Consider the following 56177-nt stretch of genomic DNA (forward strand, 5'->3'; position numbering starts at 1 on the left):
AGACCTCGGGCGTTCGCTTCGCTCAGCCGGCGCTATCGGCACCGACCTGGACACAGCCTGACCCTCAGCCTCACGGTATTACGGGACAACTCTTAGACACGGGGAACTCCTTCATTAGACTGGGTGGGCCGCGATCGACCGCGGTCTGTCCCGGTGTGCCGTGGTGCATCCGGGTATGTATCGCAGTGCACCCCCGTTTCCCCTGATTCAAGGACCGTGATCGACGATGAAGGTCGGCATCCCCCGCGAGGTCAAGAACAACGAGTTCCGCGTGGCCATCACCCCCGCCGGTGTCCACGAGCTCGTCCGTAACGGCCACCAGGTCTTCGTCGAGCAGAACGCCGGTGTGGGCTCCTCGATCACGGACGAGGAGTACGTCTCCGCCGGCGCGCAGATCCTGCCCACCGCGGACGAGGTCTGGGCCACGGCCGACCTGCTGCTGAAGGTCAAGGAGCCCATCGCGGAGGAGTACCACCGCCTCCGCAAGGACCAGACCCTCTTCACGTACCTGCACCTCGCCGCCTCCCGCGAGTGCACGGACGCGCTGCTGGAGTCCGGCACCACCGCCATCGCCTACGAGACCGTCGAGACCGCGAACCGCGCCCTGCCGCTGCTCGCCCCGATGTCCGAGGTCGCGGGCCGCCTGGCCCCGCAGGTCGGCGCCTACCACCTGATGCGCTCGGTCGGCGGCCGTGGCGTGCTCCCCGGCGGCGTCCCCGGCACCCACGCCGGCGAGTGCGTCGTCATCGGCGGCGGCGTCTCCGGCTGGAACGCCACCCAGATCGCCGTCGGCATGGGCTTCCACGTGACCCTGCTCGACCGTGACATCAACAAGCTCCGCGAGGCCGACAAGATCTTCGGCACCAAGGTGAAGACGATCGTCTCCAACGCCTTCGAGCTGGAGAAGGCCGTCGTCGAGGCCGACCTCGTCATCGGCGCCGTCCTCATCCCGGGCGCCAAGGCCCCGAAGCTGGTCACCAACGAGCTCGTCGCCAAGATGAAGCCCGGAAGTGTCCTTGTCGACATTGCGATCGACCAGGGCGGCTGCTTCGAGGACTCGCACCCGACCACCCACGCCGAGCCGACCTTCCAGGTCCACAACTCGGTCTTCTACTGCGTCGCCAACATGCCGGGCGCGGTCCCGAACACCTCCACCTACGCCCTGACCAACGCCACGCTGCCGTACATCGTGTCGCTGGCGAACAACGGCTGGGTCGAGGCGCTGCGCCGCGACGCCGCGCTCGGTCTGGGCCTCAACACCCATGACGGCAAGGTGGTTTACAAGGAGGTCGCCGAGGCGCACGGCCTCGAGCACGTCGAGCTGGCGAGCCTCCTGGGCTGACCTTCTTGGACGTCGCGTCAACCCGCGCCGTCAACCTCACGCATCCGGCCACTTCCGGGGCGCCGAGCAACTCGCCTCGAACGTAACCCTTTAACCGTTTCGCACACCCCCGAAACGTGCGGATGCATGGCTGCGCACCCTTGACAGAGAGGTGTTCGGTTGCCGACACATCGGGCCGGGTCCGGCGGATTGTGTTGCTGCGGAGCGGTGACACGCCATAGAGTCGCCAACCGTCGGCATGGTGCCACGCTGACCTATCGATAAATGTTCCTGGTCACATCCAAGGAGGTAAGACGACTTGTGAATGAGTCGACATTTACTCCCGGGGGCGGACAGCCAGGAATCCCTGTCGGCTCCGTCGCTGTCCGCACCTTCGCGACCCACGCGACGCATCAGCCCATGACGACAGCCCACACGATGAAGATGATGGACGGCCTACACGTGAACGCCACGGCCGGCAACGAGAGTGGCCGAGAGTCCACCCACTTCGCCGCCTACGACGAGGTGCCCGAGGGGCACTTCTACGACCCCGACGCCGAGTACGAGCCCGACCCGGAGTACGCGGCCACCCTCGCACCCGACGCTGCCCGCCAGCGCCGCGAGCGGATCGGCCCGACCGGACGGCCCCTGCCGTACTTCCCGATCCCGGGTCCGCTGACCGATCACGGACCCGCGAAGATCATCGCGATGTGCAACCAGAAGGGCGGCGTCGGCAAGACCACGTCGACCATCAACCTGGGTGCGGCACTCGCGGAGTACGGACGGCGGGTGCTGCTCGTCGACTTCGACCCGCAGGGAGCCCTGTCGGTCGGTCTCGGTGTGAACCCGATGGAGCTCGACCTCACCGTCTACAACCTGCTCATGGAGCGGGGCATGTCGGCGGACGAGGTGCTGCTCAAGACCGCCGTGCCCAACATGGACCTGCTGCCGAGCAACATCGACCTCTCGGCGGCCGAGGTGCAGTTGGTCAGCGAGGTGGCGCGCGAGTCGACGCTCCAGCGTGCCCTGAAGCCGCTGATGAACGACTACGACTACATCGTGATCGACTGTCAGCCCTCGCTCGGCCTGCTGACCGTGAACGCCCTGACGGCGGCTCACAAGGTCATCGTGCCGCTGGAATGCGAGTTCTTCGCGCTGCGCGGTGTGGCCCTGCTGACCGAGACGATCGAGAAGGTCCAGGAGCGGCTCAACCCGGAGCTGGAGCTCGACGGCATCCTCGCCACGATGTACGACTCCCGTACGGTGCACAGCCGCGAGGTGCTGGCGCGTGTGGTCGAGGCGTTCGACGACCACGTCTACCACACCGTCATCGGCCGTACCGTGCGCTTCCCGGAGACCACGGTCGCCGGTGAACCGATCACGACGTACGCGTCGAACTCGGTGGGTGCCGCCGCCTATCGTCAGCTCGCCAGGGAGGTGCTCGCCCGGTGTCACGCCGAGTGAGTCTGCCCGGCGCCGACGAACTGTTCCGTACGACCGGGGGGATGGCGCTCCAGTCCTCCTCGCCCCGCGGCCGGGTGCCGGCTCCCGCGGGCGAGAGCGACACGGAGGCGGCGGAGGGCTCGGGCTCCGGCTCGGGTTCCGCCGAGCACTCGGCGGCGCAGCCCGCGGAGCAGGCGGAGCCGCGGGCCCGCGCGACGGAGCCCGCGCCCGCACCGGCGTCGGCCGCTGCTCCGGCGCAGGCGCGTCGGCGCGGCCGGTCGCCGAACCGGCGGCCCAGCGGGCGTGAGCGGCACGACGAGAAGATCACGGTCTACGTCTCCGCGGAGGAGCTGATGGACCTGGAGCACGCCCGCCTGGTGCTCCGGGGGGAGCACGGGCTGGCCGTGGACCGGGGCCGGATCGTCCGCGAGGCGGTCGCGGTGGTCCTGGCGGACCTGGAGTCCCGGGGCGACGCGAGCATCCTCGTGCGCCGCCTGCGCGGCCGCTGAGGGTAGCCTGCGGGCTGCCACGCCCCTTGCGCCTCCCTGGACCCCGATGCCGCCACCCCCTGCCGAAACGTCCCGCCCCCCGCGCCGCCGCGCCCTGGGCCGGGGCCCAGGCACGACCCCGGCCCCTGGCCCGGTGCCGGAGGAGCCCACGGAAGCGGCGTCCGCCGACGACGAGCCGAAGCCCCTGGAAACCCCGCCGACCACGCAAGCCCCTTCCCCAGCCGCCCCCGCAGCCTCCGGCCCCGGCGCGCCCGCCGTACCTGGCGCGGCGTCCGCCCGTGGACCGGCCGTGGGTCCCGGTGAGCCGCCCGTACCCGGCATGCCTGCGGACGCGGGCGTCGCCACCGAACCCGACGCGGCCGCCGACTCCGGCGAGGACGGCCTGAGCGAGGTGTCCGGCCGCGGACCGGCCCTGGGTCCCGGCGCGCCCGCCGTACCCGGCATGCCCGCCGACGCGGGCGTCGCCCCCGAGCCTGGCGCGCCTGCCGACGCGGCCGTCGCAGGAATGCCCGCCCGCCCCCGTACCCCCGCCGAGCCCGGCACGGGTGGGGGCGGCGACGACGGGCGGTTCACCGTTCGGTTGGCCAACTTCGAGGGGCCGTTCGATCTGCTCCTCCAGCTCATCTCCAAGCACAAGCTCGACGTCACCGAAGTCGCCCTCTCCAAGGTCACCGACGAGTTCATGGCGCACATCCGTGCCATGGGACCCGACTGGGATCTCGATCAGACCACCGAGTTCCTCGTCGTCGCCGCCACGCTGCTCGACCTCAAGGCCGCCCGGCTGCTGCCCGCCGCCGAGGTGGAGGACGAGGCCGACCTCGCGCTCCTGGAGGCGCGGGACCTGCTCTTCGCGCGGCTCCTGCAGTACCGCGCGTACAAGCAGATCGCCGAGATCTTCAACGAGCGGTGGGAGACCGAGGGCCGCCGGCACCCCCGGACCGTCGGCCTTGAGGCCCACCACGCCGAGCTGCTCCCCGAGGTCGTCATCTCCATCGGCGCCGAGGGCTTCGCCAAGCTCGCCGTGAAGGCCATGCAGCCCAAGGCCAAGCCGCAGGTGTACGTCGACCACATCCACGCCCCCCTCGTCAGCGTCCGCGAACAGGCCGGCATCGTCGTCGCCCTCCTGCGCGAGCGCGGGAGCGTCAGCTTCCGCGAGCTCGCCGACGGCGCCGACGACACCCTCACCGTCGTCGCCCGCTTCCTCGCCCTCCTGGAGCTCTACCGGGAGAAGGCCGTCGCCCTCGACCAGGACGACGCCCTCGGCGAGCTGACCGTCACCTGGACGGGCGGCGACCAGGAGACCCAGGTCACCGACGAGTTCGATCAACCCGTGGAGGAGAAGGCATGAGCGACCTCAAGCCCGCCCTCGAAGCCGTCCTGATGGTCGTCGACGAGCCGGCCACCGAGGCCCATCTCGCCAAGGTCCTGGAACGGACCCCCCGCGAGGTCGCCGACGCCCTGCGCGAGCTCGCCGACGAGTACACCCTCCAGGGCCGCGGCTTCGAGCTGCGCCTCGTCGCCGGCGGCTGGCGCTTCTACTCCCGTCCCGAGCACGCCGCCGCCGTCGAGGCCTTCGTCCTCGACGGGCAGCAGGCCCGCCTCACCCAGGCGGCCCTGGAGACCCTCGCCGTCGTCGCGTACCGCCAGCCCGTCAGCCGCTCCCGCGTCTCCGCGGTCCGCGGAGTGAACTGCGACGGCGTCATGCGCACCCTCCTCCAGCGCGGTCTCGTGGAGGAGGCGGGCGCGGAACCCGAAACAGGTGCGATCCTGTACAGGACGACGAACTACTTCCTGGAGCGGATGGGCCTGCGCGGCCTGGACGAGCTCCCGGAGCTCGCGCCCTTCCTCCCCGAGGCGGACGCGATCGAGGCGGAGACGCTGGAAGGGGTCCCGTCGTTCGATCCGGACCTTCCGGATCGCGAAGACGCAGACGACAAGACGACGGACATTTGATGCGAAGCAGCAGCGGCAGGAACAGCGGAAACAACGGCGGGAGCCGTGGTGGCAACAGCGGTGGCCGCGGCAATTACCGGGGCGCCGGCAACAGCCGTGACGACCGGCAGGGCGGCGGCAGCGGCAGTGGCCGCCCCCGCAACCCGCGCCCCGAGGAGCGCAAGTACGACGTGGGCGGCTCCGGCGGCCCCTCGGACGGTCCCAAGCGGGGCCGCGGCGCCGCGGCCCGTGGTGGCGCCAAGGGCGGACCGAAGCAGTCGCCGCAGCGTGGCGGCGGCCGTACGGCCCCGGCGCGCTCGCGCGAGTACGACGCCCGTACCGAGGAGCGCAACCGGGAGCGGTACGCGAACAAGCCGGAGGTCAAGACCCCCAAGACCTTCCCCGGCGCCGAGCAGGAGGGCGAGCGGCTGCAGAAGGTGCTCGCCCGCGCCGGCATGGGCTCGCGCCGTGCGTGCGAGGAGCTGATCGAGCAGGCCAGGGTCGAGGTCAACGGCGAGATCGTGCTCGAGCAGGGCATGCGCGTGGACCCGGAGAAGGACGAGATCAAGGTCGACGGCCTGACCGTCGCGACCCAGTCGTACCTCTTCTTCGCGCTGAACAAGCCGGCCGGTGTCGTCTCCACGATGGAGGACCCCGACGGCCGCCAGTGCCTCGGCGACTACGTCACCAACCGCGAGACCCGGCTCTTCCACGTGGGCCGGCTCGACACGGAGACCGAGGGCATCATCCTCCTCACCAACCACGGTGAACTGGCCCACCGCCTCACGCACCCGAAGTACGGCGTGAAGAAGACCTACCTGGCCGCCATCACCGGCCCGCTGCCCCGCGAGGTCGGCAAGATGCTCAAGGAGGGCATCCAGCTGGAGGACGGCTACGCCCGCGCCGACCACTTCCGGGTCGTCGAGCAGACCGGCAAGAACTACCTCGTCGAGGTCACGCTGCACGAGGGCCGCAAGCACATCGTGCGCCGCATGCTCGCCGAGGCCGGCTTCCCGGTCGACAAGCTCGTCCGCACCGCCTTCGGTCCGATCGGTCTCGGCGACCAGAAGTCCGGCTGGCTGCGCCGTCTGACCAACACCGAGGTCGGCATGCTGATGAAGGAAGTCGGCATGTAGTCCGGCCCCACCCGCTCCACACGACGAAGCCCGTGACCGCCCGCCCGGCGGTCACGGGCTTCGTCGTGTGCGCGTCCGTACTTGTGGATCAGACTCCCCGCCCTTTATAGTCAACGTGACTCTTAAGGAGGCGGGCGTGAGCCTCGCAGACGTACTCGAACCTTTGCAGCGACCCCTCTTCACCCTTCTGGACACCCCGGTCAGCTGGACCGAGGTCCTCGGCTTCGGCAGCGGTGCGCTCTGTGTCTGGCTGGTCGCCCGCCAGCACCTCGCCAACTGGCCCGTCGGCATCGCCAACAACGTCTTCTTCATCCTGCTGTTCACGCAGGCGGGGCTGTACGCCGACGCGGGCCTCCAGATCGTCTTCATCGCCCTCGCCGTGTACGGCTGGTGGACCTGGACCCACGGGGGTGGACCAGGTTCCGACACCCTCCCGGTGCGCCGCACCACGCGCACCGAGTGGACATGGCTGCTCACGGCGGGGGCGGTGGGGACCCTCGCACTCACCCTGCTGCTCGACCGCGCCACCGACTCGACCGTCCCCTTCTGGGACGCCGTGACGACCGCGCTCTCGCTCATGGCGACCTACGGGCAGTGCCGGAAGCGGCTGGAGTCCTGGTGGCTCTGGATCGCCGCCGACGTCGTGTACATCCCCCTGTACGCGTACAAGGAGCTGTACCTCACCTCCCTGCTTTACGTCGGCTTCCTGACGCTCTGCGTCCTCGGCCTGCGCAACTGGAACCGCGACCTCACCGCACGGCGCGCGCTCCCCGTGGAGGCGACGGCATGAAGGACTACGGACACGGCCTGGTCCTCGGCAAGTTCTATCCGCCGCACGCCGGCCACCACCATCTCGTGCGCACCGCCCGCGACCGCTGCGAGCGCCTCACCGTGCTCGTCTGCGCCTCCTCCGTGGAGAGCCTGACCCTGGAGGACCGCGTCGCCTGGATGCGGGAGATCCACCCCGACGTCCTGGTCGTGGGTGCCGTCGACGACATTCCCGTCGACCTCCAGGATCCCGATGTGTGGGCGGCCCACATGGCCGTCTTCCGGGCCGCGGTGCCCGAACCGGTCGACGCCGTCTTCACCTCGGAGTCGTACGGCGAGGAGCTCGCCCGCCGCTTCGGTGCCGCATCGGTCTGCGTCGACCCGGACCGTACGCTCTTCCCCGTCTCCGGAACCGCCGTCCGCAAGGACCCCGCCGGCTGCTGGGACCACCTGGAACCGCCCGTGCGCGCCGCGCTCACCCGGCGCGTGGTCGTCCTCGGCGCCGAGTCCACCGGCACCACCACCATGGCCCGCGCCCTGACCGACCACTACCGGTCCAGGGGCGGAGTCTGGGCCCGCACCCGCTGCGTACCGGAGTACGGCCGTGAGTTCAGCGAACTCAAGCTCGCCGAGCTCCGTGCCCTGCGCCCCGACGCCACCTGGGAGGACGTCACCTTCCACTCCGAGGACTTCCCGCTCATCGCCCTGCGCCAGGCCGAGCTGGAGGAGGCGGCCGCGCGGACCGGCTCGCCGGTGCTCTTCTGCGACACCGACGCCTTCGCCACCACCATCTGGCACGAGCGGTACATGGGCTCCACCAGCCCCGCGGTCGGCGAGATCGCCGCACGCGGCCGGCAGCACCTGTGGCTGCTGACCGACCACGAGGGCGTGGCGTTCGAGGACGACGGGCTGCGGGACGGGGAGCACCTGCGACCCTGGATGACGGCCCGCTTCCACACCCAGCTCGCCCACACGGGCCGCCGTACGGCCGCGCTCACCGGGCCGCACGAGGAGCGGCTCGCGGCGGCGATCACCGCCGTGGACGCCCTGCTCGCCGAGGGCTGGGACCTCGCCGATCCCCTTCCGGAGCGCCGATGACCCCGCCCCAGGCCCCCGAGGGCTACGACCCGCACGCCTTCGAGCCGTTCGCCGTCACCGTCGACCTCGCCGTCTTCACCCTCCGCGAGGACCGGCTCCACGTCCTGCTCGTCGAGCGCGGCCAGGAGCCGTACGCCGGGGCATGGGCGCTGCCCGGCGGCTTCGTCCAGCCCCGCGAGTCGGCCGAGGCCGCGGCGCGCCGCGAACTGGCCGAGGAGACCGGCCTGTCCGTGGACACCGTCGCCGGACTCCACCTCGAACAACTGCGGACGTACAGCGAGCCGGACCGCGACCCGAGGATGCGTGTCGTCTCGGTCGCCTTCGCCGCACTTGTCCCCGACGCACCCGAACCGCGCGGCGGCGGCGACGCGGCGCGGGCACGGTGGAGACCGTACGGGACGGGACGCACGGACGGAGCCCTCGCCTTCGACCACGACCGGATCCTCGCCGACGCCCACGAACGGGTCGGCGCCAAGCTCGAGTACACCTGCCTCGCCACCGCCTTCTGCCCGCCGGAGTTCACCATCGGCGAGCTGCGGCAGGTGTACGAGACGGTCTGGGGCGTCGAACTCGACCGCCCCAACTTCCGGCGCAAGGTCCTCGCCACGCCCGGCTTCGTCCAGGCCGTGGAAGGACCACCGCGCCTCACCGGCGGACGGGGGAAACCGGCCGCTCTCTACCGGGCGGGTGAGGCCACGGCCCTGCACCCGCCGCTCCTGCGACCGGAAGGACGATCCACCTCATGACGATCCACCGCACGACGATCACCAAGCAGGCCGCCACCGGCTCCCTGATCGGGCTGGCGCTCGGTGACGCGCTGGGCTACCCGACCGAGTTCGACGACGTGCCGTCGATCCTGACGAAGTTCGGCCCCTGGCGGCAGATGGAGCTGCCGGTGAGCGGCGGGACGGCGTACATCACGGACGACACCCAGATGACGCTCGCCCTCGCGCGGGGCATCCGCGGATGCCAGGCGCGGGGGGTCGTCGGCCCGGAGCGGTTCGCCGCGCTCGTCCGCACGGAGTTCGTCGCCTGGTACCACTCCCCGGAGAACAACAGAGCGCCGGGCAACACCTGTCTGAGCGCCTGCGACCTCCTCGACAGCGACCGTGTGTGGCAGGACGCCAGCCAGGTCCACTCCAAGGGCTGTGGCGCCAACATGCGGGTCGCGCCCATCGGTCTCGTACCCGGCCTGAGCGAGGAGCAGCGGTCCGGCGCCGCCCAGCTCCAGTCGGCGCTCACCCACGGCCACCCCACCGCCCTCGCCGCCTCCGACCTGACGGCCCGTGCGGTGCACCTGCTGACCCAGGGCGTCGACCCGACCGGACTCGTCGGCCACCTGCGCTCGTACGCGTACGAGAACCGCTCCGTGTACCGCGAGAGCTGGCTGGGCGACCTGTGGACCCGCTCCCAGGACCCCTCCGCCCGGCACTTCATCGAGCGCGGCTGGGACGAGTGCCTGGCGGTCCTGGAGAAGCTGGACGCCGTGCAGCGTACGGCCGACCCCGAGCTCGACCCCTGCACGTACACGGGCGACGGCTGGATCGCCGAGGAGGCCCTGGCCACCGGCCTCCTCTGCTTCCTGCTCTTCCCCGAGGACCCCGTCACGGCCCTCCGCCGCGCCGCCTGCACCCGTGGCGACTCGGACTCGATCGCCTGCCTGGCGGGCGCCTTCGTGGGGGCCCACCTCGGCGCGGGCGCGTGGCCGAAGGAGTGGGAGGAGCGGATCGAGCACCGCAGCGAACTCCTGACCCTGGGCGCCCTCTGGGACGCGTGAGCGCGCCCTGGGAAGCTGGGGCCATGACCGTCACTCTCGTACCCGAAGCCGACCTCTCCGCCGTCGTCGCCGAGCAGCCCGACCCCCTGGTCTTCGCCACCGTCTCGGGAGCCCATCTGTACGGGTTCCCCTCCCGGGACTCGGACGTGGACCTGCGCGGCGCCCATCTCCTGCCGGCGGAGAGCCTGATCGGGCTGCGTGAGCCCGAGGAGACGCACAGCCGCATGTGGGACCGGGACGGCGTCGAGATGGACCTCGTCACGCACGACGTGCGGAAGTTCGTCCGGTTGATGCTGCGCCGCAACGGTTACGTGCTGGAGCAGCTGCTCTCCCCGTTGGTCGTCCACACCTCCGACCCCCACGCCGAGCTGGTCTCCCTGGCGCCGCGTGTGCTCACCAGCCACCACGCGCACCACTACCGTGGGTTCGCCGGGACACAGTGGCGGCTGTTCGAGAAGACGGAGGAGCTGAAGCCCCTGCTCTACACCGTCCGGGCGCTGCTCACCGGCATCCATCTGATGCGCTCGGGCGAGGTGCAGGCCCATCTGCCCACGCTCCTCGGAGAGGTCGCCGAGGCGCCCGCGTACGTGGGGGAGCTGATCGAGGCGAAGGCGGCGGCCGAGCACGGGCCGGCGGAGGTCGATCCGGTGCGCGTCCGGGACGACGTGGAGGCGCTGCACGGCGTCCTGGACGCCGCGCAGGCGGCGACGGCGCTCGGCAAGGAGGCCCCGGGGGCGCTGGACGCCCTGCACGACTTCGTCGTGCGCCTCCGGCTACAGGGCGCGCAGGGCTGACGCGCGGCGGGCGCGGGTCAGGAAGTCCTCCACGCGCGCGTGGTCCGGAGCGGCAGGGAGCGGGGAGCGGTCGGCCGCCGCGTCCGCCTCGTCGCTGAGGCGGGTCATCCAGGACTCGACCTCCGTCCACGGCACCTCCCCGCGCTTGACCGCCAGCAGACGGTCGCGGTCGGTGCCGACGTGGATGGTCAGTTCACCGGTGCGCAGCAGGTCGCGGCAGCTCATCAGGAGCCGCAGCAGATGCATCGCGTGCTTCCAGCGCGGGTGACCGTACTGCCGGACGTCCGCGTCGAGCTTCCTGCGCTGCCCGCCCGCGTACCGGACGAAGGTCTGGTGCGCCTGACGGGAGAGGAACGCCTCGCGCAGCGCGACCAGTTCGCGGCCGGTCTCGTCGATCTGCTCGACGACGGGGGAGTGCAGACACTCCAGGACGTTCGGGTTCGCGCGCAGCGCCAGCTCGCAGAACCGTTCCAGCTCCCAGCTGAACTGCTCCTCCGCGGGCCCCTCCACGTGCACCGGCGGCTTGTCGAAGCGCCAGAAGAGCGGGGTCGGGGCGAGGAAGACGCCCCGGCGATCGGTGTCACTGTCCTCGGTCTCCAGACCGAAGGCGCGCGACCCCATGACGCAGGAGTAGATCGTGTGGTCGCGCACCAGGTCTGCCGGAGTCATGCGGGTCAGGCTACGCGAGGCTGATGGAGTCCCCCGACACCGTGATCTCCTCGGCCGGGAGCGGGCGCGTGGCCGGTCCGTTGACCACCGAGCCGTCCGTGATACGGAACTTGGAGCCGTGGCACGCGCAGTCGATCGTGCCGTTCTCGACCTTGGCCACGATGCAGCCCTGGTGGGTGCAGATCGCCGAGAACGCCTTGAAGTCGTCTGCCGTCGGCTGGGTGACGACGACCTTCTCCTCCTTGAAGATCGTGCCACCACCGACCGGGACGTCGGACTTCTGGGTGAGCGCGTCCGCGGCCGACCCCGTCGGCTCGGGAACGGGGGGCTCCGCCGCCGAAGTCGTCGGCTCGGCGGTATCCGTGTCCGGGGCTGTCGGGCTGGCGGTCGTACCGCCGTCCGAGTCACCGTCGGAGCCGCAGCCGGTGGCCAGGGCGGCGACCGAGCCCGCACCGGCCATGAGCACGGTGCGGCGGGGCGTGGTGTCAGGGGTCATGCCGTACAGCTTGGTCACGTGGCTCGCCTCCCGGTCCGCAACACGCCTAGATCCAGGGCGTCAGCTCCCTCGCACGGCCGTCGGAGTCACGGCGGACCTCCCAGACCGCCGTGACGGCCGCCCGTTCGATCGCCCCGTAGACGTGCGGGAAGAGCACGTCCTCCGAGCCCTCCCAGCGCACCTCGGAGCTCAGCCTGGTCTCGTCGATGACCAGGACGAGGAGCGGACCGGGCACACCCAGGTAGTGGGCGTCCGCGACGGTCAGGGCCGCCGTCTCGTCCGGCGAGCAGTGGACGAAGCCCTCGGAGGTCAGCGAGGGCGGGGCGTAGGGGCGATCGGGATCGGCGGACCATTCGTCCAGCGGTACGACGTGCAGCAGCATGCCGACAGTTGTATCGCGCCCCGCCCGCACCCCTCACTACCCCGAGTGGCGGCATGGTCCGGTCTGGGTGACATTGGCCGTGTTCCTCACGGTACGAAAGGCAGGACGATGGCAGGAAACGATCTCGGCGGCCTGATGGACATGCTCACCGAGGCCGGACTCGCCGACCAGGCCCAGTCCTGGATCGGCACGGGCCGGAACCAGCCCGTCAGCGGTGATCAGATCGCCCAGGCCCTGCCGGACGACACCCTGAAGAAGGTCGCTGCCGACGCCGGTGTCAGCCCCGACGAGGCCGCCCAGCAGATCGCCCAGGTCCTGCCGCGGGCCGTGGACAAGCTGACCCCCGCCGGACAGATGCCCACGGAATCCCTGGAGGACATCATCCGCCGACAGCGGTTGTGACGGTCCGATCCACCCGGCGGCGGCCCCCTTCGTCTCGGAGGGCGGTCGCCGCGGCGGTGTGTCCACGGGGCTGACTAGGCTGATCGGAGCACTCTCGCAGGGATTCGCAGGTCAGGTAAGGAGCACGACGTGGCGGTACGAGCGGTCCGAGGCGCCGTCCAGCTGGAACGGGACGATGCCGGACACATGAGTGAGCGGGTCGAGGAGCTGCTCACCACCGTCCTGGAGCGCAACGGGCTCGAGCCCGACGACCTGATCAGCGTCTGGTTCACCGCCACGCCCGATCTGCACAGCGACTTCCCGGCCGCGGCCGCACGCCGGATCGGCATCGTCGACGTACCGCTGATCTGCGCGCAGGAACTGGACATCGAGGGTGCCATGCCGAGGGTCGTACGCCTCCTCGCCCACGTCGAGTCGGAGCTGCCCAAGTCCGCGATCGCGCATGTGTACCTCGGTGCCGCGGCCGCCCTGCGCAAGGACATCGCCCAGTGAGAACCGCGCTCGTCATCGGAACCGGCCTGATCGGCACCTCGGCCGCGCTCGCGCTCGCCGGGCGCGGCATCGCCGTCCACCTCCGCGACCACGACCCGGCACGCGCGCGTACGGCGGCGGCGCTCGGCGCCGGCACGGACGAGGCGCCCGAGGGCCCCGTCGACCTCGCGATCATCGCCGTACCCCCGGCGCACGTGGCCACCACGCTGGCCGCGGCGATGCGGGAGAGGGCCGCGCGCGGCTACCTGGACGTGGCGAGCGTCAAGGGCGGCCCGAAGCGGGAGCTGGAGGAGCTGGGTCTCGACCTCACCGCGTACATCGGGACGCACCCGATGTCCGGCAAGGAGCGCTCCGGCCCGCTGGCGGGCAGCGCGGACCTCTTCGAGGGGCGGCCCTGGGTCCTCACGCCGACCCGCGACACCGACACCGAGGTCCTGAACCTGGCCCTGGAGCTGGTCGCGCTCTGCCGCGCCGTCCCGGTCGTCATGGACGCGGACGCCCACGACCGCGCGGTCGCGCTCGTCTCGCACACTCCGCAGCTCGTCTCCTCGATGGTCGCCGCGCGCCTGGAGGAGGCGGACGAGACCGCGGTACGGCTGTGTGGGCAGGGCATCCGTGACGTCACCCGGATCGCGGCGTCCGACCCGCGCATGTGGGTCGACATCCTGTCGGCGAACCCCGGTCCGGTCGCGGACGTCCTCTCCGGGGTCGCGGCGGACCTGGACGAGACCGTCCGGGCGCTCCGCTCCCTCCAGTCCACGGACGAGGAGAAGCGCCGCGAGGGCACGAGCGGTGTCGAGGACGTCCTTCGCCGCGGCAACGCCGGGCGCGCACGGGTCCCGGGCAAGCACGGTGCCGCGCCGGCGCAGTACGAGACCGTCGCCGTCCTCATCAGCGACCAGCCCGGCGAGCTGGCCCGCATCTTCGCGGACGCCGGCCGGGCGGGCGTCAACATCGAGGACGTCCGCATCGAGCACGCGACGGGCCAGCAGGCCGGCCTCGTCCAGCTGATGGTCGAGCCCGCGGCCGCCCCGACGCTCGGCGCGGCACTGAGGGAACGGGGCTGGGCGCTCAGGACGGGCTGACGACGGGGCGAGGCGGCCGTGCCCCGCGGGCCGGCCCCCGGTCCTGCCCCGCGGGCGGGCACGCGGCCACTCCCCGGGCCCGGCCGCGAGGCGTCCGCGACCGCTCGGCCGAATGGGTTCCCGGGACTCGGTAACCTTGTGTAGGCCGCGCACGTCCGCGAGGCCGCACCCGCTCACCCCAGGAAGGTGTTCCCCACCGTGGAAACCGTGATCGTCGCCATCGACGGGCCCTCCGGCACGGGCAAGTCGAGCACCTCGAAGGCGGTTGCCGCCAAGCTGGGGCTGAGCTACCTGGACACCGGTGCGCAGTACCGGGCGATCACCTGGTGGATGATCAGCAACGGCGTCGACATCGACGACGCCGAGGCCGTCGCCAACGCCGCCGCCAAGCCCTTCATCGTCTCCGGCACCGACCCGGCCCGGCCGACGATCACCGTCGACGGCGCCGACGCCGCCGGGCCGATCCGTACCGAAGAGGTCACCTCCAAGGTCAGCGCCGTCAGCGCCGTCCCCGAGGTACGGGCCCGGATCACCGAGCTGCAGCGGTCCATCGCCAAGGAGGCCAAGGGCGGCATCGTCGTCGAGGGCCGCGACATCGGCACCACGGTCCTCCCGGACGCCGACCTCAAGATCTTCCTCACCGCGTCCCCCGAGGCCCGTGCCGCCCGCCGCTCCGGCGAGCTCAAGGGCGTCGACGTGGCCGCCACCCAGCAGGCCCTGATCAAGCGGGACGCGGCCGACTCCAGCCGCAAGACCTCTCCGCTCGCCAAGGCGGACGACGCGGTCGAGGTCGACACGACCGAGCTCACGCTGGACCAGGTCATCGAGTGCGTCGTGACGCTCGTGGAGGAGAAGAGGGCGGCCGCGCAGTGACACAGCCCTCTCCCAAGGGCGCCGCGGTCGGGCGTGGCATCGGCATCGGGCTGATGTACGGCCTGTGGAAGCCGCGCGTCCTCGGCGCCTGGCGGGTGCCGGCCGCCGGACCCGTCATCTTCGCCGTCAACCACGCGCACAACATCGACGGCCCCATGCTCATGGGCACGGCCCCCCGCCCGGTGCACTTCCTGATCAAGAAGGAAGCGTTCGTCGGGCCCCTGGGACCGTTCCTCGAAGGCATCGGGCAGGTCAAGGTCGACCGGGACAGCACCGACCGTACGGCGATAGGCAACGCCCTCGCCGTCCTGGAGCAGGGCGGCGTCCTCGGGATCTTCCCCGAGGGCACCCGAGGCGAGGGCGACTTCGCCTCCCTGCGCGCCGGGCTCGCCTACTTCGCCCTGCGCAGCGGGGCGCCCATCGTTCCGGTGGCCGTCCTGGGAAGTTCCGAGCGCCGCGGACGGTTGGTCAAGGCACTGCCTCCGCTGCGCAGCCGCGTCGACATCGTCTTCGGTGAGGCCTTCGAGGCCGGCGACGGCAGCGGCCGACGCACCCGCAAGGCGCTGGACGACGCCACCGTACGTATTCAGGAGCGGCTGACCGCCCACCTGAAGAACGCCAGGCGCCTCACCGGGCGCTGAGCGAGACTCTGAGTAGTGGGCCCCGGGGCTCGGGGACCCACCGACCACGAATGATCAAGGAACGGACTTCATGAACGACCAGCACGACCACGGGGCACTTGGCGACGCCGAGTACGCGGAGTTCATGGAGCTCGCCGCGGAAGAGGGCTTCGACATCGAGGAGGTCGAAGGCGCGATCGAGGAGGCAGGGCACGGCCCGCTCCCCGTTCTCGCCGTCGTCGGCCGCCCCAATGTCGGCAAGTCGACCCTGGTGAACCGGATCATCGGCCGCCGTGAGGCCGTCGTCGAGGACAAGCCCGGCGTCACCCGCGACCGCGTGACCTACGAGGCCGAGTGGGCCGGCCGCCGCTTCAAGGTCGTCGACACCGGCGGCTGGGAGCAGGACGTCCTCGGCATCGACGCCTCCGTCGCCGCCCAGGCCGAGTACGCCATCGAGGCCGCCGACGCCTGTGTCTTCGTCGTGGACGCCACCGTCGGCGCCACCGACACCGACGAGGCCGTCGTCAAGCTGCTGCGCCGCGCCGGCAAGCCCGTCGTCCTGTGCGCCAACAAGGTCGACGGCCCCTCCGGCGAAGCCGACGCCACCGCCCTGTGGTCCCTGGGCCTCGGCGAGCCGTACCCGGTCTCCTCGCTGCACGGCCGCGGTACGGGCGACATGCTCGACGCCGTCCTGGAGGCCCTGCCCGAGGCCCCCGCGCAGACCTTCGGCAACGCCGTCGGCGGCCCCCGCCGTATCGCGCTCATCGGCCGCCCGAACGTCGGCAAGTCCTCGCTCCTGAACAAGGTCGCCAACGAGGACCGCGTGGTCGTCAACGAGCTGGCGGGCACCACCCGCGACCCGGTCGACGAGCTGATCGAGCTCGGCGGCAAGACCTGGAAGTTCGTGGACACCGCCGGTATCCGCAAGAAGGTCCATCTCCAGGAGGGCGCGGACTACTACGCCTCCCTGCGCACCGCCGCCGCGGTCGAGAAGGCCGAGGTCGCCGTCGTCCTGATCGACACCACCGACAACATCTCGGTCCAGGACCAGCGCATCATCACGATGGCGGTCGAGTCGGGCCGCGCGCTCGTCATCGCCTACAACAAGTGGGACGAGCTCGACGAGGAGCGGCGCTACTACCTGGAGCGCGAGATCGAGACCGAGATGCAGCAGGTCGCCTGGGCGCCCCGGGTCAACGTCTCCGCCAAGACCGGCCGGCACATGGACAAGCTCGTCCCGGCCATCGAGACCGCGCTCGCCGGCTGGGAGACCCGTGTCCCCACCGGCCGGCTGAACGCCTTCCTCGGCGAGCTGGTCGCCGCCCACCCGCACCCGATCCGCGGCGGCAAGCAGCCCCGCATCCTCTTCGGTACGCAGGCGGGCACCAAGCCGCCCCGGTTCGTGCTCTTCGCCTCCGGCTTCCTGGAGGCGGGCTACCGCCGCTTCGTCGAGCGCCGCCTGCGCGAGGAGTTCGGCTTCGAGGGCACGCCGATCCACATCTCGGTGCGGGTCCGCGAGAAGCGCGGCCGCAAGAAGTAGTCGGGTCGGCGGTACGACAACGGCTGAGGGCCGGGGCGATGTGCCCCGGCCCTCAGCCGTTCGTATGTGCCCTCCAGGTGCCTACAGGCCCCTGCGTGGTCCCGGCGGGAGGGCCGCCGGAACGTGGTGGTGCGCCGACCACGCCACCGGATGCGCGGTGTGCCGGTGTCCGTGGCTCCCGTAGAGCCCGCTGCTCACCGGCGTACCGAAGGCCCGGAAGCCGAGATCCTCCTCGCCGCTGCGGTCACCCGGCAGCGTGCGGAAGGACCGGCGGTACTCCGAGTACAGAGCGTCGTAGATCGGCGTGGCCGACTGGCCTGCCGTGACGTCCTGCGCCGGGCGCATGGACGGGATCTGACTCGGATGGGGCTGGCGGGGTGGTGGGTCGTAAGTGTGCACGTATCTGCCAACGACCCCGCCCTCCGTCGGATGCGGGCGGCTCTCCGAAAGAGAGGGCCGCCGGGGCCTGGGCACGGTCGGACCCGCCGGAACGAACGGCGGTCCTATGCCCGTGCGCCCGTGCTCCGTCACGTGCCGGCCAGCGGCATCGCGGCAGCGACCAGACGGCCGTTGGCGGCGGCCTTCTCCAGGGCGTCCCGCAGCAGGTCCTCACGCGGCTGCTGGCCGATCGACCCGACGGGGGCGGCGAAGACCAGGACCGTGTGCGACTTGTTGGCGGCCGCACGCCAGCCCTCGGTGACCTGGAGCGGCTGGTGCGCCTGCCACCAGGCGGCCTGGCCGGTGCCGCCCGTGCCCGGCTGGAGCACGGAGTGCAGCTGGCCCATGGCGACGAGCACGGACCAGCCGGGGAGGGTGCCCGGCTTCTGGTTCACGTCGGCGATCGGCTGGAAGCCCTGCTCGATCAGGAGCGGCAGGAACTCGTCGCTCAGGCCGTCCGTGCCCGGGCGGGCGACCGGCGCGGTCGGTTCGACGACCAGGGCCGGGTGCAGTTCGCCCTCGATCAGGACGAGGCCGCTGGTGACGCCCAGGACCGCCTGCTCGGGGTGGGCGGCGCTCAGCTCGTCCGCCGCGTCGGTGGCCGCGATGGAGCGGACGGCGCCCTGGAGCTGTTCCTCGGCGACCTTGACCACCTGGGACGGGATGCAGCTGGCGTGGGCGAACGCCAGGACGGCGGTCTCCTCGCCGACGAACAGCACCGTGCTCGTGCGCTCCTGCTCGGAGTCGCCCGGCGTGCGGCAGGAGGTGCAGTCGTAGCTGCCCGGAGCGTTGTCGCCGGCGAGCAGCCGGTCGGCTTCTTCGTCGCCGATCTCGGCGCGTACGTCCTCGCTGACGTCGAGCATGCGCGGCACGGGGGACTCCCTGGACTCGGTGCGTGCGACGCCGGGCGGATCCCGGCTCGCCTCATGCCGAGTTCAACGGGGAAGGCTCGGCCGGGGTCACGCGTCCGGGTGCGGCAACTTGTGTGACTCCGACCGGGTGGGTGATGCGCGTCCTCCCGCGCGGCACGGGTCCGGTGGGCCCGTCCACTGCCTAGCCTGCCGCGATGTCGAAGATCAGATTGTGGGCGGCCGGTGTGTCCGCCGCGGCGCTGATGGCCCTCGTCCCCGCGCCGGCCCAGGCACAGGCCTCGCACCTGTCCGCCGCCCGCGCCCACACCCCCGGCCAGGTCCCCGCGTACGCCTGCGCCAAGGACCAGTGGCCGTGGGGCTGCGTCGCCGAGTGTGAGAGCGGCGGCCGCTGGCACATCAACACCGGCAACGGCTACTACGGCGGCCTCCAGTTCTGGCAGCCGACCTGGGAGGAGCACGGGGGCCTGCGCTACGCGAAACGGGCCGACCTGGCGACCCGGCAGCAGCAGATCACCGTCGCCGAGCAGGTCCTGCGCACCCAGGGGTGGGCGGCCTGGCCGGTCTGCTCCAAGCGGTACGGGCTGAGCGGGCGGGCGCACGTGGTCCAGCCGGGCGACACCCTCAGCTCGATCGCCCGGCGGTTCAAGATCGCGGGCGGCTGGCAGGCGCTGTACAAGGCGAACCGGAGCCTCGTCGGGGCCGACCCGAACCGGCTCCTCGTCGGGACGATGCTGCGGATCGCCCCGCTCACCGCCCTGCGGTGAACTCGCCGGCTTCCCCGCTGAAGGCGAGGGAGCCACGGCGCAGTTCGTGCAGCAGCGTGCCGGGCGGCAGCCCGGGCGGGGGCCGCTGCTCGGCGAGCACGACGGCGGCGCCGCCCGGCCGGGCGAGGGCGGCGAGCAGCTGGTACGTGCGCGTGGACACCGCGGGCGACATGCCGAGGGACGGCTCGTCGACCAGGACCACGCGGGCGGGGGTCGCCAGGGCCCGGGAGAGCGCGAGCATCCGGCGCTCGCCCCCGGAGAGGGTGCCGGCGGGGCGCGCGAGCAGGTGGAGGAGCTCGGGATACGCCGCGAGCGCCTTCTCCCGGTCACCCGGAGCCAGGTCCAGGTTCTCGGCGACGGTGAGCGTCGCGTACACCGCCCGCAGATCCGGTACGAAGCACAGTCCGCGCCGCGCACGGGCGTGGGCGTGGAGGCGGGTCACGTCGGCGCCGCTCCACATGACCCGGCCGGAGGTCAGGGGCACGGTGCCGGCGAGGGCGCGCAGGGCGGTCGTACGGCCGGAGCCGTTGCGGCCCACGAGGACGGTGACGGTCGCGGTCGGGACGGGCAGGTCGAGCCCGTGCAGGGCCTCCAGGGGGCCGTAGCGGACGCGGGCGGCGCGCAGGGCGATCTCGACGCTCATGACACGATCCGGCCTCCCTCCATGGTGTGCACGGTGTCGGCGATGCCGGCGACGAGGTCCGGGTCGTGCTCGACGAGGAGGACGGTCAGGCCGTCGGCGGCGAGGGCGGCGAGGATCCGGGCGAGCGCGGCGGTCTCCTCTGCGTCCAGACCGGCGGAGGGCTCGTCCAGGAGCAGGGTGTGCGGGCCGCCGGCCAGGGTGCGGGCCAGTTCGACCCTGCGGAGGGTGCCGGTGGGGAGGTCGGCCGCGGGGTGGTGGCGGACGGAGCCGGAGAGGCCGAGGAGGCGGAGGGCCTGTTCGGTGCGGGCGGGGGACCGGTGATGGCCCTGCTCGGCACCGAGGCGGACGTTGTCCTCGACGGTGAGCGACGGGAAGACCGCGAGCTGCTGGAAGGAACGGGCGACGCCTAGCCGGGTGCGGGCGTGGGCGGGGCGGGCGGTGATGTCGGCGCCGTCGAGGGTGACGCGGCCACCGGTCGGGCGGAGGGTGCCGGCGAGGCAGTCGAAGAGGGTGCTCTTGCCGGCCCCGTTGGGGCCGACGAGGGCGGTGACGTGGCCGGGGGTGAGGGCGAGGGTGACATCGGTGAGGGCGGTGAGGCCGCCGGGGTAGGTGAGGGTGAGGCGGTGAGCGGCGAGGCGGGCGGGCCTCGCGGGGGCGGGTGGGGGTGCGGTGCGGTGGGCCGGGGCCGGACGGTGGGGGTGCGCCCGGCCTTCGGCCGGGCCGGGACTCCCACCCTCCCCCGGAGCTCCGCCGCTTCGCTCGCCCGAGCGAGCAGGGGATGCGGCTGCGGGTCGACGCATGGGTGGTGGTTCGCCGTCGGCGGCCGCGGGTGTCCGTCCTCGGGTCGGGAGCCAGGACGTCAGCGGGGGCACCCGGCCCACCAGGGCCGCCAGGACGCCCACCGCCGCCGCTGCCACGCCGCCCCTCGTGCCCGCGTCCAGGCCCACCAGGAGGGCCGCGGCCGCCAGGGGGGAGAGGAGGCTGTCGGCGCCCAGGACGACGATCGCGGCGAACCAGAGCAGGCCGCGGACCGGGTCGTACGCCTCCGGGTCGAACGCGCGCAGGCCCATGCCCAGGAGCCCGCCGCCCAGCGCCGCCAGAGCGGCGCCCAGGACGAAGGCCAGGATCTTGAGCAGGCCCACCCGCACCCCGGACGCCTCCGCGCCCCCCTCGTGGTCGCGCAGCGCGGCGAGCGCGCGGCCCGTGCGGCCCCGGCGCAGGGCCGCGACGAGGACGAGGCAGCCGGCCAGGACCACGAGCTCCAGGGCGTAGTAGCGGCGGTCGTCGGCGAAGCCCGCCGGGCGCCCCAGCTCCAGGCCGGCCGTCGCGTACGGCTGCGCGAAGACGAACCGGCTCACCGCCACCCCGACGGCGAGCGTCACGAGCGCAAGGGCCAGGCCGTGCCGCCGGATCGCCGGCCACCCCGTCAGCAGACCCAGCGGGGCCACGAACAGCACGGCCAGCGCGAGCGCGAGCAGCTCCGGCAGACCGCCCGCCGCGAGCAGCGCGGTGAAGAGCGCTCCCAGGCCCGCGTACGCCGCCTGCCCGAGCGCGATCTGCCCGCCCCGACCCGTCACCACCACCAGCGAGAGGAGCGCGATCGCGAGCGCGGGTACCTGGACCGCCGTGTGGAGATCCGTACCCGCGAAGCCCAGGGGGAGCAGGAAGAGCACGCCGACCGTGAACCACACACCCGTCGGCGTGCGGGGAGCGACGGCCGGCGGCGGCAGTGTGTCCTGGCCGCGCCCGCCGACACCCGGCAGGACCAGCGCGGCCACGAGGAGCGCCAGCACGAAGAGGTTCGCCCCCACCGCCTGGACCAGCGGCCCCGCCCAGCCCTCCGGGTGAAGGCGGGTCAGCTGCGCCTGCGCCACACCCAGCGCGAGAGCCGTCACGATCGCGACCGGCAGGCTCCGCATCCGGGCCACCACCGCGACCGCGATCACCTCGACGACGAGGAGGGGCATCCCGTACGGGTCGAGCCGTACGTACGGGGCGAGCAGCACCCCCGTCAGGCCCGCCGTGAAAGCGCCGAACGCCCACCCCACCGCCGACACCCGGTCCGCGTCGATGCCGCCCAGCATCGCGAGCGGCCGGTTGTCCACCACGGCCCGCAGCTCCCGCCCGAACCGGGTCCAGCGCGTCACCGCCCCCACCGCCACGGCCAGCAGGACCACCGCCGCGAGCTGCACCCACGGGTCGTCACCGAGCAGCACCGGCGCGTCCGCCCGTGCCCCGGTGCCCCACACCAGCGCCGCCCCGCCCACCAGCAGCACGAAGACACCGATGGAAGCCACCAGCGTCTGCGCCGGGTTGGAGCCGAGGAGCGCCAGCGGCCGGAACACCGCCCGGTCGAGGACCAGACCGATCCCGGGCGCGACCACGAGGAGCGTCACCAGCGCGCCCAGGGGGAGCGGCCAGCCCCACTCGACCACCAGTTGCCGCAGGACGTACGCGCAGACCATGGCGATCGCCCCCTGCGCCAGGTTGAGCACGCCGGTCGCGCGGTACGTGACGATCAGTCCGATGCCGGTGAGCGCGGCGGCGCTGCCGACCGCGAGCCCGGCGAGCGTGAGGTCGTACGTCAGCGAGGCCACGGCTCACACACCGGACACGGGTCGAGCTCCGCGTCCCCGGCCGGTTCGGCGTCCGCACGGCCCGCCACGAGCGGACAGTCGGGCCGGTGCGCGAGCGTCCCGCCCGGCACCCGGACCGGTGGCGCGTCCGACGAGGGAGGGGCCGTGTCCTGCGCGGCCTCGGCGGGCGGGGCGGTCCTGCGCACCGGAACCCGGCCCGCCGCCCCGACCAGCACCGCCCCGGCCACGATCAGCGCAGCCCCCGGCACCGTGCACGAGGCGAGGAAGGGCAGCTGCCGCTCGGCGAAACGCTCGCCGGAGATCCCGTACCACCCCAGGACGCAGAGCACCGCGCCTCCGGCGGCCGCCGCGAGGCCGGCCCACAGCAGTACCCGGGATGTCGGCACGGGACCTCCTCGCCTCTGCCCCCGAATTCTCCTGGCCGTCGAGCGACTCGCCCTTGATGTCACCTTCCTTGCACTATGCCCGGAATCGGCTCACCCTGGAATCATCAGGGCGCCCGGCCCCGACGGACACCCGGTGGTGAGCCAGATGGTTCTCAAGCGACGCGGTGGACGCCCGCGCTCTCGTATCGCGGCCCTGGCGGCCGCCTCCGTCCTCGTGCTCGGACCGGCCCTCGTGGCCTGCGGTGACGACGGCGGTGACGCGGACTCGGCCCCCACCGAGTCGGCCGCGGCCGAACCGGCGGACCCGGCCGCCGCGCGGGCGGAGATCACCAAGAACTGGACCGCCTTCTTCGACCCCGACACCCCGGTGGCCGAGCGCGCGGAGCTGCTGGAGAACGGCGAGCAGATGCGGCCGGCCCTGGAGGCGCTCCTGGGCAACGAGGCCGCCGCCGCGGCCACGGCGAAGGTCAAGACGATCGAGTTCACCTCGCCGAACGACGCGAACGTCACCTACGACCTGCTGGTCGCCGGATCCCCGGCCGTGGCCGACTCCAAGGGCACGTCCGTCTTCCAGGAGGACACCTGGAAGGTGTCCACGAAGACCCTCTGCGGCCTGGCGCAGCTGAGCGGTGCGACCGTTCCGGGTTGCTGAGACAGCAGGGACGCTGCTCCTCGCCGGGCTGCTCGCCCTGACCGCCGCGTGCGGCAGCCGGCTCCCGGAGCGCGCCTTCGAGACGCGGCCCACCGCCACTGTCCCCTCCGGCGGTGAGCCGCTCCGGATCGGCATCATCACCAGCGCCACGAGCCCGGTCGGCGGCGACGCGTTCTCCGGCCCGCGCGACGGCGCCCGCGCCTGGTTCGACGCCCTCAACGCCCGCGGGGGGATCAACGGGCGCCGGGTCGAGGTCGTCACCTGCGACGACGGGGGCAGCGGTGTGGGCAACAACGAGTGTGTGCACCGGCTGATCGACGAACGGAAGGTGTTCGCGCTCGTCGCCACCACGGCGCTCGACTACGCGGGAGCCCCGCTCGTCGCGAAGGCCGGCGTCCCCGACATCGGGGGCCAGCCGCTCACCCCGGCGTACGAGACCTATCCGCATCTGTACGGGATCTACGGCAGCCTCGCCCCGCGGACCGGCACATCGCCCGGCTGGGACGGGGTCCTGTACGGCGGGACCGAGGTCTACCGCTGGTTCAAGCGCGAGCGCGGCGCCCGTACCGCCGCCGTCGTCGCCTACAACCAGGCCGCGTCGACCGCGTACGCCCGGCTGATCTCCGACGGGCTGCGGGCCGAGGGGTACCGGGTGGTCGAGGAGCAGGTCGACTTCGCCCTGCCCAACTTCCGCGCCGTCGCGGCCGATCTGCGGGCCCAGGGCGCCGACCTCGTCTTCGACGCCATGGACACCCATGGCAACGTCCGGCTCTGCGAGGCGATGGAGGCGCTGGGCGTCAAGGTCACCGCCAAGGTGACCAACGTGCAGAACTGGTCCTCGACCGTGCCGCGCGACTACGCCGAGTCGCCCGGCTGCCGGGCGACTCTCTTCGTCACCGGCTCCAGCCGCAACTACGAGGACACCGGGCACGCGGCGGTACGGGAGTTCCGGAAGGCGATGGGCGACCGGCCGCTCTCCCAGTGGCAGTTGGAGGGATGGGCGGCCGCCATGTGGTTCACGGACGCGGCGCTCTCCTGCGGGGACCGGCTCACCCGCGCCTGCGTCGAGGAGTTCATGAACCGGCCGGAGCCGTACACCGCCCGTGGCCTGCTGCTGCCCGTCCGGTTCGAGAAGCTCGCCGAGCCGCCGAAGACCCGTGACACCTGTCTCTCCGTGGCCCGTTGGCAGGACGGGAAGGGCTGGGTCTCCCAGGGCGACATGAACACGGACTGCGCCACCGTTCCCCAACTCGGCTACCGACCGTGAGTCTGGTGCGGCGGGGGCAGTACAGTCGCCACTGACCGACCATCACCAAGTGACCGACCGACCGATGAACCGACCGACCATGTGACCGGGGGAACCGGCAGTCCGATGCGTATCTCGTTCCTGCTCCACAACGCCTACCACATCGGCGGAACCATCCGGACGACGTTCACCCTGGCCGAGGCCCTCGCCGAGCGGCACGAGGTGGAGATCGTCTCCGTCTTCCGGCACCGGAACGAGCCGATCCTGAGCATCCCCGCCGGGGTGACCCTGCGTCACCTCGTGGACCTCCGCAAGGACAGCCCCGCCTACGACGGCGAACACCCCGACATCGCGCGGCCCGCCCGGGTCTTTCCGCGGGGCGACGGCCGGTGGAAGCAGTACAGCGCGCTCACCGACGCCCGGATCGGCGCGCATCTCGCGTCCGTCGAGGCCGACGTGGTCGTCTCGACCCGCCCCGGCCTCAACGTCCACCTCGCGCGGCAGACCCGGCGCGGCCCGGTCCTCGTCGGCCAGGAGCACCTGATCCTGGACGGTCACACCTACCGGCTGCGCCGCGAGATCGCCCACCGGTACGGGGTCCTCGACGCCGTCACCACGGTCACCGAGGCCGACGCCCGCTCGTACCGCACCCGGCTGCGGCTGCCCGGCGTACGGATCGACGCGGTGCCCAACAGCGTGCCCGCGCCGAGCGTCCCGCCCGCCGACCCGGCCTCGAAGATCGTCGTCGCGGCCGGGCGGCTGACCCCGGTCAAGCGGTACGACGTGCTGGTCGCCGCCTTCGCCGAGGTGGCCGCTGCCCACCCGGAGTGGAAGCTGCGGATCTACGGCACGGGCGACCACTTCGGCAATGTGAAGCAGGCGCTGGCCCGCCAGGTCGAGAAGCTCGGCCTCGGCGAGAACGTCTTCCTCATGGGCACGGCCAACCCGATGGAGCCGGAGTGGGCCAAGGGCTCGATCGCCGCGGTCACCTCGCGGCGCGAGTCCTTCGGCATGACCATCGTCGAGGCGATGCGGTGCGGTCTGCCCGTCGTCTCCACCGACTGCCCCTACGGCCCCCGCGAGATCATCGAGGACGGTGTCGACGGCCGTCTCGTGCCCGTCGACGACGTCTCCGCCGTGGCCGGGGCCCTGCTCGAACTCGTCGAGGACGACGAACTGCGCGCCAGGACCGCCAAGGCCGCGCTCACCGCCTCCGAGCGCTTCGACCCGGTCCGGATCGCGGCCCGCCACGAGGAGATCTGGGCCGAGCTCGTCGCCCGGGGCGCGAGCGGCCGCACGCACGGCGCTTTCCGGGAAACCCGCCACCGCGTGGTCGGCACCGTGGTCGACGCCGGGTACGAGCTCAAGCGCCGGGTCGGAGTCCTCGTACGCCGCTTCCGATGAACCGTCGAGGACAGTGACTGTCCTCGACGGCTGGCAGACTCGGATCCATGTTGGAGACCTCAGCACGCCTGCTCCGCCTGCTCTCGCTGCTCCAGGCCCATCGTGAGTGGTCCGGCGCCGACCTCGCGGAGCGGCTCGGGGTCACCACCCGGACCGTACGGCGGGACGTCGACCGGCTGCGCGAGCTCGGCTACCCGGTCGCCGCCAGCCCCGGCACGGGCGGCGGTTACCAGCTCGGCGCGGGCGCCGAACTGCCGCCGCTGCTGCTCGACGACGACGAGGCCGTCGCCGTCGCGGTCGGGCTGCGCACCGCCGCCGGGCAGGGCGTCGAGGGCATCGGCGAGGCCTCCGTACGCGCCCTGGCCAAGCTGGAACAGGTCCTGCCCGGCCGGCTGCGGCGCCGGGTGAGCACCCTCAACGCCTTCACCGTGCCGATGCTCCGCACCCCGGCCGCCCGGGTCGACCCGGCGGTTCTGACCGAGCTCGCGAACGCCTGCCGGGACAGCGAACGGCTCCGCTTCGAGTACCGTGACCACGGCGGCACCGCGACCCGCCGCACGGTCGAACCGCACCGGCTGGTGTGCACCGAACGGCGCTGGTACCTGGTCGCCTGGGACGTGGACCGTGCCGACTGGCGTACGTTCCGGGTCGACCGGATCGACCCGAAGCCGCCCCACGGTCCCCGCTTCCCGCCCCGCGAGCCGCCCGCCGACGATCTGGCCGCCTATGTCGCGAAGGGCGTCTCGGGAGCGGCCTACGCGGCCGAGGCGACGATCCGGCTCCATGTGCCGCTCGCCGAGGCCGCCACGGTCGTCGGCCCGATGGACGGCGTCCTGGAGCCGGACGGCGACGACGCCTGTCTGCTGCGCGCGGGGGCGGTCAGCCTGCAGGGAATGGTCGTCCATGTCCTGATGCTGGGGCTCGAGTTCGAGGTCGTCGCCCCGAGGGAGCTCGACGACCGGGTCAGAGTTCTGAGGGACCGTCTTTCTCGCGCCGTGGAGCGCTCGGAGCGGTGAGCCGCATCCGCTCGTAGGCCACGAAGTCCGGATGGTGCAGATCGAAGGCCGGGGCCTCGGAGCGGATCCTCGGGACGGCGTCGAAGTTGTGGCGGGGCGGCGGGCAGGACGTCGCCCACTCCAGGGAGCGGCCGTACCCCCACGGGTCGTCCACCTCGACCTTCGGCGCGTATCTGGCGGTGCGCCAGACGTTGTACAGGAACGGCAGCGTGGAGGCGCCGAGCAGGAACGCGCCGATGGTCGAGACCGTGTTGAGCGCGGTGAACCCGTCGGCGTCCAGATAGTCGGCGTACCGCCGTGGCATGCCCTCCGCGCCGAGCCAGTGCTGTACCAGGAACGTCAGGTGGAAACCGACGAAGAGCGTCCAGAAGTGGATCTTGCCCAGGCGTTCGTCGAGCAGCCTTCCGGTGAACTTGGGCCACCAGAAGTAGAAGCCGGCGAACATCGCGAAGACGACCGTGCCGAAGACCGTGTAGTGGAAATGGGCGACGACGAAGTACGAGTCGGTGACCGCGAAGTCCATCGGCGGCGAGGCGAGGATGACGCCGGTCAGCCCGCCGAAGAGGAAGGACACCAGGAAGCCGACCGACCAGAGCATCGGCGTCTCGAAGGAGAGCGAGCCCTTGAGCATCGTGCCGGTCCAGTTGAAGAACTTCACCCCGGTCGGCACGGCGATGAGGAACGACAGCAGGGAGAAGAAGGGCAGCAGGACCGCCCCGGTGGCGAACATGTGGTGCGCCCACACGACCACCGAGAGGCCGGTGATCGTCATGGTGGCGGCGATCAGCGTCGCGTAGCCGAAGATCGGCTTGCGGGCGAAGACCGGGATGATCTCGCTGATGATGCCGAAGAACGGCAGCGCGATGATGTAGACCTCGGGATGGCCGAAGAACCAGAAGAGGTGCTGCCACAGCAGCGCCCCGCCGTTCTCGGGCTGGAAGACCAGTGAGCCGAAGCGCCGGTCCGACTCCAGGACGAGCAGCGCGGCCGCCAGGACCGGGAAGGCCATCAGGACCAGGATCGCGGTGAAGAGGATGTTCCAGGTGAAGATCGGCATCCGGAACATCGTCATGCCGGGCGCCCGCATCCCGACGATCGTCGCCAGGAAGTTCACCGAGGTGAGGATCGTGCCGAAGCCGGAGAGCGCGAGCCCCATGATCCACAGGTCGGCGCCGATGCCCGGCATGCGCTCCAGGCTGTTGAGCGGGGCGTAGGCGGTCCAGCCGAAGGCGGGCGGGCCGCTCGGCACGACGAGGGAGGCGATCACCATCAGGCCGCCGAAGAGGAACAGCCAGTACGAGAACATGTTCAGCCGCGGGAAGGCGACGTCGGGGGCGCCGATCTGGAGCGGCACCAGCTCGTTGGCGAAGCCGGCGAAGGTCGGTGTCGCGAAGAGCAGCAGCATGATCGTGCCGTGCAGCGTGAACGCCTGGTTGAACTGCTCGTTGTCGATCAGCTGGAGTCCGGGGCGGGCCAGCTCGGCCCGCATCAGCATCGCCATCACCCCGGCGGCCAGGAAGAAGAGGAACGAGGTGACCAGGTAGAGGTGGCCGATCTTCTTGTGGTCGGTCGTGGTGAGCCAGTCGATCAGGACCCGCCCATGCCGTTCCCGAGGTGATTCGACGGCCGCGTGCGCGGTGTCGATGCCCATCGATGCCTCCGGTTCCGAATCGTCCGGACATGATGCGCGCCCATGGGGCGGGGACACGGGAGGCGGCCGACAGCGCTGCTCCGGTCGGCCGAACGTGTGCGCGTGATGCGGGGAAATCGTGAATCCCGTGAGGTCGTCGCTCGTCCCGGAATTTCCCTGACCAGGGCACGGGACGGAATTCCGGAACCCCTCGGAAGGGCTGTCCGGACGGGCCTTGAATTACCGGGGAATCGGCTGGAAACTGCCCTTTCGGGTGACGAAGCTCGTGTCAAACATATGTCGAGAAGCTGTGACACAAGCGTGACCGGTAAGGGACTAACGTGAGGCACATGACACCGAAGCCGACGTTCCCCGTACCGCCCGAAGACTATGTGGGGCTCGACCAGGAGCAGGCCGAACGGCTCGCCCGTGACCACGGCTGGAGCGTGGTCCGTTCCCTGCCTCCGGGCTCGATCATCACGATGGAGTACCTGGAGGGCCGTATCAACTTCGAGGTGACGGACGGTTCCGTCACGCGCTGTTGGCTCGGTTAGGCGCCGGCGCGCGCCACCACGAGGAAGGGCCCCGGCTCCGGCCGGGGCCCTTCCTCGTACGGTCGTGCGCTCAGCCGCCCGTGAGCGGCCGCGAGTGCGGCGGGCGGCGACTGCCGGCCGGGGTGACCGGCGTCCGCTCCGAGCGCGGGGCGTGTCCCGCGTGTCCGGCGTGCCCTCCGTGTCCGGCGTGCGCCGCGTGCGGCCTCGGGGCCGTGAGCGGCGGGGTGAGCCGGCCGTCGCCGCGCGTGGCGGCGGCCCGCCCGCTGCGGGCGCCGACGATCTCCCGGACCGGCTCCTCGGCCGCCGCCGGACGCTGCGGGTACATCGCCGGACGCGGCCCACCGGTGGCGACGGGCAGCGACGGGACCAGCCTGCGGCGGGCCCGCAGCTGCTCGCGCAGCCGGTCGCGCGCGCTGAGGACCATGGCCTCCACGCGGCTGATCAGTGGCTCGCACCAGGGCAGCGCCAGCAGGATGAGCAGCCCCGCCGCCCAGCCGAGCAGCACATCGCTCAGCCAGTGCGTACCGATGTAGACGGTGGTCAGGCCAACGCCGAGCGCGACCACGGCGGAGAGGGCCGACAGATAGCGCCGGGCCCGCGGAGTGGTCGCCAGATAGGCCAGGATGCCCCAGGTCACGACCGCGTTGGCGGTGTGGCCGGACGGAAATATATCGCCGCCCGCGAAGAGCTCGGCCGAGCCGATCTGCGTCGCGTAATGGGGACCGAGGCGGCCGAGTCCGAGCTTGACCGCGCCGACCGTGACATTGAGCAGAAGAAGCGCGGCGCCGAGGGTGAGCAGCGGGCGCAGGGTGTGCTGGCGCCAGGAGCGCCAGCCCAGCCAGGCCGCCACCATCACGGCGGTGGGACCGCGCTGGCCGAGGACGACGTAGTAGTCGAGGAAGGCATGCAGGTCCGGCCACTGCTGATAGGGCCGGAAGAGCATGATCTTCCAGTCGAGAGTCACCAGCCACGTCGAGAGCAGCACGGCCACGACGATGGCGAGATAGAACGCCAGCGTCCCGCCGAAGAGGGCGAGACGCGTGCGGGTCATCCGCGGGACCTCTATCTTCGGCGGTTCCGGCTCCCGGTCCAGCCGGGCAAAGATGTCGGTACGCACCCAATCGACGTTACAGGGAGTGAGTGTCGACCTTGGTCGATCCGGTGTCTTCGTGATGACGATGTGATGTGGAGTAGGTCTCAGCCAGGGGATTATTGCTGGCGTCTGTCGGAGAATCCGATGACCTTCCGCCCTATTGCCGGAGGGTGACTTTCCGGAAGCCTGTTTGTGCGCCGGGGAAATGCGTCAAACGGTTGTACGGGTGGAATTCCAGGAGGCGCGCGGGGCGGGCGGAGTGGCGTACGCCACACGCGGCGGCCCGCCGGGGTGAGAGGTGCGCCACGCGCTCGGGCCTTGAACTCGCGTACGCTGACGGCTCACTCGCCCGTCGATGCCGGGCCGCCCCGAGGCCCCGAACCCCGGCCGGCGCCCGCCGAGCGCGAGAGCTTCACTGGGAGGTACGTACATGCAGCGGACGATCACGGCCGGAGCGCGACTCCGTGCCGCCGCCGGTGGTGCCAACCGCTGGGTCGTCCTCGTCGTTCTCTGCGTCAGTCTGCTGCTGGTCGCGCTGGACGCCACCGTGCTCCATGTCGCCGTCCCCTCCCTCACGGAGGACCTGCGGCCCAGCTCCACCGAACTGCTGTGGATCGTCGACGCCTACCCGCTGATCTGCGCCTCGCTGCTGATCCTCTTCGGCACGCTGGGCGACCGGATCGGCCGGCGCAGAGTGCTGCTCCTCGGTTACGCGCTGTTCGGAGTCGCCTCCGCGGTCGCCGCCCTCGCCACCGCCCCCGGAGTCCTGATCGGCGCCCGCGCCCTTCTCGGCGTCGGCGGCGCGATGATCATGCCCGCCACCCTCTCGATCCTCCGGGCGGTCTTTCCCGACCGGCGCGAGCGGGCCACCGCGATCGGTATCTGGACGGCGGTCGCCGCGATCGGCGCCGCCACCGGGCCGGTGCTCGGCGGCTTCCTGGTCGAGCACTACTGGTGGGGCTCGGTCTTCCTGATCAACATCCCGCTCATGGCGCTGATCCTGCCGCTCGGCCGCTGGCTGCTGCCCGAGTCCAAGGGGCGCGGCGACGGCCCCTGGGACGTCCTCGGCGCGCTGATGGCCGCGGCCGGCGTCCTCGGCATGGTGCTCGGGGTGAAGCGGATCGGCGCGGGCGAGAACCTGCTCGAGCCCGCCACCAGCGCACCGCTGCTCCTCGGCGCGGCGCTGCTCATCCTCTTCGTACGACGGCAGAAGCGCCGGGCGCATCCGCTGATCGACATGCGGCTGTTCTCCCGGGCCCCCTTCACCACCTCCGTCGGCTGCATCGTGCTCGCCATGCTGGCCCTGGTCGGCCTGGAGCTGATCGCGGTCCAGTACCTCCAGCTCGTCCTCGGCCTCAGCCCGCTGGAGACCGGGCTGCGGCTCCTGCCACTCACCTTCGCCGCCATGGCGGCCGGCGCCACCGGCTCGTACACCCTGCGCCGGATCGGTCCGCGCCGGATGGTCGGCTGGGGCTTCGTGCTGACGGCCGCCGCCGTACTGCTGCTCGTCCTGATGGGCCAGCAGGACCGGCCGCTGCTGCTCACCTGTGGCTTCGTCCTGCTCGGCTTCGGGCTCCAGACCACCCTCTTCTCGGCGTACGAGTCGATGCTCAGCGAGGCCCCGCCGGAGAGCGCGGGCGGCGCGGCGGCCATCGGCGAGACCTCGTACCAGCTCGGCGCGGGCATGGGCATCGCGCTCCTCGGCAGCGTGATGAACGCGGCGTACGCGCCCGGTCTGGCCGCCGTACCCGGTGTCCCGGCCGCCGCGAGCGAGGCCGCGGCGAACTCGCTCGGCGAGGCCTACCAGGTCGCCGACCGGCTCGGCGGCACGGCGGGACCGGCGCTGTACCACGCGGCGCGGCACGCCTTCGTGGACGGTCTGCACATCACGCTCTTCGTCAGCGCGGCGCTGCTCCTGCTCGGCGCGCTGATGGCCCTGCGGCTGCCGCGCGTGATGGAGTGCATGGTCGATCCGGAGGACCTGGTGTCCGAGGCCCCCGCGGAGGTACGGGTGCCGGCCACCCGCGAGCCCGTCGACCCGGCAACCCGCGGGCCCGTCGAACCGGGCGCCGGCGAGCACGTCGACCGGTCCGGCCGCGAGTCCGTCGACCGGGACTCCCGCGAGTCCGCCGAACCGGTCTGGTCGACCTCGGGGCATGCCGGGCAGGGCGCCCGCCGGTCGTGACCCGTCCGGTGGGACCGGCCGGTGAGCTCCCCCGGCGCGGCCGCCTCGAGGTGCCGGCACCCGGCGCGGCCGCCGGGAGGCGGCACCGGCTCAGCTCTGGTTGAAGAAACCGTCCTGCGCACGCCCGGCGGGGTCCCCGCTGATGATCTGCGTGTCGGCGGGGGTCAGCAGGAAGACCCGCGTCGCCACCCGCTCGATCGAGCCGCGCAGACCGAAGGCGAGACCGGCGGCGAAGTCGACCACGCGCTTGGCGTCGGAGGGCTCCATGGCCGTGAGGTTCACGATCACCGGGACGCCGTCCCGGAAGAGCTCGCCGATGCCCCGGGCGTCCCGGAACCCGTCCGGGGAGACGGTCGCGATCCGGCGGCCCTGCTCCTGCGCCGTGTCGGACGCCACCCGGACCCGAGGGTCCGTCACCCAGGCGTCGCCGCTCTCGGCAGTCTCGGCGTACTCGTCGTCGTAGTAACGCTCGTCGTTGTCCTCGACGAGGCCCAGCCATGCACTCGCCTTGCGCACCGATCCCATGGTCGCCTCCTTTCAGCGCGGTCACTTGTGGTTCCGCATGTCCCTATCGTCGTCCATGATGCGGATCGCGCGCCAAGTGGATAGTCGGCGCGCGCGTGTTTCGTGACGGTACTGGTGCAGAACGTGAGGGCCGTTTTCTGGCGAATCGTCAGGAATCTTGCGGTATACGGGGCCTGACGGAGGTTCCGGAGGGTCACGGAACTTAAAATATGAAAGTCGGGCCAGAAGGGTGACGCCCGGAGCGTCCGGGTGAACGGGCAGGCTCGATACGATGCCGCCACACCACTGCGGAACGCTTCAGCGGCATGTGCGCGCGACTCACGGGGGAGTCTCTTGTTCGGAATCGTCAGGCCGTGCACCCATCGGCTCACCGAGGGCCTCAAGGTCGAGTGGATGGCCCATCTCTGCGGCCTCTGTCTGGCACTTCGGGCCGACCACGGACAGTTCGCCCGGGTGGTGACCAACTACGACGGCCTCATCGTCTCGGTTCTGACGGAGGCTCAGACCGGGCTCGTCGACGGCGGGCGCCGTACCGCCGGCCCCTGCCCGCTGCGCCAGATGAGGACCGCGCCCATCGCCCAGGGCGAGGGCGCGCGTCTCGCGGCGGCCGTGTCGCTGGTCCTCGCCTCGGCGAAGGTACGGGACCACGTCGCCGACCGGGACGGGTTGTTGGCGCGCCGCCCGGTCGCCGCGGCGGCCCGCCGGGTCGCCAGGTCCTGGGACCGGGCGGGCGCGCGGACCGGGCGGGCGATCGGCTTCGACACCGCCGTCCTGGTGGACGCCGTGGACCGGCAGGCCGGGATCGAGACGCTCGCCGGGCCCGGCACCTCGCTTCTCGCCGTGACCGAACCGACCGAGACGGCGACGGCCGCGGCCTTCGCGCACACCGCCGTGCTCGCGGGCCGGCCCGAGAACGCCGAGCCGCTCGCCGAGGCCGGCCGGCTCTTCGGGCGGCTCGCCCATCTGCTGGACGCCGTGGAGGACCGGGAGGCGGACGCCGCGTCCGGCGCGTGGAACCCCCTCGCCGCGACGGGCACCTCGCTCACCGAGGCCCGCCGGCTCGCGGACGACGCGCTCCACGGGATACGCCTCGCGCTGCGGGACGCCACGTTCGTGAACGGCCGGCTGGTGCACGCGCTGCTCGCCCACGAGCTGCGGGTCTCGGTGGACCGGGCGTTCGGCACGACGAGGTGTGCGCACGGGGTGGGCGCTCCCGGGGGAGCGCACCAGCCGGGTCCGTACCAGCCCGGGCCGTACGCCCCCGGTCCCGTGCCGGGCAATCCGTACGCCCCGGGGCCGGGCGCCCCCGGCGGTCCGGGTGGCCCGCCGCCGCCCGAGCCGCCGAACCGGCGCCGCGGCCTGATAGCCGGTTGCGCGGTCTGGACGGGCCTGGCGTGCACGGGTCAGCTGTGCTGCGGCACGTACGAGGACCCGTGGAGCCGGGAGCGCCGCGAGGGCTCGTGCAGCAACTGCGACTGCAGTGGTTGCGGCGATTGCTGCAGCTGCTGCAACTGCGGGGGTGAGGAAGGGGGAGGTGACGGGGGCTGCTGCGACGGCTGTGACTGCGGGTGTGACTGCGGCTGCTGATCCCATGCTGCCCGCTCCTGCTCCTGCTCCCGCTCCTGCTCCCGCTCCTTCGCCTGTGCCTGTGCCGGAGACCGACCCGCCCCGCCCGTCCCCGGACCCTCCGGGGCGACGCTCACTCGTGATCGTCGGCGCCGGACCGCGCGGCACCGGGGTGTTGGAGCGGATCGCCGCCAACGCGCCGGAGCTGTACGACGGTCCGGGCCTCGACATCCATCTCGTCGACCCGTACCCGCCGGGCGGCGGCCGACTCTGGCGCCACGACCAGTCGCCGCTGCTCTGGATGAACTCGCAGGCGCAGTACGTCACGATGTTCACCGACGACACCGTGGAGATGGCGGGCCCGGTCCTCCCCGGGCCCACCGTGCACGAGTGGGCCGGAGGTGACGGGCAGGCCTTCGTCAGCCGCAGCGCGCACAGCGGCTATCTGCGCTGGGTGTACGAGAGGGCCGTCGCGGCCCTGCCGCCCGGCGCCGTCGTCCGCCACCACCGGCGCAGGGCGCTGCGCGTCGCCGGCGCGCCCGCCGAACGCCAGACGGTGTGGCTGGAAGGCGGCGCGCCGCTCACCGCCGATGTCGTCATCCTCGCCCAGGGCCATCTGGACGCCGAACCGGACGACGAACAGGTCCGGTTGGCCGCCCACGCCGAACGCCACGGTCTGGTGCACCTGCCGCCCGACTTCACCGCCGACAGCGACCTGTCGCGGCTCGCTCCCGGCGCGCCCGTGATCGTGCGCGGCCTCGGCCTCGCCTTCGTCGACCTCGTGGTCCTGCTCACCGAGGGCCGCGGCGGCCGGTACGAGAACGGGGCGTACGTGCCGTCCGGGCGCGAGCCGGTCCTGTACGCCGGATCGCGGCGGGGAGTCCCGTACCGCGCGAAGATCACGTACCCGCTGGCGGGCGAACGGCCCCCGCTGCCGCGTCACCTGGGGCCGGAACAGATCGACGAACTCCTTGCCCGGCCCGGAGGGTTCGACTTCCGGCGGGACGTCCGGCCGCTGATCGTCAAGGAGCTCGGCTTCGCCCACTACCACCGCCTCTTCACCGCGCATCCCGAACGCACCCGCCTCCCGTGGGCGGAGTTCGACCGCGCCCATGCCGCCTGCCCGCCCGGAAGCCCCGAGCTCGACGCCCTCGTCGCGTCGGCCGTGCCCGACCCCGCCGACCGGCTCGACCTCGCCGCGCTCGACCGACCTCTCGCCGGCGTGCGCCACACCTCCCACGCCGCCCTCCAGGACCATGTCCGTCGCCATGTCGCCGACGATGTGGCGCGCCGCGGCGACCCGGCGCACAGCCCCGACCTCGCCCTCTTCCACGGCCTGAACTCGGTCTACGGGCAGCTGGCGCGGCTCGGCGACATCGGGACCTGGTGGCACGGCTTCTTCAGCTCCCTGGCCTCGGGGCCGCCGGACCCACGGCTGCGGGACCTGCTCGCTCTCTCCCGCGCGGGTGTCGTGCGGTTCCTCGGCGCGGACCTCCGGGTGGCCGCCGAGGACGGGGTGTTCCGTGCCCGGAGTTCCACGCTCCCCGGGTACGTCACCGAGGCCCGCGCCCTCGTCGAGGCGCGGCTCCCGGAGCCCACGGTCGTGGCCACCCGGGACCCGCTGCTGCGCGCGCTGTACGCCGACGGCGCGGCCGCGACCCCGGCCGGACTCCTCGCCGTCGATCCCGCCGACGGCCGAGTCCTGGACCGGGCCGGGGTACCGCACCCCCGCCGCTTCGCGCTCGGCCCGCACACCGACGCCCGCGGCGCCGGGGGCTTCGCCCGGCCCGGCACCAACGGCCTCTCCCTCCGGCAGAACGACGCGACCGCGCGGGCCGCGCTGGCCTTCCTGCGCGACCTGTGAGACGCCCGCCCCCCTACGCCTGAACCGCCTTGCCCGCCCCCCGGCGGCCGCGCTCCTCCACGAGCGTCGCGTCCGGGGCTCCCCGAGCCCGTATGGAAGGGTTGAACACCATGAGCACGGATCCCCAGCAGGACTGGCAGCACTGGCACGAACAGCGCACGGCGGCGGTCTCCTCGTCGTACGGGCCGCTCTCCCTCACCGGCACGTACTGGCTCTCCGACTACCCGGAGGGTCGAATTCCGGCCGTTCCCGGGCGGTGGCTGGACGACGGCGACGACGTGGTTCTCACGGCGGACGCCGAGGACGCCGTCACCGTCGACGGCAAGCCTCTGATCGGCAGCGTCCGGCTGACCGCCGACCACGCCCCGATCCACGAGTCCCGGGCCGAGTCGGCCGGTCGGCGCCTCGTCGTCCTGCGCCGCGAAGGGCTGTGGGCGGTACGGGACTTCGACCCGGAGTCCGCGGCGCGCCGTGCCTTCCGGGGCATCGAGGTCACGCCGTACGACGAGTGCTGGGTGGTGCCGGGCACCTTCCGGGCGTACGAGGAGTCCCGCAGCGTCCGGGTCGAGAACGCCGACGGCAAGGAGCGGGGGCTCGGTCTCACCGGTGAGCTCTCCTTCGAGCTCCGCGGCGTCGAGCACACGCTCCAGGTCGCGGTGGAGGACGACGGCACGCTGTGGGCGGTCTTCGCCGACGCCACCAGCGGCCGCGACAGCTACCGGTTCCGCTTCCTGCGCCCGGCCGCGCCCGCCGCGGACGGCTCGGTGACGGTCGACTTCAACCGCGCGCTGCTGCCGCCGTGCGCCTTCGCCGACCACTTCATCTGCCCGTTCCCGCCGCCGGGGAACACCCTCGACACCGCTGTGCCGGCCGGGGAGCGGCGGCTCGTCGAGGCCTGAACCGGGCCCCTTCGGCGGGTGGCGCACGAGGGCGCCGGCGGTGGTGTCCGCCGGCGCCCTTCGCACGTGGTCGGCCATGTGCCGCGTTGTGGCGGAGTCGTCCGTAAAACCCTTGTGGAACAAGGTAGTTGAGCATCGCACGGCCGAAAGGCGCCCTTGCGGCGCCCGGCCGGGCGGCCCGAGACTCCCCCACAGCGCCGGCCCCTGGCCGCGCCTCACGGGTCCGGCCCCCCACGGCGGACCCCCGATTCCCCTCTGGAGGAACGAGAAGTGAGGACCAAGCGCACCACCCCCACGAGATCCATCCGTCTGCTCGCCGTCGCCACCGGCCTCGCCGCCGCTGCGGCCGTCGCCATCCCCACCGCGAGCGCCGACACCGCCCGGACCTTCAGCGCGTCGCAGCTCTCCGCCGCCGGCGACGCCGTCCTGAGCGCCGACGTGGCCGGTACCGCCTGGCACGTCGACCAGGCCACCAACACCCTCGTCGTCACCGCCGACTCCACCGTGTCGAAGGCGGAGATAGCCGAGATCAAGCGCCAGGCCGGAGCCAACGCCGGGGCGATCCGTATCGAGCGGACCCCCGGGAAGTTCAACAAGCTGATCTCCGGCGGCGACGCGATCTACGCCTCCAGCTGGCGCTGCTCGCTCGGGTTCAACGTCCGTGACAGCGCGGGCAACTACTACTTCCTGACCGCCGGGCACTGCACCGACGGCGCGGGCACCTGGTACTCCAACTCCGGCCGCACGACCGTCCTCGGCTCCACGTCGGGATCGAGCTTCCCGACCAACGACTACGGCATCGTCCGGTACACCAACAGCAGCGTCACCAAGTCCGGCACGGTCGGCAGCGTGGACATCACCAGCGCGGCCAACGCCACGGTCGGCATGTCCGTGACCCGTCGCGGCTCCACCACCGGCACCCACAGCGGCTCCGTGACCGGCCTCAACGCCACCGTCAACTACGGTGGCGGGGACATCGTCTACGGCATGATCCGCACCAACGTGTGCGCCGAGCCCGGCGACTCCGGCGGCCCGCTCTACTCCGGCAGCCGCGCCATCGGCCTCACCTCCGGCGGCAGCGGCAACTGCTCCTCCGGCGGTACGACCTTCTTCCAGCCGGTCACCGAGGCGCTGAACGCGTACGGCGTCAACGTGTTCTAGGCCGACACGGCCTAGGCGGAGGCCGTGCCTCCGTAGCACCATGATCCGAACGGGCGTCGGCCCCCGGCCTTCCACGGCCGGGGGCCGACGCAGGGACTCGTGGTGGGGGAGAGCGTGTGACCGTCCAGCCCGGTGGGCCGATACCCGGCGACGCCCAGCGCAGGGTCCGGCGCAGCCCCCTGCTCTACACGGCCCCGATCGTGCTGCTCTGCCTGCTCACCGCCGTCCTGGGCTGGGAGATCGTCCGCGCCAACATGACCGAGGAGGCCAGGACCGACTGGCCGTGGCGGCTGCAACTCCTGGACATGGAGCCGCTGGGCAGCCTGCTCGCGGTCGCGGCGGCCGCCGTCCTCGCGCGGGCGCAGTACGCCCGTACCGTACGGCCCTATCTGGGCTGGCGGAGCGACTGGACGACGGGCGATCTGCGGGGGAACGCCGTCGGGTGGCGGACCGGCGTCTACAACGGCGGCCAGTACTCGGCGGTGATCGAGAAGTACGAGTGCCGAGTCGTGCTCGCGGGGGAGAGCGACCCGGACTCGACCCCGTGGACGGACGTCCCGGGCGCGGTGGCGATCCTGACGGCGGCCGGTCTCGTCGCGGGCGAGGACTTCCAGATCCCGACCTTCGGCACGTTCCCCCTGGTGGGCACGGGGACGTACGAGACCGTCCTGATGGGCGCGTTCTCCCGCCGCTTCGTCGACGAGGTCGACGCCCTCCATATGCGCGTGCGGGTCGTGGACACGGTCGGCGACAGCCATGAGCGGATCATGAACTGCCTCAAGGGCGCCCGCTCCACCGGCTATCTGCCGCCGCCCTCCTGAGCCCGCCGTATCCCCCTGCCGTCGGCATGTGCGCCATGATGTGATCCACGCAGCCGAGTCGGGGGGCCCATCTGTTGAGAAGGCGCGCGCTCACGTCGATCGTGTTGATCCTCTTGTCGTCGTTAGGGGGCCTGGCGGCAACGACGGCTGCTCGCGCGGCCCCGGTGCCGCCCGTGGCAGAGGTCTGTGAACCGGCCGTCCTCACCGAGGCCAAGGTCAGCACGTGGGCCCGACTGCACCACGATGGCCGTACCTACACCAAGATCGACACTGAGCTGAGCGTCGAGATCCCCGGTGACTGGCCGTTGGCACCTGACCTGCTGCTCAGCGAGGACAGTCGGCGGTACATCGCCGCCATGGCCTGCCTCACCATGAGCGACATGGGCCAACAGCGCCGCTGGTCGGAATGGCGAACCAGTAACCCTCACGTGTCCTCGAAGGGCGGTCGTGTGAAGGTGGTGTACAGGTCGCACTCCTGGGTCAACCGGTACCAGAAGAACATCGACGTCGGCGCCTGGAGGATATGGGCCGGAGCAGACCGGTGGACCGTGACTCTCATGCCGCCGCCCGCACTGGCAGGAGCCAGGTGGGAGAAGATCACCGTGGATCCCGGCTCGGCAGGAGCCGAAAGGGCGACGCCCCGTCCGACGGCAGGTGACGGTACGACGGGGCTCGTATGGCAGCCCGTCGTACCGACGGAGGCGTCACCTCAGGGAAAGGAATCGCCTGACGCGAAGCAGCCACGGGAAGGACGCTCCTCGGAGCGTGCCGCCACAGGCGTGCCGCCTGAGGTGTCCGTTTCCCTCAAGCCCTCATGGCAACGCTCATGGGCGGCTCAGAACGACCGTCTGACCGTCGTCGCGCTGGACCGCCTCGGCGCTGTGCTCTGGACGTCCGGCATCTCGGCTCTGCTGCTGATGGCCGTCCGGCGGTACCGTCGGCGTTCCGGCACCCCGACCGCCGAACAGGACCGTGCGCTGCGCAACATCGCCGCGTGGGCTCTGGCTGTCGTCCTGCTGGAGGTTTTCGTCCGCGCGGACGACCTCGTCACGCGCTACGGGGAACGAAGCGGCGACGGGTGGTTCCTGCTGGAGGACTGGGTCCTTCTCGGGAACAGTTCCGCGGTGGCCGCCATAACCGTGCTGCTTGGCTTCGCCAAGCCTTCCGCGACGGTCTGGGTGGCGTCCGGCGTACTGGCCGTGCCTCCGTTCGTGGTCATGACCTGGACGGAAGGGCTTGGTCTGCCGCCTTCACACGATGTCGAGCCGGCCCATCTCGCCGTTCTCGCCGCCTCTTCATCCTGCCTTCTGGCACTGGTGCTGCTCGGTTGCGCTGCGGCCGCGTGGCGACTTGCCGCCGACGGGGGTCTGCTGCCGCCGAGCCGTCGCTTTCCGGGCAGCCAACGGGTCCTGAGACTCCGCTGGGCCGGACCGGTGGTCGGCGCGGCGACGTTGGCCGTCGGTGCGTCCTTCGCACTGACCGAGGAGCGAAGCTGGCGGCGCGTGTCTTGGCTGAGCAACCGCGTCGACCCCCGTTACGGAGTGGAACATCGGACCGACTGGTTCTGGGAGCTGACATGGTCCGTGTCCAACGCCCAGGACTGGATCCTCGACTACACCTGGATGATCACGTGTGTGGCCATGCTCGCCGTACTCCGTACAGGGCGGGCGCGCTCCACGCTGTCCCCGTTCGAGGACGGCGCCGACAGGCTGATGTTCCTGACGTTCTTTCCTGTTGCGGTCACCTTGGTCCCCGGTGGCTATCTCGACAACGCCCTGCTCTTCGGCCTCACGATTCCGCTGTGCATGCTCGCTCTGTACGGTGCGGCGAGTGCGGCTGCCCGTCGTGCGGTCCTGGCTCAGCCCTTCGAGAGATCGGGCCTGCCTCTTTTCACGTCGAGGGGCCCCGTCGCTCGGCGGGCACTGCTGCGCAAGGCCCGCATGTACCGCGAGATCCACGCTGAACTGCGCCGCCTGGATCAGGGACTCTTCGGGGACGTTCCCCCCAAACGAAAGGACCTGGAGCGGGAGTTGAACGACCTGCACGACTGGCCCGCCAGCCCTGGAGGATCCGGTCCCGATCGGCTCCCGGCGAGGGTGTCGGTGGTTGATGCGGCACTGGCGCTCGGCCCGCGTGACGACTGGTGGGCCAACGGCAGTCGTGGCGCCCGTTTCGCTCTGCTGCCGGGCGTTCCTGCGAGCGTCCTTGCCACATGGGCGTGGGCGTTGCGTGGGGAAGGATGGCAGAACGCGCTCTCGTACCTCTACGGAATTCCCGACCTGCTGCTCACCTTCGTTTTCTGGATGGTGGGGTTCGTCGGCGCGGGCTTCACACTCGGGGCTCTGTGGCGCAGGCTCCCGGGGCGACGCGGAGCCGCCAAAGCCCTCCCCGTGGCGCTGGCCTTCGCTCTGCCCATCGGTCTCGACCTGCTGGGTCTCTGGTTCACCCGGCAGAGCGCGGATGGCATGGCGCTCTACGCTCTGGTGATGCTGTTCGTGCTGACCGTCACCGGCATCGCGCTCGACCTGGACACCTTCCAGGGCGAGCGGCGCTATTGGCAGAGCCGCCTCGGACTGCTGCTGTCCGTCTACCAGATGCGCTACTACTCGCTCCAAATGGCGTACCTCATCGCGCAGCTCGTGGCGATGGTCACGATCTGGGAGTTCTTCGTGGAACCGGATGCGTCTCCGACGAAGGAGCTGACGACGGGAAGGTAGGCACCCCGGGTGGCAGCGTCACGGCCGCGGGACACGCCCCGGCTACCGGGCCAGCCACTCCAGGACCGTCGGCAGTGCGTACTGGGCGGCGAAGTGTCCGGCGTCCGGTTGCAGGACGAGCGTGGCGCCGGGGATCCGGTCGGCCAGCCAGCGGGTGTGGGCGGGCGGTGAGAAGGCGTCGTCGAGGCCGTGCCAGAGGAGGACGGGGACGGCGACGGCGGAGACGTCGAAGCCCCAGGGGCGGGTGAAGGCGAGGGCGTCGTCGGTCCAGCCGTGGTGCGAGGTGCCGAGCGCCTCGCGGTAGGTGCGCAGCAGCGCGGCGCGTACGGCGGGATCGGAGACGATCGGCAGGTCGTGGTCGGAGAGTTCGGCCCGCAGGTCCTCGATGAGGCGCTCGGGGTCTTGCCGGATGGCCGCGGCCCGGGCGGCCAGGTCCGCGTCGAGGAGTTCGGGCGACTCCGTCGCCAGGCCGAACTCGTGGACGTTGAACGGGGTCATGCCGGCGAACCAGTCGAGCCCCGCCGCGTCCCGGGGCGCGATGCTCACCAGCGCCGCGGCGGCTCGGACCCGGCCGGGGAGCAGGGCCGCGCAGGCGAGCGCGTGCGGCGCCCCGCCGGACCGCCCGACCACGGCGAACTGCTCCACCCCCAGCGCGTCGGCGACGGCCGCCGCGTCCCGGGCCGCGTCGGCGACCCGTCGTCCGGGTAGCCGGTCCGAACCCCCGTACCCGGGACGGTCGTAGGCGAAGAACCGCATGTCGGGATGGTGGCCGGCGAGATCGGGCAGCGTGGTGCCGAGCCGGCTGCCGGGTGTGCCGTGCAGGAGCAGTACGGGGGTCCCCGAGGGATTTCCCCATTCCTCGGCCAGCAGCAGGCGGCCGTCGTCGGTGCGCACATGCCTTCCCATGGCGGGGGAGCCTATCGGCCCGAGGCGCGCGTCAGGGTACGGGTCAGAGGGCGCGGGCGAACTCCAGTCGGTCGGCGAAGTTCACGTACCCGGCCCGCACGAAGGCCTTGGCCATGGCCACGTTCGCACGGTCGCAGTCCCCGCGGATCTCCGTGGCGCCGGCCGCGGCCAGGACCCGCGTGCCCCGGACCACGACCGAGGAGGCGTACCCCTTGCCGCGGTGGGCGGGGGCGACGCCGACGAAGCCGATCACCGGAACGCTGGGGCTCTCGGCCGGCAGGCTGATCACGGCGACGGTGCCGTCGGCGTCGTGGCCGAGCTCCCACCACTCGGGCTCGTGCTTCAGCTCGGCCGTCTCCTCGAACAGCAGCTCGGCCGCGCGCCGTACGCCGTGCTGCCGTACGTCGGCGGCGAGCCGGGCGTCCGCGGTGTCCGCGAGCAGCTCGGCGAGGACGGCGACGAAGGGCTCGGGGCCGAGCTCGGCGAGCGAGCGGAAGGTCAGGCGGGGATCGTCGGCGGGCAGCGCACCGGTCCCGTCGGAGACGGCGGGGTTCCGGAGGCTGAACCGCCGCCCGTCGCGGACCACCTCGAAGCCGGAGGCGCGCAGCAACTCGCCCCGGCGCTCCGGGTTCCGTTGGAACTGCGGGGCCTGGGCGGGGGAGTCGACGACATGCTCCAGCTCCGTCGCGCCCAGCTCCCCGGCCTTCGCGGCCGCCGCGCCGAGCAGCGCGGCCCCGGTCTCCGGGGAGTCCTCCGGCGCCTCGAACAGCACGACGGCGAGCGGGACGTCGTGCTCCGGCAGGGTCCACAGCACCACGCTGCCGGTGAGCCGTCCGTCGCCGTCCTCGGCGACGAGGCACCACTCGGGCCGGGTGCACGCGCTGTCGAGGAGCTGGGTGAGGTACGCGCGGGTGGCGGCGTTGCGCTCCGGGTCGGCGGGGTGCTCGACCAGGGCGGGGAGTTCGTCGGGGCGGGCGGGGCGAACGAATGTCACGGAGAGCCTTGTCGGTTCGGGGGCCGGTGGATGGCGCCCCGCGAACCTAATGGTCCGTCGGTCGGTGGGCCAGGGCTTTTCGCCAGGGCGGGGGCGGATTCAGGCGGCGGCGCCGCCCGCGGCGCCGAGCCCCTCGGGAGTCGGCTCGGTCCCGGGCCTGCGCTTCAGCGAGGACATCACCAGCGTGATCGCGCTGCCGACGACCGCCCAGGCGGAGAGCACCAGGAGCGAGACGGTGACGTCGTTGCCCTTGAAGTACGCGATCGAGCGCGCGACCCAGGTGCCGGCGCCCGGAGGCAGGGCGGGGCCGATCGCCTTCCAGAACGGTGGCAGCATCGGCAGCGGGAAGGCGCCTCCGGCGCTCGGGTTGCCCGCGACCACGATCAGCAGGATCGCGAGACCGATGCCGACGATGCCGAAGAGGGACTGCAGGGCGAGGGTGGCGGCGCCGACCGCGAAGACGACGAGGGCGCCCAGACCCCACAGGGCCGCGACGCTGCCCGGCAGGGCTCCCAGGATCGGGCCGACGATGACCGCGCCCCCGAGGCCGCCGAGGATCGCGTAGAGCGCGAGGACCCCGAGCCGGATGATCGCGCGTTCGGGGTTCGCGGGCCGCGCGCCCGAGCTGATCGCGAGGACCGCGGCGCAGATGTAGCCGCCGACGCACCAGCCGACGACCAGGTAGAAGGCGGAGAGGCCGTCGAAGTCCTGCGGGGAGGCTGGGGCGACGTCGACGGTTCGTACGGTGCGCTGCTGGGCGCCCTCGAGCCGGGTGAAGAGCGAATCCAGGGCGGAGGCGAGCACGGTGCCGCCGCCGGAGGCGACGAGCAGGGTGTCGGTGGTCCTGGCCGGATTCACCAGCAGGGCGCCGTCGATCTCCCGGTTCAGGATCTGCTTCCTGGCCTCGGCCTCGTCCGTGACGGTCCGGGGGTCGAGCGGTTCGCCGGGGAGCTTCTCCAGCTGCCCGACGAGCTGGGCGGAGACCTGTGGGGGCGCGACCACGCCGAAGGGGACGTCCTTCGGCTTCGGGTCGTGGAGCGCCCCGACGTACGAGGCGATGAACAGCAGCTGGAGGGCGAAGACGCCGACGACGAGCAGGGCGGCTCGGGGGGTGACGGCGCTCTTCAGTTCATCGACGAGGCTCATGCCCCCACGCTGGGCGGAGAGGGGTGTTTGCGCAGGTGGGATGGGGCCGAACGGATGAGGTGCGCGGCGTATCGTACGGACGTTCGAAATGGTCTATGGTGAGGAGGAGGGGGTGGGAACATACGTGCGAATCGATGCGGGAGGTGTGTATGCCGGGGTTCACGCATCTGCACACCGCATCGGGCTTCTCCCTGCGGTACGGCGCCTCGCACCCTGAATGGCTGGCGGAGCGCGCGGCGGAGCGGGGCATGGACGCGCTCGCCCTCACGGACCGCGACACGGTCGCGGGCGTGATCCGCTTCGCGAAGGCCTGCGAGGCGGCGGGCGTGCGTCCGCTGTTCGGCGTGGACCTGGCGATCGCCCCGTCGGCCGCCGGGACGGCCGACGACGCCGACGTGCGCGTGTACGCCGTGAACGGCTTCGGCCGGGGGGTGTCGGGGGGCGGTACGGGTACGGGCAGGGGCGGTGCGGGCCGTAGGGGTGGTGCGGGTGCGCCGGGAGGTGTGGCCGAGGCCGGTACGGAGCGGGGCGCGCCCGGTGGCTCCGGTGCGTCCGGCGCGGGGGCGGTGGACCCGGCGGCTTCCGCCGGCTCCGGTGCCGTCGCGGAGGCCGAGAGCACCGGGGTCCCGGGTGGTTCCGGTGGGTCCGGGGCCGGGGCGTCCGGCTCGGGAGTCGTACCGGCCGGGTCGTCGTCCTTGCCGGGTGCCGAGCCGGGCTCCACCCCGGCCGTGTCCGCTCCCTCTCACGGGCTGTCCGCTTCGGACACCCGTGGCGTCGGCCCGTCGGGTCCGTCCGGCCCGTCGGGCACGTCGGGCACGTCCGGTCCGTCCGGCGCGGACGCCGTGGCCCAGGGCGGGTCCGGGCCGGTCGCGCCGACGGCCGGTTCCGGTGGCCTCGGCGTCCGTGGGGCCCCGGGCGGTTCCGGTGGTCTCGTCGGCGCCCGCGGGGTCCTGGGCGGGTCCGGGCAGGCCGTGTCCCGGTGGCCTGGGCGCGGTGGGGTTTCCGCGCGGCGCGTGCCCGTGCGCGGCGGGGCCTTCGTCGACGAGTCCGCCTCCCGGGCCGTCCTCCTCGCCCGGTCCCGCGCCGGCTGGGCCGCGATCTGCCGGATGGTCAGCGCCGCCCATGCCCGCGAGACGGGCGGGCCTCTGCTGGCCTGGGACGACAACCATGGCGACGACCTCGTCGTCCTGCTCGGGCCCGCCTCCGACGTCGGGCAGGCGCTCGCCGCCGGGCGCCCCGACCGGGCCGCCCGGCTCCTCGCGCCCTGGCGCGAGCGGTACGGCGACGCCCTCCGTCTCGAGGCCGTCCACCACGGCCGCTCCGGCGCCGGTCCCGGCTCGCTGCGGCTCGCCGCCCGTACCGTCGGCTTCGCCGCCGAGCACGGCGTCCGTCCCGTCCTCGGCAACGCCGTCCGCTACGCCGACGCCGGCCAGGGCCCCGTCGCCGACGTCCTCGACTCCGCCCGCCGCCTCGTCCCCGTCGACCCCCGCAAGGAGCTCGACAGCGGCGAGGCCTGGCTCAAGGGCGGCGGCGACATGCTGGCCACCGCCGAGCGGATCGTCGAGGCCGCGGGCTTCCGCCGGGACACCGCGTACCGGCTGCTCGACCAGACCCAGGCGGTCGCGGCCGACTGCCTGGTCGACCCCCAGGACGACCTCGGCATGGGCTCCGCCCACTTCCCCGAACCGTCCCTCGTCGGCGCCGAGCGCCGCACCGCCCAGCGCGTGCTGGCCTCCCGGGCCGCCGCCGGCATGGTGCTGCGCGGATACGAACGGCGCCGCGACTACTGGGACCGGATGCACCGCGAGCTCGACATCATCGCCCATCACCACTTCGCCACCTACTTTCTGACGGTCGCTCAGGTCGTCGACGACGTGAAGAGGATGGGGATCCGGGTCGCCGCCCGCGGCTCCGGCGCCGGCTCCCTCGTCAACCATCTCCTCGGCATCGCCCACGCCGACCCCGTCGAGCACGGCCTGCTCATGGAGCGCTTCCTGTCCAAGAACCGCACCGCCCTTCCCGACATCGACATCGACGTGGAGTCCGCCCGGCGCCTGGAGGTCTACCGCGCGATCATCGACCGCTTCGGCACCGAGCGGGTCGCCACCGTCTCCATGCCGGAGACCTACCGGGTCCGCCATGCCGTACGGGACGTGGGCGCGGCCCTGTCCATGGACCCGGCCGAGATCGACCGGATCGCCAAGGCGTTCCCGCACATCCGCGCCCGGGACGCCCGCGCCGCCCTCGACGAACTGCCCGAACTGCGCGAACTGGCGAAGGAGAGGGAGAGGTTCGGCAGGCTCTGGGAGCTCGTCGAGGCCCTCGACGGCCTCCCCCGAGGGATCGCCATGCACCCGTGCGGGGTCCTGCTCTCGGACGCCTCGCTGCTCACCCGTACCCCCGTCGTGCCCACCAGCGGCGAGGGGTTCCCCATGTCCCAGTTCGACAAGGAGGACGTGGAGGACCTCGGGCTGCTCAAGCTCGACGTCCTCGGTGTGCGGATGCAGTCAGCCATGGCGCACGCCGTCGCCGAGGTGGAGCGGGCCACCGGCGCCCGGCCGGACATCGACGCGCTCCCGTCCGCCGACCCCGCGACGTACCGGCTCATCCAGTCCACCGAGACGCTCGGCTGCTTCCAGATCGAGTCGCCCGGCCAGCGTGATCTGGTCGGCCGGCTCCAGCCCAGCACCTTCCACGACCTCGTCGTCGACATCTCGCTCTTCCGGCCGGGGCCGGTCGCCGCCGACATGGTCCGTCCGTTCATCGAGGCCCGCCACGGCCGGGCGCCCGTCCGCTACCCGCACCCCGACCTGGAGGGCGCACTGAAGGAGACGTACGGCGTCGTCGTCTTCCACGAGCAGATCATCGAGATCGTACGGATCATGACCGGCTGCGGCCGGGGCGAGGCCGACCAGGCGCGGCGAGGGCTCTCGCACCCCGAGTCGCAGGGCCGGATCAAGGTCTGGTTCGCGCAGCGGGCGGAGGAGCGCGGATACGGCCCCGAGGTCGTCGCCCGCACCTGGGAGATCGTCGAGGCCTTCGGCTCGTACGGCTTCTGCAAGGCGCACGCGGTCGCCTTCGCCGTACCCACGTACCAGTCGGCCTGGCTCAAGGCGCACCACCCGGCGGCCTTCTACGCCGGGCTGCTCACCCACGACCCGGGGATGTACCCGAAGCGGCTGCTGCTGGCGGACGCCCGGCGGCGCGGGGTGCCGGTGCTGCCGCTGGACGTGAACCGGTCCGCGGCCGCACATCGAATCGAACTGGTGTCCGGTACGCCGGAGCGGTGGGGACTGCGGCTCGCCCTCGCCGACGTCCACGGCATCAGCGAGGCCGAGAGCGCGCGGATCGAGACCGGACAGCCCTACGCCTCGCTGCTCGACTTCTGGGAGCGGGCCCGGCCCCGTAAACCGGTGGCCGAACGACTCGCGCAGGTCGGCGCGTTGGACGCCTTCGGAGCCAACCGCCGTGATCTGCTGCTGCACGTGACCGAGCTCCACCGCACCCAGCGCGGAGCCGCCTCCTACGGAGGTCAACTCCCGCTCGCCCAGGGCCGGAAGACCGCCCCCATCGGTCTGCCCGACCTCGACGAGTCGGAGCGGCTCAGCGCCGAGCTCGGGGTCCTCGGCATGGACGCCTCGCGCCACCTCATGGCCGACCACCACGCCTTCCTGCGCGAACTCGGCGTGGTCTCCGCCAGACGGCTGCGCGAGGCCCGGCACGGAGAGACCGTCCTGGTCGCGGGCGCCAAGGCGGCCACCCAGACCCCGCCGATCCGCTCCGGCAAGCGGGTCATCTTCTCCACGCTCGACGACGGCACGGGCCTGGTCGACCTCGCCTTCTTCGACGACTCCCACGAGGCCTGCGCGCACACCGTCTTCCACTCCTGGCTGCTGCTCGTCCGGGGCGTGGTGCAGCGGCGCGGCCCGCGCAGCCTCAGCGTGGTCGGTTCCGCGGCCTGGAACCTCGCCGAGCTGGTGGAGGTGCGCGCCTCCGGCGGTCTGGAGGCGGTGGCGGCGCGCCTGGCCGACCGGCCCGAACGGCCCGAACGGCCCGAACGGCCCGGACAGCCCGGACGCACGGGCGGGACCGACAACGGGCGCCGGATCACGATGGAGACCGGATACGAGATGAACCCCTGGGCGGACCTGAAACCGGCCGGCGAAGGGGTTCCCAGCGGAAGGAAGCTGTGGCACCAGAGTCCGGGGAGCGCGGGATGATCCTCTGTGTACGGTTCCGGCTCGACGCCCCGGGGGAGGCGATGCTTCCCCGGCTGGTCGGGCTGCTCGGCGAGTTCACCCCGGTCGTCGAGGCCTGCCCGCCCGACACCCTGCTCGCCGACGTCCGCGGCGCGCTGCGCTACTTCGGCTGGACCCCGACGGAACTCGCCTCGGTGGTACGGGTCAGGGCGCTCGCCCTGTACGGCGTCGACTGCGTCATCGGGGTCGGGCCGAACCCGATGCTGGCCCGCATGGCGGCCCGCGAGGCGCGCCCCGGTGTCACCCAGGTCGTCGAGGATCCGGCCGCCTTCCTGCGGGAGCGCCCGGTCGTCGCGCTCGACGGGGTCGGCCGCACCACCGCCCGTACCCTCTGCTCGTACGGACTCGACTCCATCGGGCGGGTCGCGGACGCGCCGCTCGCCGTGCTCCAGCGGCTCGTCGGCGCGAAGGCCGGACGCGAACTCGCCGAGCGGGCCCGGGGGATCGACAGGAGCACGGTCGTACCGAACGCGGCCTCCCGGTCGCTGGCGGCCGAACGCTCCTTCCCCCACGACGAGTTGGACCCGACGGCCCAGCGCAGGGCGCTGCTCTCGCTCACCGAGGAGCTGGGTGCCCGGATGCGCTCGGAACGGCAGGTGTGCCGCTCCCTGACGGTGACCGTGCGGTACGCGGACCGGTCCACCACCACCCGTACCCGGACGCTGCCCGAACCGACCGCGCACTCGGCGGCGCTGGCCGCCCTCGTGTACACGATCCACGGCTCCTTCGGGCTCCAGCGGGCCCGGGTGCGGGGGATCGCGCTGCGCGCGGAGGGGCTCGCGCCGGCGGAGGGGGCCGCGCACCAGCTGACCTTCGACCCGGCGGACGAGAAGGCCCGGCGGCTCGAGGCGGTGGCGGACCGGGCGCGGGCGAAGTTCGGTCCCCGGGCGATCGTGCCGGGCTCGCTGGCGGCCTGAGTCCGGCCGTTACTCCCTACCGGCGACCTTGCTGACGAGAAGTCACTTTTTACCGACGCGTAACTTCCCAGCCGAGGCTACCCGTGCGTAGCTTGGCTAGAAGCAGAGCATCCCCACTTGTGGTCCGGGCCGCAGGGCTTACTGCCGTCGTTCGTTCCTGATTTCCCTTGAGCCGCAAGGAGATCGCACGATGCTGCCCTGGAAAAGACACGCGCTCAGAACGCTCTCGGTCCTGCTGCTGACCGCCGCCGCCACCCTCGCCCCCACCGCCGCCTCGGCCCAGGCGGCCACCACCGACACCACGGCCGCCGCCTCCAGCCGTGGCTGGAACGACTTCTCCTGCAAGCCCTCGGCCGCCCACCCGCGCCCGGTCGTGCTGGTCCACGGCACGTTCGGGAACTCCATCGACAACTGGCTGGCCCTCGCGCCGTACCTCGTCAACCGTGGGTACTGCGTCTTCTCGCTCGACTACGGCCAGCTGCCCAACGTGCCCTTCTTCCACGGGCTCGGCCCCATCGACAAGTCCGCCGAACAGCTCGACGCCTACGTCGACAGGGTCCTCGCGGCCACCGGCGCCGCCGAGGCCGACCTCGTCGGCCACTCGCAGGGCGGCATGATGCCGCGGTACTACCTGAAGTTCCTCGGCGGGGCCGAGAAGGTCAACGCGCTGGTCGGGATCGCCCCCGACAACCACGGCACGACCCTCCTCGGCCTCACCAAGCTCCTGCCGTACTTCCCCGGCGTCGAGGACTTCGTCACGAACAACACCCCGGGCCTCGCCGACCAGATCGCGGGCTCCCCGTTCATCACCCGGCTCAACGCGGGCGGGGACACGGTCCCGGGCGTCACCTACACGGTCATCACGACCAAGTACGACGAGGTCGTCACCCCGTACCGCTCGGGATTCCTCGACGGTCCGAACGTCACCAACGTCGTCATCCAGGACAAGTGCGCGCTCGACCTCTCGGAGCACGTGGCGATCGGGACGGTGGACCGGGTCACGTTCCATGAGGTCACCAACGCCCTCGACCCGGCCCACGCGACCCCGACGACCTGCCTGTCGGTGATCGGCTAGCGACGGCCGGGGCGGCGGCGGCTCGCACCGAAGAGCACCGCCGCGCCGAGTGCCAGGACGGCGGCGCCACCCATCGCGAGGTACGAGGTGGTGGCGTCGCCCCCGGTCTCGGCGAGCCGCTCGCCCGAGCCGGCGGCGGCGGGCTCGTTGGGCGCGGCCGAGGCGGCGGGCTCCGAGGGCGCGGGTTCGGTCGTCGCCGCGGGCGCCGAGGACGCGGGCGCGGCGGCCGTCTCCTGGGCGCCGGTCCCGGCGTGGTCGTCCCCGTGACCGCCGTGCTCGACGGAGGACTTGTCCTCCCCGTCCTCGTACTCCTCGTCGGTCGGCGCGGTCGCCGTCGGCGCGGTCGTACCGCCGTTGTCCTTCCCGAACACGACGTCCGAGCAGGTGTAGAACGCCTCGGGGGAGTCGGAGCGCTGCCAGATCGAGTAGATCAGGTGGCGGCCGGACTTGTTCGGGATCGTGCCGTCGAAGACGTAGTCGCCGCTCTCCATCCGCGGGTCGGTCACCGTCGCGAACGGCTTCTCCTCCAGGTCCGACCACTTCAGCGGCTTCGAGGGGTCGTAGCCGTCCTTCGTCACGTACAGCTCGAAGGAACCCCGGTGCGGGGCCGTCCCCTTGTAGCGGAAGGTGTGCTTCCCGGAGGCGAGCGTGCTGGCCGGCCAGTCGGCGCGGGCCAGGTCGAGACCGCGGTACTTGTCGTTGCCGGCGCTGCACAGCTTGCCGTCCGGGATCAGGTCGCGGTGCTTCCCGGCGGCGTTGGCGATGTTCACCGCGTTCCAGTCGTAGAACGCCTGCGCCCCGCTCGCCGCGACGGCCGCCTTGCACGCCGCCGACTTCGGGCTCTCCGGCCCCTCCGCGTAACAGGCGGACACCCGGCTCACCGGATCGGTCATGGACCCGTGCGCGAAGGCCGGCGCGGCGACGAGACCCGACAGGGCCACCGCGGCGGTGGCGGTGACGGCTGAGACGGCGGTACGGCGAGAGGTCATGGGGGGACAGCTCCTTCACGAGGGTGGGGCGTGGGGGTTCGCTCAGCAAGCTAGCCGCCGGAAACCTCGAAAAAGGCCGCGGAGAGCGGGAGACGGCGATCCTTAGGATCGCTTTAAGGCACAGGTAAGAGCGGGCTCAGGAAGGAGCCGGGGCCCGGTCGCTGCCCCAGCTACCCCAGTCGCCGGTAGCGCCGTTCCGGGCGGCCCGTTCCGCCGTACCGCAGGGTGATCTCCGCGCGGCCCGTCTCCGCGAAGTACTCCAGGTAGCGGCGGGCGCTGACGCGGGACAGGGAGCCCGCCTCCGCGCATTCCGTTGCCGACAGGCCCTCGGGGTGGGCCCGCAGGATGCCGTCCACCAGGTCCGCCGTGTGCGCGGCCAGGCCCTTCGGGAGTTCGCGCGAGCCCGGCGGGCGGGTGCCGAAGATCTGGTCCACGTCCTCCTGACGCGCCTCGTCCAGGTCGTCCAGCCTGCTCCGCAGCGAGGCCACGTGCCGCAGCTGCTCCTGGAGCGCCGACTGGTTGAACGGCTTGATCAGATAGTGCAGCGCCCCCGCCCGCAGCGCCGAGCGGATCATGCCCGCGTCCCGCGCCGCCGTGATGAACAGCGCGTCCACCGCGAGACCCGCCCCGCGCAGCTCGCGCAGGACCGAGATGCCGTCCATGTCGGGCAGGTAGATGTCGAGCAGGACGAGATCCGGGCGCAGCCGGTCGGCGAGGCGCAGTGCCTCACCGCCGCTGTGCGCGACCCCGACGACGGAGAAACCGTCCACGGCCGACACATAACGGCTGTGCAGCTTCGCGACCATGAAGTCGTCGTCCACCACCAGCACCTTCGTCACGCCGACACGCTAGGTCGCGACCACAAGGACCACAACGTCCGTTGGTTGCGGAAGAGAGACAGCTTCTTAACGCGCAGGCAACATGTGGGCCACTTCACATACCGATCGAGAGGCGGCACACGTGCGTCCACGCACCCCCCTCGCCCTGCTCGGGGCCGCGCTGCTGGTGTTGGTGGGGCCGCCCCTGCTCGCCACCGGCAGCGGCTCCGACACGGGCACCCGGATCCCCGGTCTGCGCGTCATGGTCCCCAACACACCCGGCGGCGGATACGACATCACCGCCCGCACCGCGGCCAAGAACGCCGAGGACGCCGGTCTCACCACCGGCATAGAGGTCTTCAACCTGCCCGGTGCCGGCGGCACCGTCGGCCTCACCCGGCTCGTCGGCGAGCACGGCAACGGCAAGCTCGCCATGTCCATGGGCCTCGGCGTCGTCGGCGCCGTCCACACCAACAAGACCCCGAAGACCCTCGCCGACACCACCCCGATCGCCCGGCTCACCATGGAGCAGGACATCGTCGTGGTTGGCAAGAACTCCCCGTACAAGACCATCCAGGACCTGATCGCGGCCTGGAAGAAGGACCCCGGCAAGCTGCCCGTCGGCGGCGGCTCCGCGCCCGGCGGGCCCGACCACCTCGCCCCGATGCTGATGGCCAGGGCCGCCGGCATCGCACCGAAGAGCGTCAACTACATCCCCTTCGACGGCGGCGGCGAACTCCTCGCCTCCATCCTCGGCAACAAGGTCGCCTTCGGCGTCTCGGGCGTCGGTGAGTACCTCGACCAGATCGAGTCCGGCGAGCTGCGGCTCCTCGCCGTCACCGGCGCGGAGCGGGTCCCCGGCCTCGACGCCCCGACCCTGCGTGAGGCCGGGCTCGACACCGAGTTCATCAACTGGCGCGGGATCGTCGCCCCGCCCGGCCTCTCCGACGCCGAGCGCGACAAGCTCGTCGGCCTGGTGACGGAGCTGCACGACTCTCCGCAGTGGCGCGAGTCGCTGAAGAAGAACGGGTGGAACGACGCCTTCCTGCCCGGCGAGCAGTTCGGCACCTTCCTCACCGAACAGGACAGGCAGGTCGCGTCGGTACTGAAGGAGCTGGGACTGTGACGACCACCGAGACCACCCCGTCCCCCACCGCGCAGGCGAAGAGGTCCTGGCTGCGCGAGCACTCCGAACTCGGCGTCGGCGCCCTTCTCTTCCTCATCGGCGTCCTCGTTCTCACCGACGCGCTCACCATGACCGTCGACATCGCCCAGCGCGGCCCGGTCGGCCCCAGAACCGTCCCCGTCGTGGTGGGGGCCGGCCTGCTCGTCGTCGCGGTCCTCCTCGCGATCGACGTCATGCGCGGCGGCCGCGGCGAGTCGGAGGGCGGCGAGGACGTCGACCTCTCCGAGCCCGGCGACTGGCGCACGGTCCTGCTCCTCGCCGGGGTCTTCCTCGCCTTCGCCGTCCTCATCGGACCGGTCGGCTTCCCCGTGTCCGGGGCCCTCCTCTTCTGGGGCGCGTCCTACGCCCTCGGCAGCCGCCACCTCCACCGCGACCCGCTGATCGCGGCCGGACTCTCCCTCCTCACCTACGTCGTCTTCAACAACCTGCTCGGCGTTCCGCTGCCCGGCGGCCCGCTGATGGGAGTGCTCTGACCATGGACTCACTGAACTCCCTGATCGACGGATTCGGTACGGCCCTCACCCCGATGAACCTGCTGTGGGCCGCGCTCGGCGTGCTCCTCGGCACCGCCATCGGCGTCCTGCCCGGCATCGGCCCCGCCATGGCCGTGGCCCTGCTGCTCCCGGTGACGTACGGACTCGAACCGACCGGCGCCTTCATCATGTTCGCCGGCATCTACTACGGGGCGATGTTCGGCGGCTCCACCACCTCGATCCTGCTCAACACCCCCGGTGAGAGCGCGGCCGTCGTCGCCGCCATGGAAGGCAACCCCATGGCCAAGGCGGGCCGCGGCGCACAGGCGCTTGCGGCCGCCGCCATCGGCCACTTCGCCGGCGGCATGATCGGCACGCTCCTGCTCGTCGCCCTCGCCCCGACCGTCGCCGCGCTCGCCGTCGACATCGGAGCACCCGACTACTTCGCCATCATGGTCCTCGCGTTCATCGCCGTGACCTCCGTCCTCGGCTCCTCCCGGATCCGCGGCCTCGCCTCGCTCCTCATCGGCCTCACCCTCGGCCTGGTCGGCCTCGACCAGATGACCGGGCAGCAGCGGCTCACCTTCGGCTCGCTCCAGCTCGCCGACGGCATCGACGTGGTGATCGTCGCGGTCGGCCTCTTCGCGATCGGCGAGGCGCTGTGGGTCGCCGCGCATCTGCGCCGTACGGCCGGCGAAGCCATCCCGGTCGGCCGGCCGTGGCTCGGCAAGGACGACGTACGGCGCACCTGGAAGTCCTGGCTGCGCGGGCCCGTCATCGGCTTCCCGTTCGGCGCGATCCCCGCGGGAGGCGCCGAGATCCCGACCTTCCTCTCGTACGTCACCGAGAAGCGGTTCTCCCGGCACAAGGACCAGTTCGGCAAGGGCGCCATCGAGGGAGTCGCCGGGCCCGAGTCCGCCGCCTCCGCCTCCGCCGCGGGAACACTCGTCTCCATGCTGACCCTGGGCCTGCCGACGACCGCCGTCGCCGCCGTCATGCTCGCCGCCTTCCAGCAGTACGGCATCCAGCCCGGACCGCTGCTCT

The 56177-nt window shown here is 72.2% G+C and carries 52 protein-coding genes (1 of these 52 running past the window's edge); 36 read left to right on the forward strand and 16 right to left on the reverse strand.

From position 1 onward, the window contains the following. Nucleotides 1–226 precede the first annotated feature (226 nt). The 11 genes from ald to ACZ3OF_RS22770 all read left to right on the forward strand — a co-directional run bounded on the left by ald (nt 227) and on the right by ACZ3OF_RS22770 (nt 10778). Nucleotides 227–1342, forward strand: a complete 1116-nt coding sequence (gene ald / locus ACZ3OF_RS22720) for an alanine dehydrogenase (protein ID WP_352191660.1) — start codon at nt 227–229, stop codon at nt 1340–1342. Nucleotides 1343–1741: 399 nt separating this feature from the next. Continuing rightward, the gene (locus ACZ3OF_RS22725; protein ID WP_229818740.1) at nt 1742–2785 is read left to right on the forward strand and encodes a ParA family protein; all 1044 of its coding nucleotides are present in this window, start codon (nt 1742–1744) and stop codon (nt 2783–2785) included. Then, complete coding sequence (locus ACZ3OF_RS22730; protein ID WP_361671436.1) at nt 2782–3273, forward strand: hypothetical protein; 492 nt, start codon at nt 2782–2784, stop codon at nt 3271–3273. Before ACZ3OF_RS22725 ends, ACZ3OF_RS22730 begins: the two co-directional genes overlap by 4 nt. Before the next feature lie 46 nt (nt 3274–3319). Continuing rightward, nucleotides 3320–4621 carry a segregation and condensation protein A gene (locus tag ACZ3OF_RS22735; RefSeq protein ID WP_467306459.1) on the forward strand — a complete coding sequence of 434 codons (1302 nt, stop codon included), beginning with the start codon at nt 3320–3322 and terminating at the stop codon, nt 4619–4621. Then, nucleotides 4618–5226, forward strand: coding sequence for an SMC-Scp complex subunit ScpB (scpB, locus tag ACZ3OF_RS22740; RefSeq protein WP_361671364.1), 609 nt, complete (start codon nt 4618–4620; stop codon nt 5224–5226). Before ACZ3OF_RS22735 ends, scpB begins: the two co-directional genes overlap by 4 nt. Next, nucleotides 5226–6341, forward strand: a complete 1116-nt coding sequence (locus tag ACZ3OF_RS22745) for a pseudouridine synthase (protein WP_361671361.1) — start codon at nt 5226–5228, stop codon at nt 6339–6341. Before scpB ends, ACZ3OF_RS22745 begins: the two co-directional genes overlap by 1 nt. Nucleotides 6342–6477: 136 nt before the next feature. Continuing rightward, nucleotides 6478–7131, forward strand: coding sequence for a nicotinamide riboside transporter PnuC (pnuC, locus tag ACZ3OF_RS22750; RefSeq protein WP_361671358.1), 654 nt, complete (start codon nt 6478–6480; stop codon nt 7129–7131). Then, the gene (locus ACZ3OF_RS22755) at nt 7128–8207 is read left to right on the forward strand and encodes an AAA family ATPase (RefSeq protein WP_467306463.1); all 1080 of its coding nucleotides are present in this window, start codon (nt 7128–7130) and stop codon (nt 8205–8207) included. The genes pnuC and ACZ3OF_RS22755 overlap by 4 nt, the downstream gene beginning before the upstream one ends. Continuing rightward, nucleotides 8204–8953, forward strand: coding sequence for an NUDIX hydrolase (locus ACZ3OF_RS22760; protein ID WP_361671353.1), 750 nt, complete (start codon nt 8204–8206; stop codon nt 8951–8953). The genes ACZ3OF_RS22755 and ACZ3OF_RS22760 overlap by 4 nt, the downstream gene beginning before the upstream one ends. Next, nucleotides 8950–9984 carry an ADP-ribosylglycohydrolase family protein gene (locus tag ACZ3OF_RS22765; protein WP_467306465.1) on the forward strand — a complete coding sequence of 345 codons (1035 nt, stop codon included), beginning with the start codon at nt 8950–8952 and terminating at the stop codon, nt 9982–9984. The genes ACZ3OF_RS22760 and ACZ3OF_RS22765 overlap by 4 nt, the downstream gene beginning before the upstream one ends. Before the next feature lie 23 nt (nt 9985–10007). Next, nucleotides 10008–10778: a nucleotidyltransferase domain-containing protein gene (locus ACZ3OF_RS22770; RefSeq protein WP_467306467.1), complete on the forward strand. Its 771-nt coding sequence runs from the start codon at nt 10008–10010 to the stop codon at nt 10776–10778. Here ACZ3OF_RS22770 and ACZ3OF_RS22775 read toward each other — a convergent pair. The 3 genes from ACZ3OF_RS22775 to ACZ3OF_RS22785 are packed head-to-tail and all read right to left on the reverse strand — an operon-like array spanning nt 10758 to nt 12325. After that, on the reverse strand, nt 10758–11447 hold the full coding sequence (locus tag ACZ3OF_RS22775) for a nucleotidyltransferase domain-containing protein (RefSeq protein WP_467306469.1): 690 nt from the start codon (nt 11445–11447) through the stop codon (nt 10758–10760). The two genes, ACZ3OF_RS22770 and ACZ3OF_RS22775, sit on opposite strands and share 21 nt — an antisense overlap. Nucleotides 11448–11457: 10 nt before the next feature. After that, nucleotides 11458–11943 carry a Rieske (2Fe-2S) protein gene (locus ACZ3OF_RS22780; protein ID WP_361671434.1) on the reverse strand — a complete coding sequence of 162 codons (486 nt, stop codon included), beginning with the start codon at nt 11941–11943 and terminating at the stop codon, nt 11458–11460. A gap of 46 nt (nt 11944–11989) precedes the next feature. Further along, nucleotides 11990–12325, reverse strand: coding sequence for a DUF952 domain-containing protein (locus ACZ3OF_RS22785; RefSeq protein ID WP_467306471.1), 336 nt, complete (start codon nt 12323–12325; stop codon nt 11990–11992). A 45-nt stretch (nt 12326–12370) separates the two neighbouring features. Here ACZ3OF_RS22785 and ACZ3OF_RS22790 point away from each other — a divergent pair, with 45 nt between their 5' ends. From ACZ3OF_RS22790 to der, 6 genes are all read left to right on the forward strand, one after another. Continuing rightward, nucleotides 12371–12727, forward strand: a complete 357-nt coding sequence (locus tag ACZ3OF_RS22790) for a YidB family protein (protein WP_361671340.1) — start codon at nt 12371–12373, stop codon at nt 12725–12727. A 129-nt stretch (nt 12728–12856) separates the two neighbouring features. Next, on the forward strand, nt 12857–13219 hold the full coding sequence (gene aroH / locus ACZ3OF_RS22795) for a chorismate mutase (RefSeq protein WP_361671338.1): 363 nt from the start codon (nt 12857–12859) through the stop codon (nt 13217–13219). After that, entirely contained in the window at nt 13216–14304 is a 1089-nt protein-coding gene (locus tag ACZ3OF_RS22800; protein WP_361671334.1) for a prephenate dehydrogenase, read from the forward strand. The genes aroH and ACZ3OF_RS22800 overlap by 4 nt, the downstream gene beginning before the upstream one ends. A gap of 186 nt (nt 14305–14490) precedes the next feature. Continuing rightward, entirely contained in the window at nt 14491–15177 is a 687-nt protein-coding gene (gene cmk, locus ACZ3OF_RS22805) for a (d)CMP kinase (RefSeq protein WP_361671331.1), read from the forward strand. 53 nt (nt 15178–15230) lie between these two features. After that, the gene (locus tag ACZ3OF_RS22810; protein ID WP_361671432.1) at nt 15231–15818 is read left to right on the forward strand and encodes a lysophospholipid acyltransferase family protein; all 588 of its coding nucleotides are present in this window, start codon (nt 15231–15233) and stop codon (nt 15816–15818) included. A gap of 70 nt (nt 15819–15888) precedes the next feature. After that, nucleotides 15889–17337 (forward strand): ribosome biogenesis GTPase Der, encoded by a 1449-nt coding sequence (der, locus tag ACZ3OF_RS22815; protein ID WP_361439253.1) that lies wholly within the window; start codon nt 15889–15891, stop codon nt 17335–17337. An 81-nt stretch (nt 17338–17418) separates the two neighbouring features. Here the strand turns inward: der and ACZ3OF_RS22820 are convergent, their stop codons facing one another. After that, the gene (locus ACZ3OF_RS22820) at nt 17419–17682 is read right to left on the reverse strand and encodes a hypothetical protein (protein WP_361671329.1); all 264 of its coding nucleotides are present in this window, start codon (nt 17680–17682) and stop codon (nt 17419–17421) included. Between the two features lie 182 nt (nt 17683–17864). Next, the gene (locus ACZ3OF_RS22825) at nt 17865–18647 is read right to left on the reverse strand and encodes a hypothetical protein (protein WP_361439249.1); all 783 of its coding nucleotides are present in this window, start codon (nt 18645–18647) and stop codon (nt 17865–17867) included. 194 nt (nt 18648–18841) lie between these two features. On the opposite strand from ACZ3OF_RS22825, the gene ACZ3OF_RS22830 reads away from it, so the two are divergent. Beyond that, nucleotides 18842–19411 carry a LysM peptidoglycan-binding domain-containing protein gene (locus ACZ3OF_RS22830; protein ID WP_361671326.1) on the forward strand — a complete coding sequence of 190 codons (570 nt, stop codon included), beginning with the start codon at nt 18842–18844 and terminating at the stop codon, nt 19409–19411. Here ACZ3OF_RS22830 and ACZ3OF_RS22835 read toward each other — a convergent pair. From ACZ3OF_RS22835 to ACZ3OF_RS22845, 3 genes are read right to left on the reverse strand one after another with little or no spacing between them, the layout of a single operon-like run. Continuing rightward, nucleotides 19395–20054, reverse strand: a complete 660-nt coding sequence (locus ACZ3OF_RS22835; protein WP_361671323.1) for an ATP-binding cassette domain-containing protein — start codon at nt 20052–20054, stop codon at nt 19395–19397. The two genes, ACZ3OF_RS22830 and ACZ3OF_RS22835, sit on opposite strands and share 17 nt — an antisense overlap. After that, nucleotides 20051–22651, reverse strand: a complete 2601-nt coding sequence (locus tag ACZ3OF_RS22840) for an ABC transporter permease subunit (protein WP_467306479.1) — start codon at nt 22649–22651, stop codon at nt 20051–20053. Before ACZ3OF_RS22840 ends, ACZ3OF_RS22835 begins: the two co-directional genes overlap by 4 nt. Beyond that, nucleotides 22639–23037 (reverse strand): hypothetical protein, encoded by a 399-nt coding sequence (locus ACZ3OF_RS22845; RefSeq protein WP_467306480.1) that lies wholly within the window; start codon nt 23035–23037, stop codon nt 22639–22641. Before ACZ3OF_RS22845 ends, ACZ3OF_RS22840 begins: the two co-directional genes overlap by 13 nt. Nucleotides 23038–23182: 145 nt before the next feature. On the opposite strand from ACZ3OF_RS22845, the gene ACZ3OF_RS22850 reads away from it, so the two are divergent. The 4 genes from ACZ3OF_RS22850 to ACZ3OF_RS22865 all read left to right on the forward strand — a co-directional run bounded on the left by ACZ3OF_RS22850 (nt 23183) and on the right by ACZ3OF_RS22865 (nt 27355). Further along, on the forward strand, nt 23183–23689 hold the full coding sequence (locus tag ACZ3OF_RS22850; RefSeq protein ID WP_361671314.1) for an MTB12 C-terminal domain-containing protein: 507 nt from the start codon (nt 23183–23185) through the stop codon (nt 23687–23689). Continuing rightward, entirely contained in the window at nt 23667–24956 is a 1290-nt protein-coding gene (locus ACZ3OF_RS22855) for an ABC transporter substrate-binding protein (protein WP_467306483.1), read from the forward strand. The genes ACZ3OF_RS22850 and ACZ3OF_RS22855 overlap by 23 nt, the downstream gene beginning before the upstream one ends. Before the next feature lie 105 nt (nt 24957–25061). After that, complete coding sequence (locus ACZ3OF_RS22860) at nt 25062–26339, forward strand: glycosyltransferase (RefSeq protein ID WP_467306485.1); 1278 nt, start codon at nt 25062–25064, stop codon at nt 26337–26339. 47 nt (nt 26340–26386) lie between these two features. Continuing rightward, nucleotides 26387–27355: a helix-turn-helix transcriptional regulator gene (locus ACZ3OF_RS22865; protein ID WP_361671307.1), complete on the forward strand. Its 969-nt coding sequence runs from the start codon at nt 26387–26389 to the stop codon at nt 27353–27355. Here the strand turns inward: ACZ3OF_RS22865 and ctaD are convergent. Next, nucleotides 27303–29006 carry an aa3-type cytochrome oxidase subunit I gene (gene ctaD, locus ACZ3OF_RS22870; protein WP_361671304.1) on the reverse strand — a complete coding sequence of 568 codons (1704 nt, stop codon included), beginning with the start codon at nt 29004–29006 and terminating at the stop codon, nt 27303–27305. The genes ACZ3OF_RS22865 and ctaD overlap by 53 nt on opposite strands. 329 nt (nt 29007–29335) lie before the next feature. Between ctaD and ACZ3OF_RS22875 the strand changes: the two genes are divergently transcribed. After that, the gene (locus tag ACZ3OF_RS22875; protein WP_361439229.1) at nt 29336–29539 is read left to right on the forward strand and encodes an I78 family peptidase inhibitor; all 204 of its coding nucleotides are present in this window, start codon (nt 29336–29338) and stop codon (nt 29537–29539) included. A 70-nt stretch (nt 29540–29609) separates the two neighbouring features. On the opposite strand, the gene ACZ3OF_RS22880 is transcribed toward ACZ3OF_RS22875, so the two are convergent. Beyond that, the gene (locus ACZ3OF_RS22880) at nt 29610–30656 is read right to left on the reverse strand and encodes a phosphatase PAP2 family protein (RefSeq protein ID WP_361671302.1); all 1047 of its coding nucleotides are present in this window, start codon (nt 30654–30656) and stop codon (nt 29610–29612) included. A gap of 406 nt (nt 30657–31062) precedes the next feature. On the opposite strand from ACZ3OF_RS22880, the gene ACZ3OF_RS22885 reads away from it, so the two are divergent. Next, entirely contained in the window at nt 31063–32817 is a 1755-nt protein-coding gene (locus tag ACZ3OF_RS22885; protein WP_467306489.1) for an MFS transporter, read from the forward strand. Between the two features lie 90 nt (nt 32818–32907). Here the strand turns inward: ACZ3OF_RS22885 and ACZ3OF_RS22890 are convergent, their stop codons facing one another. After that, entirely contained in the window at nt 32908–33342 is a 435-nt protein-coding gene (locus ACZ3OF_RS22890) for a cell division protein SepF (RefSeq protein WP_361671296.1), read from the reverse strand. A gap of 333 nt (nt 33343–33675) precedes the next feature. Between ACZ3OF_RS22890 and ACZ3OF_RS22895 the strand changes: the two genes are divergently transcribed. The 6 genes from ACZ3OF_RS22895 (at nt 33676) to ACZ3OF_RS22920 (ending at nt 42370) form a co-directional block, all read left to right on the forward strand. Next, on the forward strand, nt 33676–34929 hold the full coding sequence (locus ACZ3OF_RS22895) for a DUF5685 family protein (protein ID WP_361671294.1): 1254 nt from the start codon (nt 33676–33678) through the stop codon (nt 34927–34929). Between the two features lie 118 nt (nt 34930–35047). After that, nucleotides 35048–36772, forward strand: a complete 1725-nt coding sequence (locus ACZ3OF_RS22900) for an FAD/NAD(P)-binding protein (protein WP_361671292.1) — start codon at nt 35048–35050, stop codon at nt 36770–36772. A 110-nt stretch (nt 36773–36882) separates the two neighbouring features. Next, a complete protein-coding gene (locus ACZ3OF_RS22905) occupies nt 36883–37671 on the forward strand; it encodes a DUF1684 domain-containing protein (RefSeq protein WP_361671289.1) in 789 nt (262 codons plus the stop codon). Nucleotides 37672–37941: 270 nt separating this feature from the next. After that, a complete protein-coding gene (locus ACZ3OF_RS22910; protein ID WP_467306492.1) occupies nt 37942–38832 on the forward strand; it encodes a S1 family peptidase in 891 nt (296 codons plus the stop codon). Nucleotides 38833–38948: 116 nt separating this feature from the next. Further along, on the forward strand, nt 38949–39653 hold the full coding sequence (locus tag ACZ3OF_RS22915) for a hypothetical protein (protein WP_361671284.1): 705 nt from the start codon (nt 38949–38951) through the stop codon (nt 39651–39653). A gap of 74 nt (nt 39654–39727) precedes the next feature. Beyond that, nucleotides 39728–42370 (forward strand): DUF6185 family protein, encoded by a 2643-nt coding sequence (locus ACZ3OF_RS22920; RefSeq protein ID WP_467306493.1) that lies wholly within the window; start codon nt 39728–39730, stop codon nt 42368–42370. 42 nt (nt 42371–42412) lie between these two features. On the opposite strand, the gene ACZ3OF_RS22925 is transcribed toward ACZ3OF_RS22920, so the two are convergent. The 3 genes from ACZ3OF_RS22925 to ACZ3OF_RS22935 form a co-directional block, all read right to left on the reverse strand. Beyond that, nucleotides 42413–43276: an alpha/beta fold hydrolase gene (locus ACZ3OF_RS22925; RefSeq protein ID WP_361671279.1), complete on the reverse strand. Its 864-nt coding sequence runs from the start codon at nt 43274–43276 to the stop codon at nt 42413–42415. A 43-nt stretch (nt 43277–43319) separates the two neighbouring features. Then, nucleotides 43320–44270, reverse strand: coding sequence for a GNAT family N-acetyltransferase (locus ACZ3OF_RS22930; RefSeq protein ID WP_361671276.1), 951 nt, complete (start codon nt 44268–44270; stop codon nt 43320–43322). 99 nt (nt 44271–44369) lie between these two features. Then, complete coding sequence (locus ACZ3OF_RS22935; protein WP_361671274.1) at nt 44370–45416, reverse strand: DUF3533 domain-containing protein; 1047 nt, start codon at nt 45414–45416, stop codon at nt 44370–44372. 149 nt (nt 45417–45565) lie between these two features. Here ACZ3OF_RS22935 and dnaE point away from each other — a divergent pair, with 149 nt between their 5' ends. From dnaE to ACZ3OF_RS22950, 3 genes are all read left to right on the forward strand, one after another. After that, complete coding sequence (gene dnaE / locus ACZ3OF_RS22940; protein WP_467306496.1) at nt 45566–49636, forward strand: DNA polymerase III subunit alpha; 4071 nt, start codon at nt 45566–45568, stop codon at nt 49634–49636. Next, entirely contained in the window at nt 49633–50592 is a 960-nt protein-coding gene (locus tag ACZ3OF_RS22945) for a DNA polymerase Y family protein (RefSeq protein WP_467306498.1), read from the forward strand. The genes dnaE and ACZ3OF_RS22945 overlap by 4 nt, the downstream gene beginning before the upstream one ends. A 190-nt stretch (nt 50593–50782) precedes the next feature. Next, on the forward strand, nt 50783–51667 hold the full coding sequence (locus ACZ3OF_RS22950; RefSeq protein WP_361671267.1) for an esterase/lipase family protein: 885 nt from the start codon (nt 50783–50785) through the stop codon (nt 51665–51667). Here the strand turns inward: ACZ3OF_RS22950 and ACZ3OF_RS22955 are convergent. Beyond that, nucleotides 51664–52656 carry a lytic polysaccharide monooxygenase auxiliary activity family 9 protein gene (locus ACZ3OF_RS22955; RefSeq protein WP_361671265.1) on the reverse strand — a complete coding sequence of 331 codons (993 nt, stop codon included), beginning with the start codon at nt 52654–52656 and terminating at the stop codon, nt 51664–51666. The genes ACZ3OF_RS22950 and ACZ3OF_RS22955 overlap by 4 nt on opposite strands. 170 nt (nt 52657–52826) lie before the next feature. Further along, entirely contained in the window at nt 52827–53495 is a 669-nt protein-coding gene (locus ACZ3OF_RS22960; RefSeq protein WP_361671263.1) for a response regulator, read from the reverse strand. 121 nt (nt 53496–53616) lie between these two features. Between ACZ3OF_RS22960 and ACZ3OF_RS22965 the strand changes: the two genes are divergently transcribed. The 3 genes in view from ACZ3OF_RS22965 to ACZ3OF_RS22975 are tightly spaced (at most 2 nt apart) and all read left to right on the forward strand, a layout consistent with a single transcriptional unit that may run on beyond the window. Continuing rightward, nucleotides 53617–54600, forward strand: a complete 984-nt coding sequence (locus ACZ3OF_RS22965; RefSeq protein WP_361671261.1) for a Bug family tripartite tricarboxylate transporter substrate binding protein — start codon at nt 53617–53619, stop codon at nt 54598–54600. Further along, complete coding sequence (locus tag ACZ3OF_RS22970; RefSeq protein WP_467306502.1) at nt 54597–55133, forward strand: tripartite tricarboxylate transporter TctB family protein; 537 nt, start codon at nt 54597–54599, stop codon at nt 55131–55133. Before ACZ3OF_RS22965 ends, ACZ3OF_RS22970 begins: the two co-directional genes overlap by 4 nt. 2 nt (nt 55134–55135) lie before the next feature. Beyond that, a protein-coding gene (locus tag ACZ3OF_RS22975) for a tripartite tricarboxylate transporter permease (protein WP_361671256.1) crosses the window boundary here: on the forward strand, nt 55136–56177 show its 5' portion. The gene runs 455 nt beyond the window's last position; 1042 of the gene's 1497 nt are visible here — the first part of the coding sequence; its start codon is at nt 55136–55138; its stop codon lies off the right edge, out of view.

The sequence above is a fragment of the Streptomyces sp. NPDC022552 genome (assembly GCF_055561875.1).

What these genes read in the sequence shown, in the direction of transcription:
- ACZ3OF_RS22765 (WP_467306465.1), top strand. Translation starts at nt 8,950, where the DNA reads ATGACGATCCACCGCACGACGATCACCAAGCAGGCCGCCACCGGCTCC.
- ACZ3OF_RS22950 (WP_361671267.1), top strand. Translation starts at nt 50,783, where the DNA reads ATGCTGCCCTGGAAAAGACACGCGCTCAGAACGCTCTCGGTCCTGCTG.
- ACZ3OF_RS22775 (WP_467306469.1), bottom strand. Translation starts at nt 11,447, where the DNA reads ATGACTCCGGCAGACCTGGTGCGCGACCACACGATCTACTCCTGCGTC.
- ACZ3OF_RS22735 (WP_467306459.1), top strand. Translation starts at nt 3,320, where the DNA reads ATGCCGCCACCCCCTGCCGAAACGTCCCGCCCCCCGCGCCGCCGCGCC.
- ACZ3OF_RS22860 (WP_467306485.1), top strand. Translation starts at nt 25,062, where the DNA reads ATGCGTATCTCGTTCCTGCTCCACAACGCCTACCACATCGGCGGAACC.
- ACZ3OF_RS22810 (WP_361671432.1), top strand. Translation starts at nt 15,231, where the DNA reads ATGTACGGCCTGTGGAAGCCGCGCGTCCTCGGCGCCTGGCGGGTGCCG.
- ACZ3OF_RS22745 (WP_361671361.1), top strand. Translation starts at nt 5,226, where the DNA reads ATGCGAAGCAGCAGCGGCAGGAACAGCGGAAACAACGGCGGGAGCCGT.
- ACZ3OF_RS22850 (WP_361671314.1), top strand. Translation starts at nt 23,183, where the DNA reads ATGGTTCTCAAGCGACGCGGTGGACGCCCGCGCTCTCGTATCGCGGCC.
- ACZ3OF_RS22905 (WP_361671289.1), top strand. Translation starts at nt 36,883, where the DNA reads ATGAGCACGGATCCCCAGCAGGACTGGCAGCACTGGCACGAACAGCGC.
- scpB (WP_361671364.1), top strand. Translation starts at nt 4,618, where the DNA reads ATGAGCGACCTCAAGCCCGCCCTCGAAGCCGTCCTGATGGTCGTCGAC.
- ACZ3OF_RS22885 (WP_467306489.1), top strand. Translation starts at nt 31,063, where the DNA reads ATGCAGCGGACGATCACGGCCGGAGCGCGACTCCGTGCCGCCGCCGGT.
- ACZ3OF_RS22770 (WP_467306467.1), top strand. Translation starts at nt 10,008, where the DNA reads ATGACCGTCACTCTCGTACCCGAAGCCGACCTCTCCGCCGTCGTCGCC.
- ACZ3OF_RS22785 (WP_467306471.1), bottom strand. Translation starts at nt 12,325, where the DNA reads ATGCTGCTGCACGTCGTACCGCTGGACGAATGGTCCGCCGATCCCGAT.
- dnaE (WP_467306496.1), top strand. Translation starts at nt 45,566, where the DNA reads ATGCCGGGGTTCACGCATCTGCACACCGCATCGGGCTTCTCCCTGCGG.
- ald (WP_352191660.1), top strand. Translation starts at nt 227, where the DNA reads ATGAAGGTCGGCATCCCCCGCGAGGTCAAGAACAACGAGTTCCGCGTG.
- ACZ3OF_RS22760 (WP_361671353.1), top strand. Translation starts at nt 8,204, where the DNA reads ATGACCCCGCCCCAGGCCCCCGAGGGCTACGACCCGCACGCCTTCGAG.
- ACZ3OF_RS22955 (WP_361671265.1), bottom strand. Translation starts at nt 52,656, where the DNA reads ATGACCTCTCGCCGTACCGCCGTCTCAGCCGTCACCGCCACCGCCGCG.
- ACZ3OF_RS22755 (WP_467306463.1), top strand. Translation starts at nt 7,128, where the DNA reads ATGAAGGACTACGGACACGGCCTGGTCCTCGGCAAGTTCTATCCGCCG.
- ACZ3OF_RS22780 (WP_361671434.1), bottom strand. Translation starts at nt 11,943, where the DNA reads ATGACCCCTGACACCACGCCCCGCCGCACCGTGCTCATGGCCGGTGCG.
- ctaD (WP_361671304.1), bottom strand. Translation starts at nt 29,006, where the DNA reads ATGGGCATCGACACCGCGCACGCGGCCGTCGAATCACCTCGGGAACGG.
- ACZ3OF_RS22725 (WP_229818740.1), top strand. Translation starts at nt 1,742, where the DNA reads ATGACGACAGCCCACACGATGAAGATGATGGACGGCCTACACGTGAAC.
- ACZ3OF_RS22865 (WP_361671307.1), top strand. Translation starts at nt 26,387, where the DNA reads ATGTTGGAGACCTCAGCACGCCTGCTCCGCCTGCTCTCGCTGCTCCAG.
- ACZ3OF_RS22890 (WP_361671296.1), bottom strand. Translation starts at nt 33,342, where the DNA reads ATGGGATCGGTGCGCAAGGCGAGTGCATGGCTGGGCCTCGTCGAGGAC.
- ACZ3OF_RS22835 (WP_361671323.1), bottom strand. Translation starts at nt 20,054, where the DNA reads ATGAGCGTCGAGATCGCCCTGCGCGCCGCCCGCGTCCGCTACGGCCCC.
- ACZ3OF_RS22875 (WP_361439229.1), top strand. Translation starts at nt 29,336, where the DNA reads ATGACACCGAAGCCGACGTTCCCCGTACCGCCCGAAGACTATGTGGGG.
- der (WP_361439253.1), top strand. Translation starts at nt 15,889, where the DNA reads ATGAACGACCAGCACGACCACGGGGCACTTGGCGACGCCGAGTACGCG.
- ACZ3OF_RS22820 (WP_361671329.1), bottom strand. Translation starts at nt 17,682, where the DNA reads ATGCGCCCGGCGCAGGACGTCACGGCAGGCCAGTCGGCCACGCCGATC.
- ACZ3OF_RS22945 (WP_467306498.1), top strand. Translation starts at nt 49,633, where the DNA reads ATGATCCTCTGTGTACGGTTCCGGCTCGACGCCCCGGGGGAGGCGATG.
- ACZ3OF_RS22935 (WP_361671274.1), bottom strand. Translation starts at nt 45,416, where the DNA reads ATGAGCCTCGTCGATGAACTGAAGAGCGCCGTCACCCCCCGAGCCGCC.
- ACZ3OF_RS22830 (WP_361671326.1), top strand. Translation starts at nt 18,842, where the DNA reads ATGTCGAAGATCAGATTGTGGGCGGCCGGTGTGTCCGCCGCGGCGCTG.
- ACZ3OF_RS22925 (WP_361671279.1), bottom strand. Translation starts at nt 43,276, where the DNA reads ATGGGAAGGCATGTGCGCACCGACGACGGCCGCCTGCTGCTGGCCGAG.